Origin of the sequence: Gaetbulibacter sp. M235, from assembly GCF_043876835.1 — a bacterium.
In the GTDB taxonomy this organism is placed as follows: Bacteria; Bacteroidota; Bacteroidia; order Flavobacteriales; family Flavobacteriaceae; genus Yeosuana.
In genome coordinates this window covers 57672-115342 of sequence record NZ_JBAWJZ010000008.1, presented here as the reverse complement: position 1 = coordinate 115342, position 57671 = coordinate 57672, and the positions used below count along the sequence as shown (strand labels likewise).

The following is a 57671-nucleotide window of genomic DNA, read 5'->3' as shown; positions in this document are numbered from 1 at the left end:
TAATCTTTTAATTTAAGGTTTTAATTAGTTGGCAAAAATAAAAAACTTTATTCTTAAAATACGATTTTAGTTTAAAAATGTGTTTCTAATTTATCAAATAACTTTTAAGTATTTGTGATTTACCTTCTAATTGTTAATAATTATTCTTTTTTTTGTTTGAATATTTATCACATTCTTATCTGTTTTTATGAAACGTATTGTAATTTTTGCTTCCGGGTCTGGAACTAATGCTGAAAATTTAATCAAGTTTTTTCACAACAGAGAAAATGCTTCTGTTATTCAGGTGCTTACTGACAATCCTCATGCCAAAGTTATTGAAAGGTGTAATTTACTGAAAGTTAGTTGTTTGTCTTTTAATAAAATTGCTTTTTATAGTGCTAATCATGTTTTAGATATTTTAAAAAACATTAAGCCCGACTTAATTATTCTTGCTGGGTTTTTATGGAAGTTTCCAGAATCTATTCTCAATGAGTTCCCAAATAAAGTCATTAATGTGCATCCGGCATTGTTACCAAAATATGGCGGCAAAGGTATGTACGGAATGCATGTACATGAAGCCGTAGTTGCTAATAAGGAAGCAGAAACCGGCATTACTATTCATTATGTTAATGAACATTATGATGAAGGAGCCATTATTTTTCAAGCAAAATGCACAGTTGATGATTCAGACACAGCTAATGATGTTGCATCAAAAATCCATGAATTAGAGATGGAATACTTCCCAAAGGTTGTAGAATCAATTTTGTTTCCTGATGAGTAAAAAAAAACAAAAATATTACACTGTTTGGAAAGGTCATCATATTGGTGTTTTTGAATCTTGGGATGATTGCAAAGCACAAATAACAAATTTTGAAGGAGCTCAATATAAATCATTTGAAAATTTTGACGCTGCTAAAAAGGCTCTAAAAGGAAATTATAAAGATTATATAGGAAAATCTAGCTCATTTAAAAGTGAATTGTCTCCAGAGCAACTCAAAAAAATTGGGCAACCAAATTATAATTCCATTTCGGTAGATGCTGCAGTAAGTGGAAATCCTGGTAAAATGGAATATCGTGGTGTTGACACCAAAACAAAAAAACAATTATTTATTCAAGGTCCTTTTGAAGAAGGCACCAACAATATAGGTGAGTTTTTAGCTATTGTTCACGGATTAGCGCTTCTTAAAAAAAACAATAGTGATAAAATTATTTACACCGACTCTAAAACAGCCATAAGTTGGATAAAAAAGAAGACTTGCAATACTAAACTGGAGCTAAACGAAAAAAACAAATCGCTTTTTGAGTTGGTTGAAAGAGCAGTCAACTGGTTAAAAACCAACTCCTATAAAACAGTTATTGTAAAATGGGAAACCAAAGCTTGGGGAGAAATTCCTGCCGATTTTGGGCGAAAATAAATTCGGTTTTTAGCATCTAAAAGACTTATATTTGCACAAAAATATCAACCCTCTTCATGAGTAAATTAGTCATTGTAGGTACAGTAGCTTTTGATGCTATTGAAACTCCTTTCGGTAAAACCGATAAAATACTTGGTGGTGCAGCTACATTTATTGGTTTATCAGCTTCTCAATTTGATATTGATTCTGCAATAGTTTCTGTAGTTGGAGGAGACTTTCCTCAAGAATATTTAGACTTATTATCAAGTAAAAACATTGACATTTCGGGTATTGAAATTGTGAAAGACGGAAAAACTTTTTTCTGGAGCGGCAAGTATCATAATGATATGAATACGCGTGATACGTTAGCAACAGAACTTAACACACTTGCTGATTTTAATCCTGTTGTTCCAGAAAATTATCGTGATGCCGAAGTAGTTATGTTAGGGAATTTGCATCCTATCGTCCAATCAAGTGTTTTAGATCAAATGACAACCAAACCTAAATTAGTTGTTTTAGACACCATGAACTTTTGGATGGATAGTGCGCTTGATGATTTACTCAAGGTTATTAAACGCGTTGATGTTATTACCATTAACGATGAAGAAGCTAGACAATTAACCGGAGAGTATTCATTGGTTGTTGCCGCTAGAAAAATTAACGAAATGGGGCCAAAATATGTCGTCATTAAAAAAGGAGAACATGGCGCATTATTGTTTCATAATGAAAATATATTTTATGCTCCTGCTTTGCCATTAGAAGAAGTGTTTGATCCAACTGGTGCCGGCGATACATTTGCTGGTGGTTTTGCTGGATATATTGCAAAAACAGAAGACACCTCATTTGAGAACATGAAAAATGCTGTTATTTATGGTTCTACATTAGCATCGTTTTGCGTTGAAAAATTTGGATCTGAGCGGATGAAAAACTTAACGCATGATGAAGTACATAAGCGTTTACTTCAATTTAAGAGATTAACACAATTTGAAATCGTCTTAAACGATAATTTGTAATTTTAAGTCATGGAAATTAGACGATTATATATGACCTTTAAAAAGCAAATATTAAAAACATATAAAATACAATTAACATAAGTAAACGCGCTCAAAATAGAGCGCGTTTTTTAATTACATAAAACAAATACAACAAAATGAGTGATGCTTTAAAACATGAATGCGGAATCGCTGTTTTAAGACTTTTAAAACCATTAGAATTCTACAAAGAAAAGTACGGAAGTGCTTTCTATGGTGTGAATAAGATGTATCTTATGATGGAGAAACAGCACAATAGAGGTCAAGATGGTGCTGGATTTGCGAGTATTAAATTAGACACAAAGCCAGGTGAGCGTTATATAAGCAGAGTAAGGTCTATAGCACAACAGCCTATTCAAGATATTTTTGCCCAAATTAATCAGCGTATTAATAAGGAACTAACCGAAAACCCTGAATATGTTGACAATGTTTCGCTTCAAAAAAAGAATATCCCATATATTGGAGAACTTTTTTTAGGACACGTTAGATATGGTACTTTTGGAAAAAACAGCGTAGAAAGTGTCCATCCGTTTTTAAGACAAAATAACTGGCAACACAGAAATCTTATCCTTGCCGGAAACTTTAATATGACCAATGTTAAAGAACTTTTTCAAAACCTTATTGATTTAGGTCAGCATCCAAAAGAATATACTGACACTATTACAATCATGGAAAAAATTGGTCATTTTTTAGATGATTCTGTTAGCAAAATTTATAAGGAATTAAAAAACGAAGGTTATAATAAAAATGAATGCTCGCCGCTAATTGCCGACAGATTAAATGTTGCTAAAATGCTTAAAAGAGCAGCAAAAAATTGGGACGGTGGTTATGCTATGGCCGGATTATTAGGCCATGGCGACTCGTTTGTGCTGCGTGATCCTGCAGGTATTCGTCCTGCTTATTATTATAAAGATGATGAGATTGTTATTGTAGCATCAGAGCGTCCTGTTATCCAAACAGTTTTTAACGTTAAGTATGAAGATGTTAAGGAATTGGAACCGGGTCATGCCATTATCACCAAAAAATCAGGGAAAACAGTTATTAAAAAAATATTAAAGCCGCTTGAGCGTAAAGCTTGTTCTTTTGAACGTATTTATTTTTCAAGAGGAAGTGATGCCGAAATTTATAAAGAACGAAAAATGCTTGGAAGGTTATTAATGCCTAAAGTTTTAGAAGCGATTGATAATGACATTAAAAACACCGTCTTTTCGTATATTCCAAATACTGCTGAAACATCCTTTTTTGGGATGATTGAAACTGTTGAAAATTTCCTGAACAAAAAGAAAACGGATGCTATTTTAAACGGTAGTAGAAATTTATCGGCAGAACGCGTTACAGAAATCTTATCTGAAATGCCACGAATTGAAAAAATAGCCATTAAAGATGTTAAATTAAGAACATTTATTACTGAAGATAGCAGCCGTGATGATTTGGTAGCCCACGTATATGATGTTACTTACGGTGTTATTAAACCAACTGATAATTTGGTTATTATAGACGATAGTATTGTTCGTGGCACCACTTTAAAAATGAGTATTATTAAAATGCTTAGCAGATTAAGTCCTAAAAAGATTGTTGTCGTTTCCTCAGCTCCTCAAATACGTTATCCAGATTGTTATGGTATTGATATGGCAAACCTTGAAAGTTTAGTAGCCTTTAGAGCTGCCTTGGAATTATTAAAAGAAACCAATCAATATCACATAGTTAAAGAGGTTTATGATAAATGTGTCGATCAAACTGAATTAGAAGATAAGAACGTAAAAAACTTTGTAACAGAAATTTATGAACCATTTACAGATGAGCAGATTTCAGATAAAATAGCAGAATTACTAACTGGAGAAAATGTTAAATCTGAAGTGAAAATAATTTTCCAATCCGTTGAAAGTTTACACCAAGCATGTCCAAATCATTTAGGTGATTGGTACTTTACTGGTAATTATCCAACAGTAGGTGGAAACAGGGTTGTTAACCGAGCTTTTATTAACTTTTATGAAGGCAATAAAAAAAGGGCCTATTAATTAAAAAATCATAAAATTTGGGCTATTAATCCAATAAAAACGCATTTTACCTGAAAAAAGTGCTTTTTATCTAAAAAATAAAAAAATTATCTAAAATACATATAAATTGGTATCACCATAACATAAGTAGGTTAAGTTCATGGTAGATTTGGGGCAAAAAAAGGTGAACATCTGTTCGCCTTTTTTTATGCCCTTTTATTTTTTAATTGTATTCATTTTCTAACAAATCCTTTATTTGTACCGCTTAAGCCAATATATCAGTAGTTTGACTAAATTATTTTTATTAAAACACATATCGCTATACTTTTGAATCACCATAACATAAGTAGGTTAAGTTCATGGTAGATTTGGGGCAAAAAGGTGAACATCTGTTCGCCTTTTTCATTTTATAGAATTTTTAAATTTTACACATAAAAAAATCGTTTAGAAAATTTCTAAACGATTTTAATTTTTAAGCTTTAAAAGTTAATTACTTTGCTTCGGCATAACGTCTTTCCACTTCATTCCAGTTTATTACATTAAAAAAGGCAGTAATATAATCTGGACGACGATTTTGGTAATGTAAATAATAAGCGTGTTCCCAAACATCAATTCCTAAAATTGGAGTTCCGCCACAGGTAACACCAGGCATTAATGGATTGTCTTGATTTGGTGTTGAACAAACTTCAACTTTTCCTCCTTTATGAACACATAACCAAGCCCATCCTGATCCAAAACGAGTTGCAGCTGCTTTACTAAAAGCATCTTTAAAAGCATCTACAGATCCAAAAGCTTCGATAATTGCATCTTTTAATTCACCAGACAAATATCCTTTTCCTTCTGGTTTCATAATTTCCCAAAATAATGAGTGATTGTAAAATCCACCGCCATTATTTCTTACTGCTGCATTATTCATATCTAAATTTGCTAAAATATCTTCGATAGATTTGCTTTCTAAATCGGTACCAGCTAAAGCAGCATTTAAATTATTTGTATACCCTTGGTGGTGTTTTGTATAATGTATTTCCATGGTACGAGCGTCAATATGAGGCTCTAAAGCGTCATATGCATATCCTAATTTTGGTAATTCAAAAGCCATAATTATTTTGTTTTAATTTATTAATATTTTATTTCATTCAAATTTACGCATTTACAGACAAATGGCTTCAATTATAAATAATTAATTGTTATCAACTCATTGATAGTTTTTATCTTGTATGCAAATTTCATGGTTATGCAAATTAATCCTTCTTTTACAATTTATAATGCATCTGCAGGTAGCGGAAAGACTTATACGCTTGTAAAAGAATATCTTAAAATACTATTCAAATCAAATAAAAAAGAACCTTTTAAGCACATTTTAGCTGTTACGTTTACAAATAAAGCGGTTGCTGAAATGAAAGAACGGGTTATTGATACTTTAAAACAGTTTTCGGATAGAACCATTTTAGATGACCCAAATAGAATGTTTTGTGCAATTTGTGATGAGTTACAGCTTCAGCCAACAACACTTCATGAAAAATCTATAAAACTTTTAGAAGCCATTATTCATAATTATGCGGCTTTTGATATTTCAACTATTGATGGTTTTACGCATAAACTAATAAGAACATTTGCTCACGATTTAAAACTTCCTTTAAATTTTGAAGTTGAACTAGACCAAGATTCTCTATTAAATGAAGCTGTAGACAGCCTAATATCGAAAGCGGGAATAGAAAAAAATCTCACTAAAGTATTGGTGGATTTTGCTATTGAAAAAGCCGATGATGATAAAAGTTGGGATGTGTCTTATGATTTTAATAAAATTGCAAAGCTTTTAGTGAACGAAAATGATATTCCGTTTATTGAAACACTTAAAAATAAATCCATTGCCGATTTCAATTCACTTAAATTATTATTAAAAGATAAATTAGAACTTACAGAAGCAGCTATTGTTGAAAATGCCAAAAATGTTTTAACCTTAATCGAAGAATGTGGATTAGAATTTAAAGATTTTTCAAGTGCTTATTTACCAAAACATTTTGAAAATTTAGCTAATAAAAAATATGCTTTAAATTTTGAAGCAAAATGGCAAATAGATTTACTTGAAAACAATCCGCTTTATCCAAAACGAGTTACTCAAGATATAGCATCAATTATAGACACTATTCAAGGCCAATTAATTTCAGCTTTTATTGAAACTAAGCAAGCCGTTTTTCATCTTAAATTTTTAAAATCCTTTTACAAAAACATCACACCATTATCTGTTTTAAATGCCATTAATAAAGAACTTAAAACCCTAAAAGATGAGCAAAATAAAATGCTTATTTCAGAATTTAACAGCATTATAAGCAATGAAATAAAAAATCAGCCAACACCTTTTATTTATGAGCGAATTGGCGAAAAATTCAATCACTATTTTATTGATGAATTTCAGGATACTTCTGTTTTACAATGGGATAATTTAATTCCGTTAATAGACAACTCCCTTTCTACCGAAAAAGGAAGTGCCATGATCGTCGGTGATGCCAAACAAGCTATTTATCGTTGGCGTGGTGGAAAAGCAGAACAGTTTATCAATTTGTTCAACAAAAACAAAAACCCTTTTCAAGTAGAACAAAAGGTATATAACCTTCCAACCAATTACAGAAGTTTTAAAGAAATAGTAAGTTTTAATAATGACTTTTTTAAATATTTAGCTTCAGAAGTGTTTTGCAATAAAGATTATGAAACCCTTTATCAAAATGCAAATCAAGACTTTTCCCTAGGAGAAAATGGATACGTAAATCTTTCTTTTCTTGAAATTGCTAAAGAAGATGATAGAGATGAGATGTTTTCTGAAAGCGTATTAAAAACAATAAACAGCTGCATTGATAACAATTATAAGCTTCAGGATATTTGTGTTTTAGTAAGAAAGAAAAAAGAAGGGGTTGCTATTGCCAATTATTTGAGTCAGCAAAATATTCCTATTATTTCTTCTGAAACCTTGTTGATTTGTAATGCTCCCGAAGTTGCCTTTATTAATAATGTGCTTACACTTTTAGTTCAACCAAAAAACAATGAGATAAAGGCATCTCTTCTAAATTACTTAACCACCCTTTTTAATATTGATGATAAGCATGAGTTTTTTAGCAATCACATAAATTTATCAATAACACAATTATTTAAAAAATTTGAAGATTTTGGCGTTTATATTAACAGTAATGCATTATTGCAACTTTCACTTTATGAATTAACCGAAACAATTGTAAGAAGCTTTAATCTGGTTAAAAAATCAAATGCATATGTTCAGTTTTATTTAGACATTGTTTTAGAATACGTTCAAAAGAAAGGTTCAGATATTTCGGGGTTTTTAGAGTATTTCAACAAGAAAAAAGACTCTTTAAGTATTGTGTCTCCAAAAGGACAAAATGCTGTTCAAATTATGACCATTCACAAATCAAAAGGGCTCGAATTTCCTGTTGTTATTTTTCCCTACGCCGATTTGGATATTTACTTTGAAAAAGAACCAAAAGAATGGTTCCCTTTAGAAAATGATACTTACAACGGGTTTTCACATACACTTTTAAATTACAATAAAGATTTTGAATTCTTTGGAAATGAAGGCTTAGACATTTATAATAAACACCAATCTGAACAAGAATTGGATAATATCAATTTGCTTTATGTAACCTTAACTCGGGCAATTGAACAATTGTACATCATTTCAAAAAAAGATATTTCTTCAAAAGGAGAGGTTAATCAGAAAAAATATTCGGGATTATTTATAAATTATCTTACCCATTTAGGGTTATGGAATGACTCTGATTTAACATACAGTTTTGGAAATTGTGAAAAAATCTATGAAAGCTCTTCTGAAAGTTCAGAATTACAAGAACTGGAATTTATTTCAACAGCAAAAGAAGATCACAATATAAAAATTGTCACAAATTCTGGTTATTTATGGGATTCCAGTCAGCAAGAAGCCATTGAAAAAGGGAATCTTATTCATAATATCATGTCGCATATCAACACGAAAGACGATGTTGATTTTGTATTAAATGATTTTGTGGAATCCTCTATTATTGATAAAGACCAAGCCCATATTCTTAAAAAAAACGTCTTAGAAATTATAGAACATCCAAATCTTAAGGATTGTTTCATTTCAGAACATCAAATTTACAATGAACGTGATATCATTACGAAACAAGGTCAAATTTTAAGACCAGATAGAGTGGTTATTAATTCGAAAAAAGAAGCAATCATTCTTGATTACAAAACGGGTCAGGAAGATAAAAGTCATATTCAACAAATAATTTCCTATCAAGATGTATTAGAATCAATGAATTTTAAGGTTGTTAAAAAATTTCTTGTTTATATAAATGATGTCATTCAAGTAAAAGAAATATAACTTTGTAAAAAAATAAAAATCATGTACGGCAAACTACAACAACATTTGCAGCAAGAGCTTAACGAGATTAAAGACAATGGTCTTTTTAAAAAAGAGCGTATAATCACTTCTGCACAAGGCGCTGAAATTACATTAAACACAGGAGAAACAGTTTTAAATTTTTGTGCCAACAACTATTTAGGTCTATCATCACATCCCGATGTTATTCAAGCTGCCAAAGATGCCATGGATACTCATGGCTTTGGAATGTCTTCTGTGAGATTCATTTGTGGAACTCAGGATATTCATAAAGAATTAGAACAAAAAATCGCAAACTTTTATCAAACTGAAGATACCATATTATATGCAGCAGCATTCGATGCCAATGGAGGCGTTTTTGAACCACTTTTTGGCGAACAAGATGCTATCATTTCAGATTCGTTAAATCACGCTTCAATTATTGATGGGGTTCGATTATGTAAAGCTGCCAGATATCGTTATGAAAACAGCAATATGGCAGATTTAGAAAAACAACTTATTTCTGCAAATGAAAATGGAGCTAGATTTAAGATTATTGTAACCGATGGTGTTTTCTCAATGGATGGATTGGTTGCGCCACTTGACAAAATTTGTGATTTAGCCGATAAATATGATGCATTAGTTATGATTGATGAATGTCATGCTGCTGGATTTATAGGAAAAACTGGTCGCGGAACCCTTGAAGAAAAAGGCGTAATGGGCAGAATAGATATCATTACTGGTACATTAGGAAAAGCTTTAGGCGGCGCCATGGGAGGTTATACTACAGGCAAAAAAGAAATTATTGAAATGCTGCGCCAACGCTCAAGACCTTATTTGTTTTCAAATTCATTGGCTCCTGCTATTGTAGGTGCTTCTATAAAGGTTTTTGATATGTTAAGCAACGACACCAAATTAAGAGACACCTTAGAATGGAACACCAATTATTTCAAAAAAGGGATGAAAAATGCTGGTTTTGACATTATAGATGGAGATTCAGCTATAGTTCCTGTCATGTTATATGATGCAAAACTGTCACAAACTATGGCAAATATGCTTTTAAACGAAGGAATTTATGTTATTGGCTTCTTTTTTCCAGTTGTTCCAAAAGAAAAAGCAAGAATAAGAGTACAGCTGTCCTCGGCACATACAAAAGTGCATTTAGATAAGGCTATTCTTGCATTTTCAAAAATTGGGAAAGCTTTAAATATTATATAAAATCATTCCGAACTATTGATAGTTAAACGATTTCTTCAATTTTTTTATATATTTGTCTTTGTTAATAAATTTTAACAACTTACATTTGTTTACAATTAACACTTAAAAATTTAAACTTTTGAATATGAAAAATCTTAGCAGATTATTGTTCGCTATGTTGCTTGTACTTGGTTATAGCAACGCTAATGCGCAAGACAAAAACAACCCATGGCAAATTACTATTGGGGCAAACGCAGTTGACTTTTTCCCTGTAGGAGAAGACGCTCCTCAAGGAGATATTTTTGCTGAATACTTCAATGTAGGTGATCATTGGAATATTTTACCTTCCTTATCAACTATTTCTGTGTCAAAATATTTAAGTGATGGTTTCTCTTTTGGAGTTGCTGGATCATTAAATAAAATAGATAAATTCGGGGATGACTCAAGAGATGATTTATCTTACTATGGAATAGATGGTACAATTAAATATAGTTTACAAGATTTAATTGGATGTAAAACTTTTGATCCTTATTTAGGTGTTGGTGGAGGTTACACTTGGGTAGACGAAATTGGAGCTGGAACACTTAATGGAACTTTAGGTTTCAACATCTGGTTTAATGAAAATATTGGTTTAACAGTTCAATCTTCTTACAAACATTCATTTGAAGATTATTTATCTACTCATTTCCAACATACTGCAGGTATCTCTATCAAATTTGGTGGATCTGATACTGATGGTGATGGTATTTATGACAAAGATGATGCTTGCCCAGATGTTGCTGGTTTAGCAGCATTCAACGGATGTCCTGATACTGACGGTGACGGTATTGAAGATAGTAAAGATGATTGTCCTAACGAAGCTGGATTAGCTGAATTTAACGGATGCCCTGATACTGATGGTGACGGTGTAGCTGATAAAAATGACAACTGTCCTACAGTTGCTGGTTTAAAAGCTTTAGCTGGTTGTCCTGATGCTGACGGTGATGGTGTTACTGATGCTGACGATAAATGTCCTAGCGTTGCTGGTCCTGCTGCTAACCAAGGTTGCCCTTGGCCTGATACTGATGGTGATGGTGTGTTAGATAAAGACGATAAATGTCCTACTGTAAAAGGTACTGTTGCAAACTATGGTTGTCCTGAAGTTTCTGACGAGGTTCAAAAAACTTTAAACGCTTACGCTAAAACAATATTATTTGATACTGGTAAATCAAGCATTAAAACTCAATCTGCAGCTGTATTAGGTGATATTATTAAAATTCTTAATGAATATCCAAACTCTAAATTTACTGTAGAAGGTCACACTGATAGTGTTGGTAGTGATGCTACTAACCAAAAATTATCTGAAGCAAGAGCTGGTGCAGTTAAAGATTACTTAGTAACAAATGGTATCGATGCATCTAGACTTTCTTCAATTGGTTATGGAGAATCTAAACCTATTGACACTAATGCTACAAGCAAAGGTAAAGCTAACAACAGACGTGTTGAAATTAACTTAGCTAAATAATTAAAATAGCTAAAAAATAATAAGCTTAAAAACGCTTCGGATATCCGAAGCGTTTTTTATTTTTATACAATGGCTACTTTTATTTTTGATGTACTAAAAGATTTGCAAAACAAAAACGCAAAGCTATCTTCAATAACCTTTGTTTTACCAAGTAAAAGGGCAGGATTGTTTTTAAAATACCAACTGTCTCAAGTTGTTCAAGAAAGTATATTTTCTCCAAATATTTTAAGTATTGAAGAGTTTGTTGAAGATCTTTCACGCCTTAAAACCATTTCAAATACAGAATTGCTTTTTGAATTTTATAACACGTATACACATTTAACAAATAAAGAAGACCAAGAGTCCTTTGAATTTTTTTCAAAATGGGCTCAGATTCTTATCCAGGATTTTAATGAAATTGATAGGTATCTAATCCCTCAAAAACAAATTTTTGAATATTTAAGTGCCATTCAAGATTTAAATCACTGGTCTTTAGAAGTTAACAAAACAGATTTTGTTGCTAACTATTTATCCTTCTGGAATAAACTTTATAGCTATTATACTCATTTTACAGAGCAACTCATTCATAAAAAGATTGGATATCAAGGGCTTATTTACAGAGAAGCCGTTGAAAATTTAGTGAGCTATATTCAAAACAATCAAAAGACCAAACATGTGTTTTTAGGGTTTAATGCGTTAAACTCTTCCGAAGAAATTATTATTCAAGAGTTGCTTCAAAATGAATTGGCTAATATTTATTGGGACATTGATGATGTTTTTATAAATAACCCCATGCACGATGCCGGATTTTTTACCAGAAATCATAAAAAAAAATGGAATTATTTTAAGACTAATTCTTTTAATTGGATAACAAACAACTACTCAAAAGAAAAAAATATTTCTGTTTTTGGAATTCCAAAAAATATAGGTCAAGCTAAATATATTGGCTCAATATTAAATAAATTAAAAACACAAAACGATTCTTTAAACAATACAGCCGTAGTGTTGAGTGATGAAAATTTATTGATTCCTGTTTTAAATTCACTCCCTTCAAATATAGAAGCATTAAATATTACCATGGGGTTTCCTTTAAAATCTATCCCATTAGCCTCTTTGTTTGAGCATTTATTTCATATTCATAAAAATCCATCAAAAATATTTTATTACAAAGACATCATTAAAATTATATCTCACCAATTTATACGCCCTTTATTTTTTAAAAACAGCATTGATTATGCTTCAAAACTCATTGAAACCATTGAAAGCAATAACCTGATTTATTTAAATACTGAAAAATTAAAAGAAATATCTGATGCTACAAATAATACTCTGATTGAAATCTTGTTTGAAAACTGGGATAAAACCATAGATTTAGCTTTAAAAAATTGTTCACAACTTATCTTAAACATTAAGAATTATTTAGATGAAAACAAATCATCAAATTTACTTTCTTTAGAATATGTTTTTCGATTTCATGAGCTATTTAACGAGCTCACCACACTAAATTCAAAGTACGGTCACATTACAGATATTACAACGTTATATAGCGTTTATAAAGAATTATTAAACTCAGAAACCTTGGATTTTAAAGGCGAACCTTTACAAGGTCTACAAATCATGGGAATGTTGGAATCGCGTGTTTTAGATTTTGAAACGGTTATAATTTCATCGGTAAATGAAGGTGTTCTTCCTGCGGGGAAAAGCAATAATTCGTTTATTCCCTACGATGTTAAACTTGAAAACAAATTGCCAACATATAAAGAAAAGGATGCTGTTTATACATATCATTTTTACAGATTGTTACAACGGGCGAAAAACATTTTCATTTTATATAACACAGAATCTGATGTGTTAACTGGCGGTGAAAAAAGTAGGTTTATTACGCAATTAGAAATTGAAAAGACTCATAACTTATCTCATCAAATAATTACACCAACAGTACCAATAATCAACAATCCATTAAACACCATTGAAAAAACACAAAAGGTAATTGATGAAATAATTAAAATAGCTGAAAAAGGATTTTCACCATCATCACTAACTAATTACATAAGAAATCCTATAGATTTTTACTTTCAGAAGATTTTAAACATTAAAGTGTATGATGATGCAGAAGAAACAGTTGCAGCAAACACTTTAGGAACCGTTATACATAATACGCTACAAGATTTTTATACTCCTTTAATTGGTGATTTTTTATCTGTTGATGATATTAAAAACATGAAACTTCAAATTGAAAAAACAGTAACGCATCATTTTAAATCTGTTTATAAAGAAGGAGACATTACTAAAGGAAAAAACTTAATCATTTTTGAAATTGCCAAACGCTATGTTTCCAATTTTTTAGACTTAGAGCTCTCTGATTTAAAACAAGGAAATCAAATAAAAATAGTAGCTATCGAGTCAGAATATAAAGTATTTATAGATATTTCTGAATTAAATTTCCCTGTAAAAATTACTGGTAAAATTGATAGAGTTGATGAATATAATGGCGTTACAAGAATTATAGATTATAAAACCGGGAAAGTTGACCAAGGAGACGTTGAAATTGTAAATTGGGAAGATATTACTACCGATTATAAAAAATACAGCAAAAGCTTTCAAATACTGGCATATGCCTATATGATGCAACAATCAAAAAAAATCAACTTACCAATTGAAGCAGGCATCATTTCGTTTAAAAATTTAAAAACTGGATTTTTAAAATTTGCTAAAAAAGAAAAATCTGGTTCCTATGCTAAAAAAGACACCTTAATCACCTCAGAAACATTAGAGAATTTTACAAAAGAGATTAAAAAACTTATCATTGAAATATCAAACCCAAACATCCCTTTTACTGAAAAAGAAGTATAGATTATGATTAAAAATAGCATTGTAATTCAAGGGAAACACCAAAAAACAATTTTAATTGATTACCGTTATTTACCTAATAAGGTACAGAAACCCATCATTATATTTTGTCATGGTTACAAAGGTTTTAAAGATTGGGGAGCATGGAACTTAATGGCCGATGCATTTGCTGAAGCTGGCTTTTGCTTTATCAAATTCAATTTTTCTCACAATGGAGGAACTATGGAACAACCCATAGATTTTCTGGATTTAGAGGCCTTTGGAAACAATAATTACACAAAAGAGCTAGATGATTTAGAATCCGTTTTAGATTGGGCGTGTTCAAATGAAGAGCTTAAAAAAGAAGCTAATACTAATCAAATTACTTTACTTGGTCATAGCCGTGGTGGCGGAATTGTAATAATTAAAGCAGAAGAAGATACACGAATAAAACATGTTGTTACATTGGCTAGTGTAAGTGATTATAAAATTAGATTTCCAAAAGGAGAGGCTTTTGAAGCCTGGAAAAAAGAAGGCACATATTATGTTGAAAATGGTAGAACTAAACAACAAATGCCTCATTATTTTCAATTCCATCAAGATTTTATTCGAAATGAAAACCGACTTAATATAAAAAGGGCAGTCGAACATTTACAAATCCCTCTTTTAATTATTCATGGAGATGAAGATACCAGCGTTTCTTTTGAAGAAGCCAAAGCATTGCATCAATGGAGTCCAAAAAGTAAATTAGTAACTATAGAAGGAGCAAATCATGTCTTTGGAGCCTCTCACCCATGGAAATCAGATAAAATTCCTGATCATTTAAATCTTGTTATTCAAACAATTATTTCCTTTTTAAAATAAAAAAGTCTAAAATATTAAGTACAGGCATTTAATCGCTAGTGGAGAAGATAAGGCTTGAACCCACAATCCCTTGATTAACATCAAACACTTTAGCTAACGAAGCTATACTTCGAATTACTGTTTTAATTCACTTAAAACCAAGACAGACAAAGCTCTTTAAAAATCCTTTTTAAAATAGTATTCTTTTCTCTTTTAAATTACTTGATACCATTTCATGACCTTCATTTATACTTTTTAAACATCTACTTAAATCTTTTATAAAAAAAGAACATTAAAGTGAAAGAAATTATGATCGCTTACGTAGTAAAGATTGTAAGCAGATTTAAAACGTCTGTATTAATTAAATATAAATAATATGAAAAAAATGTTTTTACTAGTGTTTGTGGTTTTTACAACCATGGCGCTAACAGCACAAGACAGAGACCGAGACAGAGACCCATCTCTTGACAAAGATCAGGATCGGGATCAAGTACGCCTATTATTGGTTGATGGTGATCTTTTACAAATAAAAGATCGTGATCAAATACGGTTACAAGACAAACTAGTTTTAAATGATGGTACGGTGGTAAACCCAGATGGCACCTACATAAAAGATCAAGACAAGCGTCGCCTACGCGATGGTGAATGTTTAGATGCAGATGGCGTTAAATATGCCAGTGAATATCAATACATGTCTAGATTAAATCAAGAAAACAAAAACTTAACACAAGCCCAAATTCAAGAACGTAACCAAAACCGCTATCATGTCATTGCCATTAATGGTGATATGCTTCAAGTTAGAAATCAATCACAAGAAAGATTACAGGCTTCAATGACTCTAGGCAATGGTACCATTTTAAACCCTGATGGCACCTACCAAACACGTGACCGTAAGCAATTACAACTTCTTGATGGTGAGTGCTTAAACCTGAACGGAAAAATGTACAAAAACACCTTGCAGCACAGAAAAACGGTAGTTAAGAAAAATATGAATATGAAAGCTAACACCAAAATGATGAAAAAAGAGGTGCAAAAAAAGCCTAATGCTCAAAAAAAGAGTGTTAAAAAAGGGGCTAGTAGTTAGTTAAAGCCTAAGAGGTTGTCTTAAACATTTTATTCTGAAAGAAAACAAGAATCTTTATATAGTAACTGTATAAAATTAAAATCTCAGATTTCCTTTTTATCTAAACATCAGAATCATATCACTTAGGATGGCCTCTTTTTAAAAACAGAATCATGAAAAATCTTAAATATATAATGGTAATGGCAGGGTTATTATCTATGACAATGGTTGGTCAAAATACTACTTCAATACCACAAAAAGAAGGAAACAGCATCTCTTACCTTTCAACGTCTTTAAATTATATAAGTGATGCTATTTTTATGGGAAGAAAAGATTCCATATCTGCCCCTTATCTTTATCCGTCAGTGACCTATCATCATAAATCTGGATTCTACGGCACAGGTTCTTTTTCATATCTCACAAAACCTAATGACAGCCGAATAGACCTTTTTTTAGCATCTGCAGGCTATGATTTTTCAGCCAATAACTTAAGTGGTGATTTTTCTGTTACAAAGTATTTTTTTAATGAAGCCAGTTATAATGTTATTTCTGAAATTGAGGCAGATATAACTTCAAGTCTTAGATATGATTTTGGAAACATAGTGAATTTAGCCCTTGATGCCAGCATCTATTTTAATAAAAACAGTGGTTCAGATTTCTTTTTATCATCAGAGCTTAGTCATGATTTTTTGACTACTAATCATAAATTTCAATTTAGCCCAATGATAGAGCTGCATTTTGGTTCACAAAATTTTTATGAAGAATATTACAATTTTAACCGATTGGGCAACGGAACCAGAGGCACAGGAAAAGGAAAATCAAATACCACAACAACCATGGTTACCACAGTAACCATACAGGAAAGCGGAAAATTCAATTTGATGGCGATCCAGTTAAGCTTCCCTATGTGGTATAGCCATAAAGCCATTACCCTATCGTTACTACCAATGCTGGTATTACCACAAAATGGTGCCACCATAGTTGCTGACACTTCCGTTATTAAAGAGGATCTGGAAAATACTTTTTATTGGATGGCTGGCATCAGTTATAAATTTGGGAAATAATAATCTTTAACTCGAACAAAAACCAAACAAAATAAATATATAAATTATGAAAAATTTAATAAGCAACAGATGGTACATCTTATGGATTGTATCAATAATTAGTACATTCTTTTCAGTAGGAACAGTAAATGCACAGAATCCTAAACAAAACAAACTGTTGGTAATTAACAAAGCCCAAAGTTTTTTAGAAGCTGACACCAATAAGGATGGCTTTATTAGCAAAGACGAATATCAGTTCGGTTCTTTAGATGAATTTGATGTTGACAAGAATGGAAAACTTTCGCGTAACGAGTATCAAAACGCTAACCGTACGCTTAATAGAAACACTATAGGCAACAGAAGATCAGGTTTAAACAGAAACAATGCTAATTGTTTGGCGACTAAAAGAGGTAATGGTATGGGTCAAGGCACTAAACAGGGAAATGGCAAAAACAGAGGAGCTGGAGCTTGCCCTAATGGTTATCAATGCCCTATAAACAGTAACAACACAAAGACTAGCAGGCAAAGTACACCTTAACAAATTACAGGTCAAACAGGATTGTATTTTGAAAGTTTTCCTGTTTTCTTTTAAGATAAACACCGTTACATGATGTGATGCATTGACGGTGTTAATTTTTACAAATTTTCAGAAAATGAAAAACAATGAGAAAATATGAAGCATAATAAATTTTGAAAATCAAAATGTGGCTTATATTTAAGTTAATTTTACATAAATGATTATTACTGAAGTTATATGTAAACAATTAAGCGACAAGGAAATCGTAAAGAAATCACTTGTTGATATTGAATATTTTTCATGCATGTATGATCGCTATAAATTGAGGCTCTTGAGATATATTAAACGTATTGCTTTAGTAAATGATGAACAGGCCAAAGATATTCTTCAGGAAGCATTCATCAAAATATGGCGAAACCTAAACGATTATGATCAGAGTTTGAAATTATCAAGTTGGATCTATAGGATTGTTCACAATGAGACCATTTCGTACTGGAGAAAACAAAAGTCCTTTGGTAAAGACAGGCAAGTAACGCTGGATGAGACACTTTTTAAAGATGTATCCATCAATTTTGAAATGAATGAAGATAACGAACAAAAAGAGAGACTCACTCATGAGGTTTTGAAACTTTTGCCTTTAAAATACAAGACTGTCTTAGTTTTGAAATTTATGGAAAACATGAGTTATCATGAAATCTCTGATGTCTTGAAAATACCTGAGGGCACAGTAGCTACCTGGATCAATAGAGCCAAAAACATGTTTATTAAAGAAGCGTCTAATAATCATATTTCTTTTTTTAACTAAAATCAATCCAATGGAAGAATCAAAAAAAATAATAGAAAAAATTAAGAAAGAACGCATCAGGCAGAAACCAAAATGGTATTTTGTAGTACCTAATATCTTGATTTGGTTGAGTTTTATTATTCTAGTCTTTGTTGGGGCAGCGGCATTTTCTATTGTCTTGCTTTCAATTCAACAAACAGATTTCAACTTGGTATCCCACATGTCTCATTCCAAAGTAGAATTTTTTTTAGGGCTACTTCCTTTTTTCTGGATTGTTATATTGCTCATTTTTCTTGTAGGAGCTCTATTCACTTTTAAAAAATCAAAAAAAGGATACAAGTTTGGCTGGACTCGTTTGCTGGGGTTAAGTACAGCTGCTAGTATTTTACTGGGCACTATGTTTTTTATAGGTGGTGGTAGTCATTGGCTTGAGAACACCTTTGCCGAACAGGTAAGTTATTATGAAAGCATACAACAAAAGAAACAGAAAATATGGATGAAACCAGAAGAAGGGTTTTTATCTGGGATTATTGAAAAAATAGATGGAGACAACCTCCAGTTAATCGATTTTAATAATAAAAAGTGGAACATTAATTATGTGGATTCGTTTATATCTCCTTCTGTGTCTTTGGAAAAAGGAGAACAGGTGAAATTAATAGGTAAAATAACAGATGTAAATACGTTTCAAGCAAAAGAAATGCGCCCTTGGGGAGGACAAAACCGTCAAAGGAAATGGAATGGACATGAAAAAAATAGTTCTAATGGAAATAGTAAAAAATGAAAGATTATAAACGAATTTATCAAATAAAAACAAAACCCTTGTAAAATAAGATATCACAAGGATTTAGTTGATTATTTAGTTTTTAATATTTCGGATATCTTTGAATAAATTGTCTAAAATATAGACTAAAACTACTCTAATTTTTGTGTCTTTTATATAACATTAATGACCCCTTTATAGCCTCGGTAAGCCCATTGAGAAAATTCGTACTCTAGAAAATGCTTGAATATTAAAGCCTAACCATGTAATTAAAACGAATAAATAAAAACCTTAGACTTTATATTAAACAGGAATTTTTAGGTTCATGAGCTAATGAATTTATTATTTTATTAATCTTTTTATAACAATCTTATAATATAAAAAAGTTTACTAATAGTAATATAATAATGAATATTGCATTTAATTATTTACTAATAGTAAATTTATTTATTTTGAAATTAATTAAAAAAGATTTCCAATTTTTATTATATGGTTCATTCGCCTCATTTGGGGCTTATTTCTGCATGTATGCTTTTAGGAAACCATTTACCGTAGCTACATTTGAAAATCTTTCCTTTTGGGGTATCGATTATAAAATTATTTTAATTATTGCTCAAGTATTAGGATATATGTTATCAAAGTTTTTGGGTATAAAATTGATATCCGAATTAAAACCAAGCAAACGAATTTACTATTTATTTGGTATGATATTTTTGGCAGAATCAAGCTTAATACTATTTGCAATAACACCTATTCCTTATAATTTCATTTTCATGTTTTTTAACGGATTGTCCTTGGGTATGGTGTGGGGTGTAGTTTTTTCATATTTAGAAGGAAGAAAATTGACAGAATTTTTAGGTGTCGCATTATGTTCTAGTTTTATCGTTTCAAGTGGGGCTGTTAAGACCGTAGGCCTTTTAGTTATGAATAGCTTGCAAGTTTCTCAATTTTGGATGCCAGCAGTTACAGGAGCTCTATTTATAATACCTTTTGTTGTTTTTTCGGTTTTGTTAAATAAAATGCCTAAACCAACAGAAGAAGATAAACGGCTACGGGTAGAAAGAAACCCAATGACATCAAGGGATAGAAAAAAGGTTTTAAAAACCTTCTTTTTTCCAATAGTCATATTAGTGTTTTTCTACATTTTTTTAACTGCTTTACGCGATTTTAGGGATAATTTTTCAAGAGAAATTTGGGATGTCATAGGTTTTGAAGGCAATACATCTGTTTACACAGTTTCAGAAATTCCAATTGCTATTTTAGTATTAATTATTATTGGAGGCTTAGGATTTGTAAAAAACAATTTTAAGGCATTCATTTCATATCACTATTTATTAATTTTTGGTACAATTTTTATTGGGGCATCTACATTATTATTTCAAATAGGAATAATTTCTTCAATGTTTTGGATGATATGCATCGGCTTTGGTCTATACATTAGTTACGTGCCTTTTAATTGCATTTTCTTCGATAGAATGATTGCAACATTTTGTATTAAAGGTAATGCAGGCTATCTTATTTATATTGCCGATGCTTTTGGGTATTTGGGAAGTATTGTCGTTTTACTCTATAAAAATTTTGGACAGAACTCTATTTCCTGGCTCCATTTTTTTATAAATGGAACCTACTTTATCGCCATTCTTGGAACTGTGATTTCATTTATTTCCTTAACCCATTTTAGAAGAAAGTATAAAAAAAAGGAAACCAAACATGTTCAAACAAATCTTAATATAGCATAATTATGAACCAAAAATATGATTTAATTGTTGTTGGAGGAGGCGTGCTAGGAACCTTTCACGCTTATCATGCTAAACAAAAAGGATTAAAAGTGGCTCTATTGGAAAAGGACCAATTTCCACAAGGTGCTACAGAACGAAACTTTGGTCAAGTTGTACCATCTGGAATGAATACTAAATGGCAGGCTTTTGGAAGAGAAAGCCTTGAAATATATAAAGACATTCAGTCTAAATTCAATATATCAATTCGTCAAGAAGGTTCTGTTTATTTAGCCTCAAATTATGAGGAAGTTCAGCTTTTAGAAGAATTGGCAGAAATTAATAAATCAAATAGTTATAGTTCCAGACTTTTAACTAAAGATGAATGCTTGAATAATTACAGTGGACTTAGAGAAGATTATATTCTAGCAGGCTTGTTTTTTCCAGAGGAAGTTATTGTAGAACCATCCATAATGATAAATAAACTTCATGCTTTTTTAAAAAAAGATGGTATAGATTTGTTTTTTAATGCTAAGGTAGTACTCTGTGATGAAACAGTAAATGGTGTCATTGTAACTTTAACAACTGGTACAGCTTTTATGGCTTCAAAAGTAATCATTTGTAATGGAAGTGATTTTAAAACCTTATATCCTTCAATTTTTAATGAGAGTGATTTAATAGTTTCTAAGTTACAAATGATGGCTACCAAACCACAACAAAACTATAAGTTAAAAGGATCTGTTTTAACTGGTCTTTCAATAAGACGCTATGAAGCGTTTGAAGAATGCGCTTCTTATAATGTGATAAAAGCAAACGAATGTAAAGAGTCCTTAGAAAAAAAATGGGGTGTCCATATTTTGTTTAAACAAGCATATGACGGCTCCATTATTCTTGGAGATTCCCATGAATATGCAAGTGCCGCAGAAATGGATAGTTTAGGTTTCGACTTGAATATGGATATAGATAATTTTATTATTCATGAAGCTAAGAAAATAATCGATTTACCAAATTATGAGATTCAACGCCGATGGTTTGGAATGTATTCTCAGTGTAAAAATTCAGATATATATCAAAACACTATTGGCACAAATATCCATATTGTTACAGGAATAGGAGGAAAAGGAATGACTGGAAGTGCTGGTTTTTCAAAACAAAATATAAATTCAATTTTCAATTTTTAATATGCAAAATATAAAATTAGTCATTTTTGATATGGCTGGAACTGTAGTTGATGAAGATAATGTAGTGTACAAAACGTTACATATGGCTATTAACAAAAAAGGCTATAATTTAACATTAGACTTTGTACTAGAGTTTAGTGCGGGAAAAGAAAAACATCAAGCTATAAGAGATATTTTAGAAGAAATTAAAGCTGAAAATTTTAATGAAAAAGCGGCCACTATATTTGAGGATTTCAAAGATATGTTAAGTGAAGCCTATAATAGATTGACTGTTTCAAGTTATGCTGGTGTTGAGGATTTGATTCAAGATTTAAAAAAAGTAAATATTAAAGTAGCTTTAAATACTGGTTACGATAAAAACACCGCACAATTATTATTAGATAAAATGAGATGGAGATTGGGCGTTCATTACGATGTTTTGGTTACAGCAGACGATGTAGAAAAAGGAAGACCGAATCCAGATATGATTTTTGAAGCTATGAAAATTCTTGATATAAAGGATTCAGAAAAAGTATTGAAAGCTGGAGATTCTATAATTGATATTGAAGAAGGAAAAAACGCTTCTTGTGGTATAACTGTTGGTGTTACAACAGGAGCACATACAAAAGTACAATTAGAATCTGCAAATCCAACTCATGTATTAGGTTCCTTAAAAGAACTAAAAAAAATACTTTTAGACTAGGAAGATTGAATGTGCTGGTTATTTTTCTGTTATACAAAAAAGTAAATAACCAACATTTTTGAAGAAACATCCGCTCTGTTTACTGGTACATGAGGTATTCTTCCATCAAAAAAAATAGAGTCTCCTTCTTTTAATAACACTTCTTCATTTCCTATAATATAATAGCACTCACCAGATAAGATGTATTTAAACTCATAGGCATCAGTAGTTACTTTTTCTCTTTTAGAATTGGGAGCTACTTCTAGCAAAACAGATTCAAAGCCTAAAGAAGTAAGTTGTTTTCCAAAAAGATATTTATATGTAAAACCAATGGCTTCATCTTCTTTTTCAATAATAGCACTTTCCTCTTTTCTAGAAATGATAAAATTGGCATTGCTAATTTGTGGCATACCTTTAAAAAAATCTGTTACTTCAATTTCCAAAGAATTTATAAGTTTTAATAAAACAGGCAAAGAAGGCATTGTTCTGCCGTTTTCAATTCTAGAAATTAACCCATTGGTTACTCCAGCTTTAATTGCAATATCGTTTATGGTTCTGTTTTTGGTTTTTCTAATTTCTTTTAAGCGCTTTCCTATTCCAATAAGATAATCTTCCATAGATACTATTTTGAATTACAAACATATATAATTTTTAAAGGTTGTAATTGATTATTCAATAAAAACACACACAACTTTTTATTAAATGTCATTTTTTCATAATGAGCAAAACCCATGAAGAATTATTTTTTAACAATTAACTATTTGTAAACATTTTTCGATTAACCATTTAATAATGTTTTTAACGGTTAGGTAGCAATTAGTTAATACAGATTGGGTTTTATTTTAACTTTTGTACTGGATATTTGTTACATATTAATTAACCAAAGTTTACAAATACGAAAAAAAATGAAAAAAAATCTACTTGTAATGGTATTAGCTTTATTTGCTTTTACCATAGGCCATTCCCAAACTACATTTAACGGGAGGGTTCTAGATGAAAATCAAGTTCCCTTGCCAGGGGCTTCGATTATTATTAAAGGAAGTTCTAATGGTGTGGCTACCGATTTTGAAGGAAATTTTGAAATTAATTTACCAAAGGGTAATGAAGTTTTAGAAGTATCATTTATTGGATATATATCTCAAAATTTTGAAACCTCAGGAAAAACTAATGCAATTATAACATTGTTTCCTAATTCTGAATCATTAAATGAGGTTGTGGTAACTGCTTTAGGTATTAAAAAGGAGAAAAAAAGACTTGGATATTCGGTTCAAGAAGTTGATGGAGATCTTACAAAAGCAAGAGACCCTAATGCTATGAATTCATTATCAGGTAAAGTTTCTGGTTTAGTAGTAGCTTCTTCAGCAGAATTTTTTACAGCTCCCAATTTATACTTGCGAGGGAAAAAACCTTTGATAGTTGTAGATGGGGTTCCTTTAGGAACAGATACATGGAATATTAGCCCAGATGATATAGAAAGCATTAATGTTTTAAAAGGATCGAATGCTGCAGCGCTTTACGGTTCTGCTGGTGGCAATGGTGCTGTTCAAATTACCACTAAAAGAGGAACTAAGGATAAACGTGGTTTTGTGATAGAATTTAACCAAAACAGCATGATCCAAGATGGATTTAATGCAGTTCCTAAAGTACAAAATAGTTATGGGCCAGGGTCTTATGGAAATTATGCCTTTGTTGATGGTAAAGGAGGAGGTATTAATGATGCCGATTACGATCAATGGGGACCAAAATTTGATGGGCAATTAATTACCCAATATGACAGTCCACTGGATGCTAATGGAAATTTAATTCCGACACCTTGGTTGGCTAGAGGAGCAAATAACTTTGATAATTTCATAGAATCTGGGTTTTTGGAAACTACCAATCTTAGTATAGCATCTCAATTTGATAAAGGGAATGTTCGTTTTTCAACGTCTCATACCTACCAAAAAGGTATTAATCCTAATACCAAATTAAACATTTATAACTTCAATTTAAGTAGTAAATATAATTTTAGTGAAAAAACATCTATTGATGCTAGTGCTAATTTTAATTTTCAAACGTCACCAAACAATCCTAATGTAAATTATGGTCCAAATAGTTATATATACAATATGCTTATTTGGGGTGGAGCTGATTATGATGTTAGAGATCTTAGAAATTATTGGCAAGAAGGGAAAGAAGGTATTCAACAAAAGAATTTTGAATACACACGTTACAACAATCCTTATTTTATGGCCTATGAATGGTTGAGAGGTAAACAAGCCAATGACTATACCGGGCAAATAAGCCTAAACCACAAATTCACCAATAGTTTAGATATTACATTGAGAAGTAACATTGCCTTAGAGAATGAATTTGACAATGAAAAATTTCCATACTCTATGACAACTTATGGAAGAGAAAAAGCTCAAGGAGATTATAAAGAATGGTATAATAATAATATGAAAAGTTATACAGACTTAATGTTAAACTATGATAATACATTTGGTGATTTTGGTGTGAGAGCTACTTTAGGAGCTAACCTTAATATTGAGAAATACAGAAGTTTATATGCTACTACAGATTATTTAATTGTACCAGGACTTTATACATTAAGCAATACGCAAACCCCTGTACAGCCAACAAATTATAGAAGTCACTATGAAACACAAGGGTATTATGTCTCTGCCGATTTTTCATATAAGGATTTCTTGTTCTTAGGTGCCACTGGTAGAATAGATAAAGATTCTAGATTGCCGCAAAAGAATAATTCCTTTTTCTATCCATCGGTATCTTTAAGTGCGGTTTTAAGTGAGGTTTTAGATATACCAAATGTTGATTATCTAAAAGTAAGAGGATCTTATGCTAAAGTTGGAAGTTCATTAGAAATATATAGTAATTTAAATACCTATGCATTAAACATCCCATTTACAGTTGGTGGAACTACATATAATCCTGCTTATGTTAATTCTATTTTATCGAATGAAGATTTAGAACCGGCATTTAATTCTTCTACTGAGTTTGGTATTGAAACAAGATTGTTTAAAAATAAGGTAGGCTTAGATGTTACATATTACGAAAACAAGAATGGCCCGCAAATTTTCAACTTACAATATTCCGAAGCTTCAGGATATAGTGGCAAAAAACAAAATGGTATTACAACCAAAACCAAAGGTTGGGAAATAGCACTAACAACCACGCCTATAAGAAATGATAATTTTAGATGGGATATTAGTGTTAACTGGTCTGCTTATAAGGAATACTTAGAAGAAGTTTATGGAGATATAACCAATAACGGTAAAATAGAAGTAGGAGAAAGAGTTGATGCTTATTATATCTATGATTTTATGAGAACTCAAGATGGACAGCTAATTGTAGGGAATGATGGGAAACCATTGTTTAACGCATATCAAACTAAAGTTGGATATGCTGCACCAGATTGGTCTGCAGGTGTTGCTAGTAGTTTAAGCTATAAGAATCTTTCTCTAGATGTTTCATTAGATGGTCGTTATGGAGGAAAAATTGAAGACTATGTGGCAAGAAAAATGTGGCAAAGTGGTAGGCAAATAGGTACGGATACACCAGAAAGAGCAAACGATGTTCAAGGAATAAAATCATACGTAACAGATGGTGTTGTAATTACTGGAGGCGAATTGATTACTGATGGAGAAGGAAATGCTATTTCAGATACCAGAACCTTTGCCCCTAATACAACAAAAATGTATTATCAAGATTTTTCAAAATCATATCATGGACAAACAGCTGCAAACATTATAGACAAAACATTCTTTAAATTAAGAGAAGTAAACTTAACATATACCTTTCCTAAAAAAATATTAGAGAACACATTTATAAATAGTGCTTCGGTCTCCTTATTAGGAAGGAATTTAATCTATTTCGCTAAGCATAAAGATATTGATTTAGATCAGTTTAATAATGAAAAAGGCTCGCCATTACAGTCTCCAACAGTAAAAAGTTATGGTTTAAACATAAACCTTAAATTCTAAAAAAAATTGAAAATGAAAACATATAATTTTAAAAAAGGATTAATACTTCTATCAATTTTAGTGCTTGCTTTTTCTTGCACTAAGTTTGAAGATTTAACAGACGACCCCAATAAAGCCACAAGTGTTCCACCATCTCAATTGCTATCTGAAGTGCTAAGCACATTAAACAATATTGGTAACGATGGCGCTTGGGAAGAGCCTCAAAGAGACAACCAATTTTGGGTAATATCTTTTGATTATTACGGAGACCAAGATTACAATTGGGGTGCTATAGGTTTTAGATACAATACATTGTCTAATGTTATCGCTATGGAAAAGGAGGCTCAAGGCCTTGATAATCAAGATAAATATGAGGCTTTAGCAAAGTTTTTCAAAGCATATTTTTTTGATTATATGACAAAAAGAGTTGGGGATATACCATTGTCAGAGGCCTTACAAGCTTCATCAGAAACTCCAATTACACAGCCTAAATATGACAATCAACAGTCAGTTTATGTTGCCATTTTAGATTTATTAGAAGCTGCAAATGACCAAATTGCAATAGCAAAAACACAGGTTGGAACCTCTGATATTTTAGGAGATTTTTTATATGATGGGGATTTGAGCAAATGGCAAAAAGCAATAAATGTATTTCATTTAAGAGTTTTAATGTCGTTAAGCAAAAGAAATGCCGAGTTAAATATTGCGAGTAAAATAAACACCATATTAACTAACCCAGCAAAATACCCTTTATTTTTTGGTATTCAAGATAATATGATGCGTAATTTTTCTGATGAACAAGGTAATAGGTATGAACTAAACCCAAGTAATTATGGTTTCAATAGAAACAGAAATATTATGGGGGCAACCTATTTAGATTTACTTAAAGCAAACAATGACCCAAGAATTTATATCGTTGCCGATCCAGCTCCTTTTTATTATGATGCAAACAATCCTTTAAGCCTTAATGCATATATAGGTGCTAAAACAGGTGATGACCAAGGACAAATGCAAGTAGATTCAGATGCTGGTAAATACAGTTATCCAAATGAAGATAGATATTATAGCAATTTTGAAGGCGAGCCCTATATCCAAATTGGTTATTCTGAACAAGAATTTATTATTGCTGAAGCCATTAATAGAGGATGGACAACTGGTAATGCAGAGACTCATTATATAAATGGTATTACAGGGTCTATGAAATTTTATGGAGTTTCACAAGCAGATATTGATACATTTCTAGCCAATGTTAATGTTGTTTATAAAGGAGATAATACAAATGGATTAAATCAAATTTTAATTCAAAAATATATTGCATTCTTCAATAATTCTGGATTCGAAGCTTATTTTAATTATAGAAGAACTGGTGTGCCAACATTTGATATTGGACCAGCAAACAAAAACGGCGGTAAAATTCCTTTACGCTGGAAATACCCACAAAGTGAATTTGAAAATAATGCAGACAATGTTAATGCCGCTTTAAACTCACAGTATGGTGGTTCAGATGACATCAACGAAGCTATGTGGATTATCAAATAGCAATTAAATGAAAATCAAGAATATAATTACAATAACCATAGGGATTTTATCCTTATGGTTTTGTGTTTCAATAAAAGCGCAAGAATTACAACCTGTTAAACACGTGGTTGTTATTGGTTTTGATGGATTAAGTCCAGATGGACTAGCACGTGCCAACACACCTAATTTTGATAAAATAATAAGTGAAGGCGCTTCAACCATGCATGCCAGATCGGTATTACCATCTAGCTCAAGCACCAACTGGGCTTCTATGATTATGGGTGCAGGACCAGAACAACATGGTATAACATCTAATGCTTGGGAGAAAAATAATTTTGTGTTGCCTACAGTTGTTAAAAGTGAAGACTTTTTGTTTCCAACTATTTTTAATGATATTAATAAGCAAGTCGCTAATGCTGAGATAGGAGCTATTTATCATTGGGATGGTTTTGGAAGGCTTTTTGAAAAAAGTGCTGTAGATTATGATGTCAATCCAAAGAACGAAAATGAAACCGCCAAAGTTGCAAGTGCTTACATTAAATCAAAACAACCCACCTTCACATTTATTCATTTTGATCATGTAGATCATGCTGGACATGAATTTGGTCATGGTACACTAGAATATTACAAGTCGGTTGAAAAAGCAGATACATTATTAGCAGAAGTTATGGAAGCTATTACGTCTTCGCCAATGGCAAATGAAACCGTCGTAATTATTAGTGCCGACCATGGTGGTTTAGGTAATGGCCATGGTGGCGAAACATTGCAGGAAATGGAAATACCATTTATTGTTTGGGGTAAAGGTGTTAAGAAAAACTATTCATTGAATTATCCGGTGTATCAATATGATAATGCGGCAACTGTTGCCTTCGTTTTGGGTTTTAAATTACCTATGGCATGTATTGGCAGGCCTGTAAAAAATGCCTTTGTTAGTTTTAACGAAACAGACGATTACCCCATTACAAAGCGATTTACAGCGCCTATTATTTTACCAAAAACAGATTCATACAAACAGGCAGGAGGCTTATTTGTTGATGACGCAGAAGTAAGAATAAGTGGTAGTGGAGATATAAGATATACCCTTGATGGCACCATGCCGTCAGAGGTTTCTAAAAAATATACTACTCCTTTTAAAGTTTCAAAAAACACAGTAGTAAAAAGTGCCTTGCTTAAAGACGGACATGTTGTAAGCACTGTTTCTGAAGCTTTTTTTAGAGTAATACCTCCCAATTCAAAACCATCCGTTTCTTATGAAATATTTTATCTTTCTAATTTGAGTAGTGTGCCATTTTTAGAAAAGAAAAGGCCAAATGAAAAAGGGTATTGCTTTGAAATAACTTCGGATGAGATAAGGGATAAAATAAAAGAGAACACAGCAGTTAGATTTAAAACAAATATCACTATTGAAAATGAAGATACTTATGGGTTTTTTACAAGATCTGATGATGGAAGTGTTTTAAAAATCAATAATGAAGAGATTGTTAATAATGATGGCAATCACGGTGTTAAAGAAAAAGGTGGCACCATACATTTAAAACCAGGAATCTACCCGTTAGAAGTTGTTTGGTTTAATGGAGGGGGAGATGGTTGGTTAGATGTTTATTATCAAACAGCTACTCTAACAAAGCAAATTTTACCGTCAACACTATTAGCTAAATGAGTTTAAATAAATCACATAAAACAGTAGAAGGAGATATCAATATATCTCCAGTGCGTGTTCTGTGGAACGAGCAACATTCAGATGAGAAGACGCTTGAATTATTAGAAAAAGATGCTCGCTATTTTATGCATCAATCGCTTTCTACACCCTGTTTAGATGTTTTGCGAAAATCTGAAGGCGCAACTTTTGAAAATATTTCAGGTAAAAAATATTTAGATTTCCATGGTAATAATGTGCATCAAGTTGGGTATGCACATCCTCGATTAATAGAAAATGTTGTAAAGCAATTACAAAAATTACCTTTTTCACCTAGACGATATACTAATAAACCCTCGATAAAATTTGCAGAAAAACTAGCATCATTAACACCTTCAAGTTTAAACAGAGTATTACTAACTCCAAACGGAAGTTCTGCAATTGGTGTGGCGCTTAAATTAGCGAGAGCGGTTACAGGTAAACATAAAGTAGTATCCTTTTGGGATTCTTTTCATGGTGCTTCATTAGACGCGATAAGTGTAGGTGGTGAAACATTTTGGAGGGATAAAATGGGTTCTTTAATGCCCGGAACCATCAATATTCCGCCTCCTGTAACGTATCGTGGTATTTTTGAAAATGATGAAAATAAATGCTTAGACTATTTGGAATATATACTGTCTAGAGATAATGAGGTTGGTGCTTTTTTGGCTGAAACTGTTAGGAATACAGATGTGCAAGTTCCATCAAAACAGTTTTGGCAACAGGCAAGAGCATTATGCTCAAAATATAACGTTTTGTTGATACTAGACGAAATTCCCATTGCATTAGGAAGAACAGGATACATGTTCGCTTTTGAGCATTATGATATTGAACCGGATATTCTTTGTTTGGGCAAAGGACTTGGTGGTGGAATCTATCCTCAAGCAGCAATGATAACACGCGATGACTATAATCATTTTGCAGAATTATCATTAGGTCATTATACTTTTGAGAAAAGCCCTATTGGGTCGGTAGCTGGATTAACAACCATTCAAATTATTGAAGATGAAAAACTTTTAAAAAGAGTGAAAAAATATGAAGCTTTTTTTAAAGGATCCTTAGAGACCATGAAGCTAAATCACGCCATTATTGGTGATGTTAGAGGAATTGGTATGTTGTGGGGTATAGAACTTGTAAAAAACAGAGATACAAAAGAAAAAGCTAATGAAGAAGCTGAAAAAGTCATGTACGAATGTTTAAAACGAGGATTAAGTTTTAAGGTGTCAGCAGGCAATGTTTTGCAATTATCACCAGCCTTAAATATTACAAGAGAAGAATTAAATACGGCTTTAAACATTCTTAATGAATGTCTATCTTTGGTTAGCGAATAGTCTATAAGTCATGTGATTAATGAAATAAAAAATAGATAGCATGAAAAAATTAATTAAATTATTGATATTAATTCTAATAGTTAGCTGTTCTCAAGAAAAAAATGAGGACCAAAGTGTATGGATCATTTCTGCACCTGCTGGTAATGAAATAACTAAAATTAATCCCGCCGGGAAAACAGTCATTCCCAATGGACGATTTATTACACCACTAGGAAAAAGTATAGTAACAGCACCACATCCTTACGGATTAACCTTGAGTCCTGATAATAATATCGCTGTAACCGCTAATTCGGGTACAAATCCAATATCAATAACAATCATCCGTAATATTTTATCAAACCATCCTGAGGTACAACAAATTCCATCAACACCAACTACTGACAAAGGTGTTTTGGCATCGGTTTTTATGGGATTAGCCATTTCTCCTGATAATCAAACAGTATATGTAGCTGGAGGACAAGAAAACAAAATTTATCTTTTTAATCTGGCTGATGGAGAGCCAAGAGGATTTATAGATTGTGCTTCTAATTCCGAGAATCATGATTATACTGATGGCTATATTGGAGATTTAAAACTCACTAAAGACGGAAAAACCATTTATGCCGTAGATCAAATTGGCTTCCGAATGATTATTGCAGATGTTGAAACTAAAAAGGTAACCCAATCTGTACCAGTTGGACGCTATCCATTCGGCATTTGTTTATCTCCAGACGAAAAAAAAGCATATGTGGCAAACGTTGGCATGTTTGAATATTCATATATAAAAGACAGCGATAAAGAAGATGCGAAAATAACACCAATAAGTTATCCGGCTTCAGCATACGGCTCTAAAGACATGGTTGAAGGCATAAAAAATGACACTATAAATATTAAAGGATTGGGTGACGTAAATGTTCCTGAGGCTTTTTCGGTTTTTGCAATAGATTTAGAAGATAAAGAAAACCCAAAAGTGGTTGCCAAAATTAAAACAGGACATTTAGTTGGCGTCATGGTTGAAGGTATTCCCGCCGTTGGTGGTTCTAGCCCCAACTCCATTGTAGCTACTAACGATTATGTGTTTGTTAGTAATGCAACTAATGATAATCTATCGGTTATTTCAATAAAAAAAGACACCGTTGTCAACACGATTTCCTTAAAACCAGAAGTTAGGGTAAAGCAATTTAGAGGTGTTATTCCTTTTGGTTTAGCTATTAGCCCAGATCAAAAACGATTATATGTAGCTGAATCTGGAATAAATGCAATTGGGGTTATAAATGTTGAAGACCAAAAAGTTTTAGGCCATATTCCAACAGGTTGGTTTCCATCAAAAATAGAAGTAACAAAAGATGGGGGAAAACTAATCATTGCTAATGCAAAAGGTTTTGGAAGTGGACCAAACGGAGGTAGTAATTTTAAATTGGGTCCAGAAGGGAGTTATATAGGTTCTTTGATGAAAGGTACTGTTCAAGTAGCTGATATTCCTTCAGATGAAAAATTGAACGACATGACTAAAGAAGTCATTTCAAATAATTTTAAATTTTCAAAATCAACAGATACTATTTTTAATAAAAGGAAAGATAATCCTATTCCACTGTATCCTGGAGAAAAAGAAAGTCCAATAAAACACATTGTATTTATTTCTAAAGAAAACAGAACTTATGATGAGGTTTTTGGTCAAATAAAAAAGGGGAATGGCGACAAATCTCTTGCGAGGTATGGTGAAAACGCATCGTTTTCTAACAGAAAAAAAACGGATTCTCTAATAAATGCTACGGTTATGCCCAATCATTTAGCGTTGGCAAGGCAGTTTGCTATTTCAGATAATTTTTATGTGGATTCTGATGTTTCTGCCGATGGACATAGATGGTTGGTAAACACTTATCCAAATGAATGGTGTGAAACCACTACAGCAGCCAGTTATGGTGATAACAGAAATTTTAAACCCAAATCCAAAGCACCCGGTATTTTTGCAATGAATGGTGCTGCAGGTGCTGTTTATCCAGAAGATTATAATGAGGCTGGCTCCATGTGGGATCATCTAGAGCGTAATAATACAGACTTCTACAATTTTGGTTTCAGTATTATGTTTGAACCCGCTCTTTATGAAGCAGAATTCAAATATACCGGCATCAAACAGTTTGTAAACTACCCAATGCCACAACCTTTGTTTACACGTACATCTAAAAAATATCCAACCTATAACACATCAATACCAGATCAGTTTCGGATCGATCAGTTCAAAAAAGAATTTGACGAAAAATGGATTAAAGCAAAAGATACCATGCCCGAAATAGTAACAGTTATTATCCCTAATGACCATGGGGCAAGTGACCGTCCAGAAGCAGGCTATCCTTTTAAAGAAAGTTATATGGCAGATAATGATTTGGCTGTAGGTAGAATTGTTGAATTTCTTTCAAGAACACCGTATTGGAAAAATATGCTTATCGTAATTACAGAAGATGATGCGCAAAATGGGGTCGATCATATTGATGCCCATCGAAGTGTTTTAATGCTTATTTCTCCTTGGGCAAAGCGAGATTATGTTAGCCATGTACATTACAGTTTTGGCAGCATATTTAAAACTTTTTGGAATGTTTTGAATTTACCATATTTAAATCAATATGATGCAAGTGCTACAGATTTATCAGACTTTTTTACAAACAAACCAGACTACAAACCCTATAACGCAATAGAAGTGGATCTGAGAATTTTCAATCCGCAAAAAGCATTAGATCCATTTGATGAAAAATTTGATTGGAAATCTTTGAATGATTCTCCTGAAATGGATAATGAAGAAGATATGCTGCGAGAGAGTAAAGAGCAAGATGAATATCGATTGGAAAACCGTGAAAAGAAGAATAATTAGTCCAAAAAAAATTACATAAAATAACTTTTAATAGCAATATTGTAACATATAGTTAACCATAAATAGTGAATAATAAAGGATTTTTATGTACACGCTTAGTTGTTTTATTTGAGTTAGTTTAGTTATTAAAACCGATGTGAGGAATAGTTAAGCATCGGTTTTTTGTCATTATTATTTTCTTCTAAAAGGGTGGTGTTTGAATCTTAAAATTGTTTGATTTTGGCACCTAAACTGATTTTCAAGATTTAACATATTGAATCAAATTTTTCTAATTCGCATATTAATAGGTTCGACATTTTTTCTGTCCGCCTACTAAACAAAACTCAATTACATTTTATGTTTGAGTTTTTACTTTTAATCCAAATTTGGACTAGATATGGACTAGATACAAAATAACAAAACCCTAAATAATTGATTAACAATAGATAGAGTTTTATTTTAGTGGAGAAGATGGCTATTGATTTTTTTATACTTTAACATGTCTCATATTCCTTTTTGGCCTTATATAACAATACTAATTATAATTTATTACATATTTGAGTAATAATAAAACATAATATAATTGTCAACTATTTAGTCAACTTAATTGTCAACCGTGTCTATTAGTAATACATTCTAAAAAAACAACCGAAAAGTGTTCTTGAAAGACTTACATAGTATAACTTGAATATTAAGACCTAACCTAATAATTAAAATAGTTATGTGCTTTACCTAAAACGGTTAGGCTTTATATTTAAACAGGGATTTTTAGGTTTTTTAGATTATTAATTTCCTTCTAAAAAAGAAAAGAATGTTTTAAGTACTCTGGTTGATATAGAATGAGCTATCTAATCAGACTTCTCAGCTTCGAGTCCAGTTCCCGCTACATGTATAACCTTCAAACTTTTTGGTTGGAGGTTCTTTGTTTTTCAGTTGTTTTAAGTAAATTAAATTTAATGTTTCGCTATTATTTCACTTAGTTTTATTGACTTTTTTAGAAATAGTTAAAATAGGCTATGAAAGCATTAAGTTTGAATCTAGGTTCGGTTGAAGGTTTTTTTTAATTATAGAATTAAATATTTAATGAAGCAAACTTCTCTAATTCAGTAATTAGCAGGTTCTATAATCTTTTACCACCAAAGACATTTATTAATAATCATCCTTGTTAGTGTTTCAGAATCATTATTTTAATAGATAGGGAGTGGTTTTAATAAAAAAAATACTCCCTATCTATATACAATTTGGAATGCCTTCAATATTGTGGTGACTTTCTAAAGTAATAGGTAGCATCCTCTGGAATAGTGGGTACTATTGTATGTACGTGCTTTTTATATCTCGATCTGTCTTCTACGGGAGCATTTGGGAATTCATATGCACCAATGACTTCGGTTTTTACCAAGTTCCATCCTAGACTAAAACTAAGGTTATATGTAACATTAGTTTCAACTAGTAAAGGTGTACCGGTATTACTTAAATCGCCCTTCCAATTTTCATTGGCTTCAATTTCACATGCTTCTTCAGCATAAACCCATGACAACATATACCCTTCATCACCGAAATATAAATCTCCTGGTGTTAATAGGTTTCGGGTTACTTTTACAGAGTTTCCTATGGTTAAAACTCCTATTTGTTCATCATTTTGATATACTAATAAATAAGAGTTAAGCTTTATACCCGAATCTTCATTGCTATATCGATAAGACTCTGGATTATGAATATCAAAAAAATTGTTACTATCCTTAAAATCCTTTAAAGGTTTTAGTATGGGTACTTTGTATGTAGGATTCAATTTAATAGTACCATCTGCTTTAATTACACCAACTTCAACATATTCTACTTTATCTTTTCTTGAGTCGTAGTGATAGTTGAAAACAAGATTAGCTTCTCCATAGTTCCAATTTTTTAATTTATTATCGTTATCGCTGGCTAGCGTATTTTTCCAATATTTGTCTTCGATTTTTCTGGCTTTTGGGATTGGGTTTGTTTCACTTTCATTCGTTTTTTTAGCTGATTCAAGTATCTTTTCTTGAGCATTGGCTTGCTGTAACATCTCTTCAAGAGTTATGCATTGGATGATACTATCTCGCATTTTCAAAGCTTTATCAATCATTTTTTGCTGTTCTGGAGTTTGAGAAAATCCTATTCCAGAGACAATAAATAGAAGTGTAAAAATAATTTTAAGTTCCTTTTTCATGATATATGATTTTTATAGTCCAATGCTTATTCGTTTATCTATAGGCAATGTAACAGATTTTAGAGGTGTATAAATAAATTTTAAATTTAACGGAGTAGAAAGCTACTTCTCGGGTATCTCGAAATTTAATTTACCTTCTTCCCAATAGCTATACCCCAAATTTTTAATAATGTGTCCAGCGTTGTCCACCATAACTATTTCTTTTACAGCAACCCCTATGTCTGAGTTTTGTAAGGAGTACCCAATATTTCTTTCATTATTTTCATCGCCAGAGCTAGATCCGCTTTTAAAAATTGAAATAGACTTGCCTTGCCAGTTAGCAGTTTCATTCTCAGGTGTGAAATTTTTAATAATTGTGCTTTGTTCTGGGGTTGATGCATCTTCAGTGAAGTATGTAATCATAGCATAGACATGTAAGTCTTTAGCGTTTTCGGCGGGCAAAGCTAAACTAGAAAGCAGCAATTTAAAACCAATAGTATCATGTAAAACTCGTGTATTTTCAAGATCAATAATGTTTCTGTTATTTATATAATTGCTGCTATATCCATTTTCTTTCTGTTGTTTTTCATATTCAGAAATTGCCTTTTGATGTGCGGTTAAAATATTAGTTCCTAAATCATCTTCAAATAGGAGCATTTTAGTGTTGGTAGTATCAAGGCTAATAAATTTATTTTTCTCTTGAATCCAAAACTCTAATTTAAAGGCTGTATTTGAAAAAAATTCTCCTGGGATTTCCCTTTCTATTTCTAGTTTTACAGGAACTGCATTTTGAGCTATGGCAAAATGCCCTATACAATACAATGCCATAGACAGAATTATTTTTGTTTTTATTTTATGGAATTTTTTTGATGGTTATTTGTTTTAGATATTAAATGTTTATATTTTTTTTGGCTTGAGGAGTTTATAGAAATCACCATACAGCTTAAAAAAATAGTAGATTTAAATAATTTGATTTATAACTTTTCTAATACTTCAATGCGTTTTGTTAATGTATCTATCAAAACTTGTTGCTCTTGTATGGCTTTAACCAAGGGAGCAATGATGTCGTTATAACGCATGCTGTACATTTCTTGGTCATCAATTGTAATGATGCCTGAATTGCTTACATTATTATTTTTAAGTACTTGTACTACTTCTTGAGCAATAAAACCATATTCTGTTTTTTTATTTTCATCGTTGCGTCTTGTATATGAAACAGGATTTAAAGCATTAATAAAATTTAAGCCCAATGTACTTTCCTCAATATTATCTTTTAATCGTTTATCTGAAGTAATAGTCCAGGCTACTTGAATCCCTGCATAGGTAATTGCCGTATTGCCAATACGTACTTGGTTTGATGCTGTAGCACTTGGTACTTTAGCATCATAACCAATACCTATATTATTACTTCCCGTCGTATTATTAACAAGAGCATAATAGCCTATTCCTGTATTAAAATTTCCTGTACTATTAAGAGCAAGTGCTTGACAACCATTGGATGTATTATAAGATCCTATTGTATTTTTTACAAGTGCTGTATCACCATTGGCCGTATTAAATTGTCCTGTACTATTAAGGTATAATGCTCCACTACCATTGGCTGTATTACCAAAACCTGTAGTGTTAGAATAAAGTGATTGAAATCCATTGGCAGTATTAGTATGACCATTAGTATTAGCATAAAGTGATTGATATCCATTGGCTGTATTCTGGTAACCTGTTGTATTAAAATAAAGTGCCTTTTTTCCATTGGCTGTATTGTTAGAACCCGTTGTATTAGAATATAATGCTTCTTTTCCATTGGCTGTATTAGCAAAACCCGTATTATTAGAATAAAGCGCTAAATATCCAGTAGCTGTATTTTCACCTCCTGTGGTGTTTGAAAAAAGTGCAGTACTACCGTTGGCTGTATTATAATTTCCTGTGGTATTAGAGCGTAGAGCTAGATTGCCATTGGCAACATTATCTTGGCCTATAGTATTAGAAGTAAGGGCTTCATAACCATTGGCAACATTATAAAATCCTGTGGTGTTACTATAAAGTGCACCTCTTCCATTTGCGATGTTACCAGATCCTGTGGTATTCTTATAAAGTGCCTGATTCCCATTTGCAGAGTTAGAATTTCCTGTGGTATTAGAATAAAGTGCATTATAACCATTTGCGGTGTTACGAGATCCGGTGGTATTAGAATAAAGTGAGCTAGCACCATTTGAGGTGTTATTAAATCCAGTAGTATTATAAGCTAGAGCATAATAACCATAAGCCGTATTATTTGATGCGGTTGTATTAAAACGAAGGGCTGAATCGCCACTAGCAGTGTTAAAACCTCCTGTAGTATTTACTGTAAGGGCATTGGTGCCAACGGCAGTATTTGAAGGCCCTGAGGTATTAGATAAAAGTGCAGATACTCCGTTAGCGGTATTTTTAGTACCCGTTGTATTTGATGATAAGGCAAAATTTCCGAAGGCTGTATTGGTGTCTCCAATTAATCCAGAGAACGCATTGTTTCTTTTAAAAATAACATCGACAGCATCCGTAGTACCAATAAAATCAGAATTAATATTTGTACCCGCATTACCCGTTAAATTCCAGCCGCTTGTACCAGAAGTGCCGCTTGATGCCGCATACAATGCATAAGGCACACTCATTAATTGGCTTGTGCCGGTAATGGTATAGGTTGAACCACCATTTGGATCGGTTTCAGTTTTAATAAAATAAGGGCCATTTGCCCAATTAATACTTGAAAAAGTACCTGTAACCGGCGTGCCTGTTCCTATTTCTATAGTTACAAGTCCGTTTATGTTTGTTGGTGTAGCGTTAAAGGTTTCTTTAAAAACCTCTGTACCTGTTGAAGTACCTTGAAGAATACTTACTCGCATACTTACATTTGTATTTGAAACTAGTGTATTACTCGCATTGCGAATTACCGCTTGGTAACTCATTTTTTGAGGTGATTGAGCAAATGAACTTTGTAATGAAAAAAAAACAGCTATTGCAATGAATGATTTTTTTATGGTTATAGTAAATGTTTTCATATGTAGTTATTTATTAATTTTCAATTGTCATATGTAATTCGCTTATAATCATTGGTGTTTGCGACCAATTTTCGATTAAGCTCATTTCATAACTAATTATTTTTAATGATTTTAAATGTTTTTAATGTTTCGTTTTGGTCTAAAACCATTAGAAAATAGGTTGCCATTGGAAGATGATTTAATGAAATTTCTGAATCAGTTCTAACTATTTTTTTGGACATAAGTTGTCGTCCTTGTAAATCATACATCACATATGTTAGATCTTTAGAATTATAGTTTTTTATTTTTAAAGTAACTTTTGATGTTGTAGGATTTGGATACACCAACATATTTAGGGTAATAGCTGGAAAATTATCTACGCCAAGTGTTGATATTTCAAAAGCATGTTGCATACCTTGGCTAGCTGAACCTTCTGCACTGTTTACATTGTTATAATCTATTTGTCCAATGGTGTAATTTACCAAACCTCCACTTCCAGCGGCATTACCTCCAGATACAACAGTATTACTTTGTGCAAAGCAATATTGAATTCCTAGTAAGATATAAGCATAAAAAAGTATTTTCATTTTTTTTATTTAAAGAGTTAAAAATATTTACCAATCCATTTAGTCTCTGGTGGTGTAGATTGTGATGAGGTAACTGTTATTTTACTAGGTTTCGCTATTTTAATAAATACATTTTCCTCATACATACTTGGTATCTCATGTTCAACAACGTTTTCAATTTTATATTCAATAAAATTAAATCCACTATTTAATTGCAGATTATAGGTATAAATGGTTTCAATGGTATCATTTTCTGTATTGGTAACCGTGGAGGTGCATTCGCCTTGATAATTAAAATTATTTTCCACATATACTAATTCAAAATATGATGCTATAACCGCATTATTTGAGTACGACTCTTCTAGCCAAGGCACCAAATTCTCATCTGTAACCATAAAGAGCAAACCTGAATACAGATTTTCTTTTGAACTTAGTGAAATGTAACCTGCATTGACTGCTTTAATATTTTCAGTTTCGGTTAGTATATCATAATGGTTGTTACATTTTGGAAATAAAGTGAAAGCGGCGTCTGACATAGAGTTTTCTATTGCCACTTCTGGTATTGAATTTATATTATTTGGCAGCTTAAAATTAAGTTCACCAGAATCGGAAATAGTTCCAATAGTTAATACATTATCCATACCAAAGGTGAACACTACTAAATCCATAGCTTTTGCTAAATAGTTTTCTACTTTAGGTTTGGTTTGAGCTATGCCCATTTGAAGATATAAAAGCATCAAAAACAAGAGTGACTTTTTCATGATATCATTATTTTATGTGTTAGTGTAAAAATTTGATAAATAATCTATTAGCTCCATAATTATAGAAGGGCGATAATAGGTAATGAGCCCTATTAAAAAAAGAAATATAAGCAGCACCAAGGCACCTATAACCCCATCTTTCCTTCCTGGTTCCAATGTTGCTGTTTTATGGTTTGAAGGATTATAGTAAACAGGCACTTCTTTACCTTCGGTGTAGTTGTTCATTAATTCAGAAGCCTTCTTTTTTGGAAAATTTTTAAAAGAATTGGCGAAAAAAGGTTTCTCTCCCTGATAGTTAATACCATTTATTTCATAGGTGTATAAAAAATCTATGATTCTGGAAAATGGAAAATCGAGGCCCCTTACAACTACTCCTTTGACTTTTGGCCAATGAGTGGATTGTTTTGCCCACCACCAACGTCTTAGGGTTATAAATAAAATGGGTAATACTACCAATTGTAGAATAATACCTGCTATTTCAAATTGATTAAGAGACTCAAGCATTTCCCTAAGCGTTTAATTATTTATTAAAATCTTTGAATTTTTTCAAATCATCAATGTCAATGGCGTTCCAAAGCGCATCAACATCCATTCCTTTGCCTTCTAATGTTATATAAAAGCGATTATCGTAGAGAAATCTAATTTCAGATTGATAATCTGCCTTCGTATCTTCATCACGATCAGTACCAAAGATTAATATTCCATCACGCTCTTTTTTTGAATATCTAATGGTATTGTTATACTCTGAAGTTATCTTATTTAGATGTAACATTTTTAAAGGTATGATTGCTCCCATAACATTTTTACCCCCTGCGTCTAGAATTTCCATTCGTACCGTATTATCACCAAAACTTCCGACAACTGTTTTATCACCAGTAATTCTGGGTTCAATTTTATTATTTTCTGAAGATAGGTCCAAACTTAGGGTACCCAATTTTTTTGGGAATGCTACCATTAATTGATTATTGGTTAATAGAGTTTTCGTTTTCAATTCTTCCATTAACAGCGCATATTTTTTGTCTATATCGACATTTGCACCTGTTACTTCGTCAATTAAGCCTTCTATAACCTTTGATTCAGACGAATCTGACGATTTTGGAGAATCTTTGCAAGAAATCAAAAGCAATATTACTAGAGCTAATTTTAGTAGTTTTTTCATATGTTTAGTTTTTAATGAATTTGATGGTTTGTGAATTGTTGTTTTCAAAATGAATATTTAAAAAATAAAATCCTTTAGGTAAATTTGAGACATCTAATGATGTTGAAGATGTGTTTTGATTTTGTTTTAAAACTATTTGACCTAATTGGTTAAATACTTGTAATTGAAGATTTCCAGAAAGAAGAGTATCAATAATTAAATTATTTGATACTGGGTTTGGGTATATTTTAACACCTCTTCCTTCATCAATAGTTTCAATACCCAAAGTAGCAAAACTCCCTTCTTCGGAAAATACAGATCCTACAAAACCACTATCTATGGCTTGCACTTCAAAAGTAAAATTAGAATTTACCAAAGATGCTGGTACTTTATATTTATAGCTAGTATTTTGCATAGCATTGCCTAAAGCTGGTAGTTTCCGCCAACCATTAATTTCTGATGCCATGGGGCTTTTTAAATAGACTGACGAATTTGCCGGAATCTCTTTAATGGATACATTATATGACAAGCCACTGCTTGGGGTTTCTGCATCTGTACTTGGGTCCCAAGAAAGTGTGACTTCATTTCCATCTACAATAGCACTTAGGTTTGATGGTGCAGAAGGAAGGCTATTGCTTTGAGTATTATTGTTTACAAAAATTCTTGTACGCAATTCATTAAATCCTTTTCCTGTAAGCAAAACATCTAAATCACCATCATTATCAAAATCTGCCCAAGCTACTGAACCCAAAAAAATCGGAGGTAATCCAGCACTTATATCAGTAAAAGTAGCATTGCCATTATTTTTATAAATTTTTGAAAAATAAATAGAGTGGTGTCCTGCAAGTAAAACATCTAAATAGCCATCATTATCATAATCGCCCCAAGCTGCCGAAGACTCCCATGCTAGATCCAAACTTGCATTTATATCAGTAAAAGTGTCGTTTCCATTATTTCTAAATATTTTTGAAGCACTACTAGCCCATATGCTACCGGTAAGTAAAACATCTAAGTCACCATCATTATCGTAATCACCCCAAGCCGCCGAACCATACTGTACTCCTGTTAATCCAGCGCTAATAGTGGTAAAAGTAGCATCGCCATTATTCCTATAAATTTCTGAAATTTGTGTTCCGTACCCGGTTGCTCCTATAAGTAATATATCCAAATCGCCATCATTATCATAATCACCCCAAGCTACTGTAGATACCATAACCCCCGGCAAACCAGCATTAATATTGGTAAAACTAGCATCACCGTTATTTCTGTAAATTTCAGAAATTCGAACTTGACTACTTCCGCTCGCACTATTTCCTGTGATTAAAACATCTAAATCACCATCATTATCGAAATCGCCCCATGCTGCTGAACTTGACCAGACTCCTGTTAAACTTGCATTTATATTAGTAAAAGTATTATCCCCATTATTTCTATATATTGCAGAAACAGGTATCCCAGATGTTCTATTTCCTGTAAGTAAAATATCTAAATCACCATCACTATCAAAATCACCCCAAGCAACAGAGCTACTATATACTTGAAATAAACCAGCATTTATATCGGTAAAAGTACCATCACCATTATTCCTGAATATTGATGACATAAGATAACCACTAGACTGAAGTCCAGAAAGTAATACATCTAAATCACCATCATTATCGTAATCACCCCAAGCAGATGAGCTATAAGAAAGTCCTGGCAAGTTTGCAGTAGTGAGTTCTGTAAAAGTTTGTGCTTTTACTGTTTTAAAATTAGCAATTATTAAAAAAATTAAAATCTTGATGTGTAGCTGTTGGTTCATAGTTGTTATATTTTAGTTAACTAATTGAAATAGTTGATTCATGATTTTAAATTTTATAAAACGAGCCACAAAACATCTAACGGAATTTCATCTATCTTGGAAACTTCCATTTTCGCCAAAACGGTTTTACCTGTTTGTGTTGTATAAGTTTTAGTAACATTATATTTAATCATATTCCATCCTTTTTGAAGTTCGATGTCGTAAAAGGTGGTATCGGTATAATTTTCATCATCACGGCCAGTATAAACAGGAATACTGACAGAACCTTTTACTGACGCAGTATCTTCTGCAAAAAACCATCTTAAATAATACCCTATTGCAATATCGCCTTGACCGTAATTATATAACCAATTAGCTAATTCGGGGTTACTGGTGCAATAGACATAACCAAACTGTGCAGTTCCGTCTTCACTACCAGCCTCCAAATCTGGTAAACCTATTAAAACGGAAGCAGCATTTTCATAACTTATGCCTTCCTCGCCGCTTCCAAAGGTCGATTCAATGGTATTGAATTTCATTTCCCAGCCTTGAGGCGCTTTTTCTTTTGCTTTTTCTGCTGCTGTTTTTAAGTTGGATAAAAAAATTTCGTCAAGCGGAATTGTCATATTTCCGTCTGATGCAATGTTTCCCATTGTGATTTTTTCTCGCGATATATAATCGGAAAATAGCAATGGAACTTCTCCATTAGTCCAATTTGAAATGCTTCCTGTAATGGAATTTTGCGCATTAAAAGCCAGACTGATTAAAAAAAATAAAGTCATTATTGTGATACTGTTTTTTAAATTTTTCATATGAATTAGTTTAGTTGTATTGATCTAGCTTTTTTAAATTTTCAAAGTCGATATACGTCCACAACACATCTGCGGAATCTGGGCCTTCCAAAGTGATTCTGAATCTATTATTGTAAACAAATCGAATATCATTACGTTTAATGTTTGGTTGCAAAAACGCAATAGTTTTATAACCAGCTCTTTCTACATAGAAGTACTCGGTTTGTGGTGGTCCTTGGGGTTTTGCTTTATAGGTGTCAAAAAAATTCCGGATAATAGCACTAGAACCTACTCCATCTTGAATAAAAAAATTATAGCCCTTTTTTCCAATAGGCTTATACATACCTGATGCTAATTGACTGCTAACCTGAAGGGCATAATCACCAATTGGTTTATTGCCATGAATATCTTTAGGTAAGATTGCAAACAATTGATCGTTGGTTAATGGTGTTTTCTTTTTTAAAGCTTTATAAATGTCTTTTTCATTTTTGGTAATTTGTAAAGGATTAGTCAATACTTCTTCCTCCGTATTTTGAATAGCAGAAGAAATTGTTGTTTTGCTTTCTTCTTTTGGGCTGTCCTTACATGAAACTATAAGCATCAAAAGACTTAGTAAATAAATGTGGTTTTTCATATAGATTTGTTTTAATTAAATGATGGCATAGAAAAAGTTTTTGCATTTGGCATTGTTATGTTCTGTTCTTCATAGTAATAATGTATGTCTGCACCACTTTCAACTAAAGATTCCAGCCTTTTTTGACTATCAAAAGTGATTGTAAGTCTTCCTTCATAAATAAAAATTGTTTTTTCAGAACCAATACCACCACTAATTTTTTTCGCCTTCGGCTCTTTCTCTAGCATAGAAATAGTAACCTCAGCTGCAAAGGCAGGAATTTTGTGCATTACCGATCCTATATTCATCTTTAAGCCTGCAAAATCGATATTTATGGGAGCTAGTTTGGCTACTGTACCAAGCATTTGGCTCATCTTGGTTTTTATCCAGCCCTGCCCTGGGGCGTTCATATAAATATATCCTTCTTCATCAGAATACATTGTTACATTTTCAGCGGGATGAGTCATTTTAAGCCCATAATTATCGGCATCAAAAAACATATTAATTGTTCCGTCGGGTGATTTCATGACGATGCGCATATCAGAGCTCCCCGTGCTCACATTTATCATTTGGTAGCCATAATTTTCTTCGCTAAAATGAAAGAAGGCTTCCAGTTTTACCGAACTGTTTTTTTTCAGGTCTTTTTTCAGTTTCACGCCTTTAAAAGTAACTAGGGTTGTTTTTTCGTTTTGACCTGTTGTAACTTCTATGGTGTCATACGGATCATTATCTGGTAAAAAGGAAACATGATCTAGCACTGTAGTACCATCTACTTTTAATGAAAAACTCATGCTTTTTTCCTCTATTTCTTGAGCGGTGTAGCCCAAAAATTCTAAGGTAAAACTAGCTTCTTCGGGTCGGTTGTCTTCAAAAACACCTTCAAAAGGATATACTGTGCCTTCTTGTAGGTCTTTTTTAGTTTTTTCGTCTATAAAACTTATGGGTTCTATAATGTGCATGGCATTGCCCTTGGATGCCATTTTTAAGTAGTTATAAACCTCAACGGAATCGCCTCTTTCTTTTTCTTTTTTAAAATAGGGTATGTTTTTCTTTAGTTTAAGAGGCATGTTTTCGAATGCTGTAGGGGCGGTTTCCCCATATTGAAGCATTCTATCATACATATTATCAAAAGCCTTAAAGGCATCAATGGCATGAACAGTGTTCTGCCAATAAAAAAGCTGACCGTTTTGTAAAATATTGTCAAAGGTTATTTCGAGATCCCCTTGTTGCCCTAATTGGCATGAGCTAAATATAAATAGTTTGTTATTGACCTCTGGATAAGCGTCTGAAAAGAACTTTGGTATAAAAAATACTTCACCATATTCTAATGCTATTCCCCTAACGTTTTTACTTTTAATTAAATCAAGTAATTTTTGACGATCTTTAATTTTGTAGGTTATACCCGTAGAAATGTAGGTACGGCAATTACTTGATAGCTCTATGCCTCCTTCTGTTAGGTTGCAAGTTTTTCCACCATGAGAGGCAAAATGAACCACATCATAATCATTAAAAGACAAATAATCTTCAAACGAAACCTGCCGTTGGTTTTCTGTTTTGTTAGCCTTGTAGGTTACTCCTCCTTTATAATTTCTATTTTTAGGTAGTTTTTTTAATGGGACTAAAGGATCATCTTCTTCTCCAAATTGCCATGCGTAAGGCGATAAGATTAATGCTTTTTTATTTTGCCGATCTTCTCCACGTTGTGCTCCTACGACATTACTAGTGTTTTCCTCTATCGTCCTTTTGTTGAGTATCATTAGTGGGGGTATAGCTTTGGTTACAGAACCTCCTCTAGTCAATGATGAAAACTCTTTAAGTTTAATCAACATTGTTGGACCATTTTTAAGTCTGAAACTTAACAATTTGTCTCCTACACCAATTTCTTGGAGTTCTGGAATTTGCCTTAGTTCTTTTACCAATGCATCTACTGGTTTAAGTTTTATAGTATCTAAAATGGCAAAGCCTTTTTGAATGACTGAATCTGGCATTTTTGAGAAATCCTCTAAAACACCATTAACAAAGACGTCTTTTTCTTTTTTGCTATCATTGCACGAAAGCAAAAAAAAGGAAATTACGATTAGGAATAGGAGACGCATAGTTTTATAATTTAGTACGCGTTCATGTTTGGTTTTGCAGAAGAGGTTCTGTGACCTTTAACATATATACTTTTAGGTGTATGCTTAACTGGGGATTTATATTCTGCCAAGGTCATGTCATAATTCATATAGCCCGCAAAATCATTGTCTGTAGGATTACCAAAATAAAAAAGGAAACTTCCTTTGGCTCCTTGACTATCCAAGAAGGTTCCATTAAAAATCTTATTGTTAGTTATTCCTCTATCGTTAGTATTGTTCCCAGTTAAATCAGCGGTAATTAAAGTACCATCTTTAGTGTACGAAAATTTAGCTTCTATTTTTTGGTAACCTTTCACCCATACTTTAAATGTGCCGATATTATCGGTCTCCCATGTACCAGTCCAGTTTATTACAGGGTTGTTTTTTACATAATCCTTTAAAACCTTCTTTTTTTTATTCATTTCAACCTGTTGAACCAATGTTGGTGCAGTCGGTCGTTTCCCATTCCAATTATCAGGTTGCCAATCATCCTTACCTTCTACTTTATAATAGCCAACATATGATTTTTTATCGGTGGCAATCACAAATCTAAATTCCCCCATTTTGCCCATGCCTGTTCGGTCTAAACTATTTACAGTTCTTGTATAAAAACCTTTTAAATCACCATCAGAATTTATCTTTCCAGATAATTTGCCATTTGGGAAAACTCCAGTATAAGTACCTCTAGATTCTGTAATATTTAAATCTACTAAAGTATTGTTCCAAACAAGTCTTGTGTTCCATTTTCCAGTCCAATCATTTATTTGTGCCTGTGTTGTAATAGACATTAAGATCAGAATCCCAAATGCCGTTAAAATTTTAATTGATTTTTTCATGAGTATTTATATTTATGTTAGTCTTGAATTTTGCAGTTGAATTTTGATAATAGTCAGTCTATCGGATATAAAAAGATGTTTAGTTTTACCTAAATAATTTAATCTTTTTGAAATTTAAAGCTTAAGTCACCTGCATAATAGTCTAAATTGAATGCCGTTGGCAATACTTGAGCAGTTCCTCCTGCATAAGCATATCCCGTAATGCTAATATCTCCAACTGTAACAGGGTACGTAATATCTGCTCCATCTGTTCTCTCCCGGTTATACCAATCATTACTATTAAAAGTTATCATATATTCAGTACCCGCAGTTAGGCTTAATGTGCTAATGGCTTTTGTAGCCTCAACACCAGCGCTTGCAATATCAATTGACTCTGTTCTTAGTACAGTGGTTGTTGTTTTGTTCCAAATGGTAACTCTTGTTGCTATATGAGTATCGGGAATTTTTGCTGTAATAGCTGTGATTTTTCCATTTACAGCAGGAATAAATGTAATTCCAAATTCGTAATCTCCACTATCTACAATCTCATCAGTTACCTGGTTAAATCCTGTTCCAGTTAAATATTCTGTTAATGGGTTAACTTCTGGGTTTGGTGTAGGGTTATTGTCATCTTTACTACAATTAATTAATATAATTGTTAAGGCAAAAAATAATGCCGTTTTTGAAATAGTTTTTACTGGTGTCAATGTAAAATGTTTCATATAATTTTCTTTTTATAAATAATTATGATTCGTAATCGTTATTTAATAGCCTTAAAATTTTCTAAGACTAATTTTTAGGCGTTTTATCTTATATGTTTTATTAAAACGAACTGGTATGGATGCATCATCATTTTTGCTAAATGAAAATGAGAAACTTATTAGGAGTAATAGAATTTCAAGTTTTGATAATTTGTACCTTTTCAAATATTCTTGAACCATTCCATATATTTTTCTCCTAAAAAAGGCACTGCTCTTTCTTTACCGTTAATGGCATTCATTAATCCCATAATCCACATATAGAGAAGCACGAAAATGCCGACAATATTAATAATCCAACCTAATATGGGAATCATGCCAATAGCTCCTAATGCTAATCCTGTAAGTGCCAACCCAAAAGATTGTTTAATATGATAGGATGCAAAAGGCTCCTTTTTTTCATTGTTCATCACAAATGCGATGATTAATCCTATGAAGGTGATATAGGCTATAATGGCTATGTTTTTTCCTTCGCTAACTACTGCAGTTTTATTTTCTGTTGTTTCCATTTTATTAGTGTTAAATTTTAATAAACTCTACTCGTCTATTATTTGCTCTGCCTTTTTCGGTAGTATTATCATCTACAGGTTCGGTTGCTCCTTTGCCTATAAATTTTAATCGGTCGTATTCTATTTCAAACTCTTCCCAAAGAATTTGTTTTACCATTTGCGCTCTACTTCTTGATAAGTATTGGTTGGAATTATCATCGCCTTGACTATCTGTATGTCCAATAATTTGTAAATTGATTTTTGGATTATCTTTTAGCATTTTTGCTATTTCAGCCAAAATACCATACGACTCTTTTTTAACTGTAAATGCAGCTGTGTCAAAATAAATACCTGTTGTACTGAATTTTCCATTTTTTAGTAGAAGTGAACGTAAGTCTTCAGTAGACTCTGCAATTTTGAAGTTTGAAATACCAATAAAATGCCCTTTTTCAGTTAGCACATCCATCCCTTGTATAATAAAATACCTGCCAATATTAGCTTGTAATAAATTTGGGGAATCCACCATTTTTTCCTCATTTACCCACATTCGAAGCCTTTTTTTGTTCACTGCAATCGAAATATGAACCGTATTATTTAGATATTCTGTCATTTCTCTATCTATACGGCTACCAATTTTTACTTCAACTTCTCCTCCAAAATTTTCAACATTGCTTACTTTAAAACCATTATTGGAAAGCAAGATTTCGATATCTGCCAAGGAGCCTCCTGCTCCCATACTGTATGCTTTCTTAGTTAAGAATGCGAAAAACAGTTTGCTGTTAGGTTTGCCACTACCATAACCATTGTTGGTCAAATCAAATTCTATAGTATAGTTTTCAGGAAGCTTCTTTTCTAAAGCTGGCATATATCCAGATCGTCTTACAATTGACAACCATTTACCTTTAGAATCGCTAGTATTTACTACCTCTCCAGAACCTCCAGTTTCCCAATGTGCAGGAAAATCACCCAATGCATCAGTTTCAAAATCATCATAAAACAAAAGTTTGTTTCCTGGAACAAAAGTAAAGTTGCTGTAAACGCCAAAAGCTATTTGAGAACTTTCTTCATCTGTTTCAGAATATTCATTGCTTTCATCATTATTGTTGACTTGGTCATCATTTTGGTCTGATGATTTGTTTTTATCTTTCCTTCCATTATTACCTTCAAAAATGGTGTCTAAAGTGTTCGAGGTTTCCTCTGCTGCTTTATCAGAAGTTTTTTCAACAATTACATTTTCTACTTTTTGTTCAATCCTTTTTTTTAGTTTTTTTAAGAGTTGTGCATGAGAATTTGTAACGCTTAAAAGAATAGTAACTGTTGTTAAAATAATTTTTGATTTCATGATTGTAAGTATTAGTTTATTAATACAATTTATTTACAATCAAATGTAAAATGATAAATAAGAACAAGTTTCTACCCATGTAACAAAGTATAGAACTATTGTAACATTGAATAATAAAAATAACTATTGAAAGTTAGTTAATGTATTCTGAAGGTGTTTTGCCGTAGGTTTCTTTAAAACATTTTATAAAATAAGAAGGAGTGTTGAAACCAACCAAATAGGCAACTTCATTAACTGTTTGGTTTGAAGTTTTTAAAATTTGTATAGCCTGAATTAAACGTTGAGACCGAATAAAAGATGAAGTATTTAAACCAGTATAAGCCAGTAATTTTCTGTGTAATTGCATTCTACTAAGACCAATTTCTTTACTAAAAAAGTCTGGGTTAAAATCAGGACTGTTTAAATGCTTGTCTAACACTATTTTTACTTTGTTTAAAAAAACTTCATCTGAAGAAGTTATGGCTATATCTTTAGGCTTAAAAAGCACGTCTTTTTTATATCGTTCTTGAAGGTTTCTTCTGCTTTTAATAATGTTTTTAATTTTTACTTGAAGTGTTTTTGGATTAAAAGGTTTTGTGATATAATCATCAGCACCACTTTGTAATCCACTTATTTCATTAAAGTCACCACTTTTTGCAGTAAGCAAAATTATGGGGATATGAGAAGTAAGTTCGTCATTTTTTAAAACGTTACATAATTCCACACCATTAATATGCGGCATCATAACGTCTGAAATTATAATATCAGGTATATGGTTTAACGCCATATTCATACCCTCTTTTCCGTCTTTAGATTCTAAAACATGATAATTTTCTGTTAGTAACGATACTATATAATCTCTAATATTTTTATTGTCATCAACAACCAATATAATCGGTTTGTTTTTTGTTGGTTTTATTTCTAAATCTATGGTTTTTTCAACAACATTATTTTCAGATTCAACTACTTTTTCACTTGAAGAAAATGCGCTTTCGGTTATTGGAATCGTTATTTGAAAATGAATTTTTTTATCATTTATAATGTTAGTTTCAATTGTGCCATGCATTAAATGCACCAATTCTTTAACCATCGAAAGTCCTATTCCTGTACCTTCATTTTGATTCTGAACTTGATAAAACCTTTCAAATAATTTATTAAGATCTTCCTTTTTTAAATTCTCCACGTCATTGGTTATTGACAAAACCAATTCTTTGTCATCCTTAATAAATCCTGCGAAGGCTATTTCCCCAAAAGGGACAGTGTATTTTAAAGCATTAGAAAACAGGTTGTTAATTATTTTATCGAGTAAATCAGCATCAAACCAAGCTCTTTGCATTGTGCTAATAGATAAGTTTAGCTTTAGTTTTTTTTTGTTTGCCAAGAACTTAAAAGAATCTGTAGATGCTCTCAAAAAAGATTCTAAATTTCCTTTTTCTACATTAATTTTAACAACGCCAGCATCTAACTTTGATAACTCAAGCATTTGGTCTACTAATTCAATAAGTCGGTTTGTGCTTTTTTGTATTAATTCTAAATCTGGTTTTGCTTCGTTATCTAAAGTTTCATTTTCCATTAATTTTAGTAATGGGCCATTTATTAAAGTTAATGGTGTTCTAAACTCATGAGATATATTTGAGAAAAAATGAGATTTTATTTTGTTCAATTCCTTTTCCTTTGCTGCAATTTTAATTTTATTTCTAAAAACTAAAAACGCCAGAATAGCAATAGTTAAAATTAAACCCACAAACCCTAAATAGTAGTATTCTTGTTTTATTGCTATTTCATTTTTTAATGAAAGTATCTCTATTTCTTTTTCTTTTTTCTCTGTTTGAAATGCTGTCTCTACTTTTAATATATCCTGATCAAGTTTTGTTTGTCTTTCTAATTCTGCATTTTTAATGGTTTCGTTTAATAAGTTGATTGCTTCTTCATAATTTTTATTAGAAGTCTCAATCTCAGCTAATCCTTTATAAATTCTTCTTAAATAGTCATAATTTTTTTCTTCCTTACATAATATTTCGGCTTCTCTATAAAATAATTCGGCATTTTTATAATCTTTAAAATACAAATAAGCATCTGCCAACCTATAAAGTGCATTTGTGTAATGCTGCTTGTTTTGTGGTAGTTTTGAAATTTCCACTGCTTTTAAAAAATCCTTTTCAGCTTCTTTAAATTTATCTAAATGTTTGTAACACAAACCCCTTTTTATGTAGGTTGAAATTGATTTATTATCTGGGACTGTAAACGATTCATAATAAGATATTGACTTGTTCAATAAAGGAATTGCCTTGTTGTATTCTTCTGTAATCATATATTGTTGAGCAAGGTTTGATTCCATAACAGCAATATTACTAGGGAAACCTAATTTAATTGCAATATCATAGCTTTTAGAAAAATACTCAATTGATTTATCAAACCGTTTTATCCTTTCCATTACATAGCCTATATATTCTAAGCTATTAGCGTGCTTTTCTGTATTAGTCAAACTGCTAGTTATAGTGCAAATTTTTTCGGCTTCAATATAATATTCAAGGGCCTTATTAAAATCACTTTTAAAAAAAGAAACATTACCAATAGCCAATAAACCTGTAACTATTACATTGGAATCATTTGATTCTTTTGCAAGTTTCACGCCTTTGTTTAAATATAAAAGTGCAGAATCTGCCTGAGTTGCATTATAACGATATCCCAACCTAATATAATGATTAGCAACTCCTGCTTTATAATTTAACTTTTCTAGTTCTTTAATAGCATCCAAATGTTCTTCAATAGCTCTTTTTTTAGAAACATTAATTCCAAACCAATTTGCAAAATTTACGCGAGTATTAGAAATGCGCTTTGGTGTTTGAGCTTTACGTGCATAAAAAAGACTCTTAGTTAAATTATTAAAAACTGAATCTTTTTGGATATGTAAATTTGATAATGTTAAATATTCAACTGCCTTTGTTGAATCAGATTTCGTTTTTACAATAATTTGATTTATGGAATCTATCTTTTTAATATTTTGAGAAAACCCTAATAATGGAATTAATATTAATTGCCATAAAATTATTTTTCTCATTTCTTTTTTTTTTAAAACTATAAAATCATTTTGTGTAAATGTTAAATTTTAGAATATATTTTTTGTTTAGAAAAATATTGATTCAAATTTTTCCAATTCCAATAATAAAAGGTTCGACTTTTTCCTGTTTGCTCAACTAAACAAGACTCACACACATTTTGTTTTTAAGTTTTTTATCTATACATGGGTTAATAATGGACAAAATATGAAAACAAAAAATCTAACTAATTGAAATACAATTAATTAGAGTTTTATAGTGGAGAAGATGGGGCTCGAACCCACGACCTCTTGGCTGCCAGCCAAGCGCTCTAGCCAACTGAGCTACATCCCCAAAAAATTATTTTAATTCACTTAAAACTAAAACAGGAATTGAACTTGAAAAATCCTTTTTCAAAATTACATTTTTTTCCCATTTTTTTGTGAAAAATCCTCTTTTACGTCTTACCACACATAACATATCTGGATTGTGCGATTCATAGTGCCTTAATACACCTTGAAATGTTGTGGCATTTTCTGTAGTTGAAATGTCATCAACCAATGCGGATAATTCCTCATTCACATCAAAATCTCCTTCTTTGTGAAAAGGTGTTTTTACTAACAGCAAATCAATTTTACACTTAAACTTTTCTTTTAAAGCTTTAAGAGATTCTAAAGCGTTCTCCTTTTTAATAATAGCCGATTTCATAGCCATTAATATATTGTGAATAGGCTCAAAAATATATCCTTCAGGCACAATCATTGTTGCTGGACCATTCATTTGTTTTATAATTTTACCTGATGTTTCACCTAAAAAAACTTCATCATTTACTGAATTAGTTCTAGGTTGTATTAAAACCAAATCAATATTAGCTATTTTACAAACCAATTCCAATGTGTTAACAACCTTTCCTTTTAATGCTTTTGTAACAACCTCAACATTTTTTGTGTCTATCTTAGAGATTAACTCATTCAAATAATCTTTGCTTTCACGCTCCAAAATATGATCTAAATTTATCATCGTTCCAGCTTTTGTAAACACTTTGTAAATATGAACAACATAAAGTTTAGCTCCAAAAGCTTCTGCAAAATCAACAGCGTATTGCAAATGGCTTATTGTATTATTTGAAGTCCCAACTGGTACTAATATATTTTTCATTAGGTGAAATTTTAAAAATTAAATTTACAATAAAATGTTATGCAAAAGTAATCATTTAAATGATTACTAAATAAATCAAACAAACAGCAAAAAGAATATATTATGCTTTATTAAAAAAGCCTAAATTTGAAAATAATTTTTAAATTAATGATATTAATAACCATTCTTCAAGACATTAATATAGAAGATAAAATAAAAAATGCTCCTGATTCTAATTATGAAATAGGCGTTTTTATTGGCTCTATGCTACCATTTGTAATTTTAGTGGCTATTGCTTATTTGATTTATAGATATAATAAAAATAGAATAAATAAAGACTAATGGAAACTTTAAAATTTATAGCCGGTAGAGGATTATTCCTTTTACTTGGTTTGGCACTAATAATCATATTTTTTTTCAACAGAAAAAAAAGAAGATAGTATCTTTACAAGATAAATAACACTGTTAATGAGCAATATTCGTATTACTAAACAATTTTCTTTTGAAACAGGTCATGCTCTATATGGCTATGATGGTAAATGTAAAAATGTTCATGGGCATAGTTATAAATTATCTGTTACAGTAATAGGCAAACCAATAAAAGACAACTCGAATGTAAAATTTGGGATGGTTATAGATTTTGGCGATTTAAAGCATATTGTGAAAGAAGAAATTGTTAATGTTTTTGACCATGCAACGGTTTTTAATAAAAACACACCGCATGTTGAGTTAGCCAAAGAGCTTGAAGAAAGAGGCCACAATGTGTTATTGGTAGATTATCAACCAACAAGCGAAATGATGGTGATTGATTTTTCAAATAAAATTAAAAAACGTTTACCAAATCATATAAAACTTCATTCTTTAAAACTTCAAGAAACAGACACCTCTTTTGCAGAATGGTACGCTAGTGATAATGAATAACAGTAACGATATAACTATTTCAGAAGGAAAAAAGATTTACTTCGCTTCAGATAATCATCTTGGAGCGCCAACATATGAAATTTCATTGCCTCGAGAACAGAAGTTTGTTGCCTGGTTAGATGAGATTAAAAAAGATGCCACTGCGATTTTTCTTTTAGGTGATTTGTTTGACTTTTGGTTTGAATATAAAACGGTTGTGCCAAAAGGGTTTACCAGAACCTTGGGGAAATTGGCCGAAATTAGCGATTCTGGAATTCCTATTTATTACTTTGTAGGAAACCATGATTTATGGATGACTGATTATTTTAAAACAGAATTTAGCATTCCAGTGTTTCATCACCCTCAAGAATTTAAATTCAATAATAAAACTTTTTTTATTGGACATGGCGATGGTTTGGGTCCAGGTGATAAAGGTTATAAACGTATGAAAAAAGTGTTTACCAACCCTTTTTTTAAATGGCTTTTCAGATGGCTCCATCCTGATATTGGTATGCGAATTGCTCAATATTTATCAGTAAAAAATAAATTGATTTCAGGTGATGAAGATGCTAAATTTCTAGGAGAAGAAAATGAATGGTTGGTGCAATACAGTAAGAAAAAATTAAGCGAAAAACATAGAGATTTTTTCATTTTTGGTCACCGTCATTTACCTTTAGAAATCAACCTTACAAATACATCAAAATACATCAATCTTGGTGACTGGATTGGTTACTACACATATGGTGTTTTCGATGGAGAAAAGATGGAATTGAAAAAATATTAATCTTTCTGATGATCTTCAATATCCTTTGTTAAATCTAACTTTCTGAACGAAGGAGATACAATTCCTGTAGTAACAACAGTAATTAAAGTCATGGTTCCACCAAAAACAACTGCAGTAACTGTTCCCATAAGTTTGGCGGTTAAACCACTTTCAAAAGCACCAAGTTCATTGGAAGATCCAACAAACATAGAGTTAACCGAAGCTACTCTACCTCGCATATGGTCGGGAGTTTTAATTTGTAAAATAGTTTGTCTAATCACCATGGAAACACCATCTGTCACTCCGCTAAAAAATAACGCCAAAACCGAAATCCAGAAAACTGAAGATAATCCAAAAACAATAATGCAAACTCCAAAACCAAAAATGGCTCCTAAAAGTTTCATTCCTGCATTTTTGCTTATTGGTAAATAAGCAGTAATCAGCATCGTTAAAAAAGCACCAACAGCTGGTGCCGCTCTTAATACTCCAAATCCTTCTGAACCTACTTTTAAAATATCCTGTGCAAAAACAGGTAATAAAGCAACTGCGCCACCAAATAAAACAGCAACCATATCTAAAGTTAAGGCTCCTAAAATCGCTTTTGTTTTAAAAACAAACTGAACACCTTCTTTTAAACTTTGAATTACAGGTTCTCCTAATTTTGGATTAAGTATAGGTTTTTTCTTAATCTGTAACACAATGATTAATGATAAAAAAATCAAGCTGAAAATGATACAAAGAGACCAGTGCACTCCTATCCAACCAATAGAAAATCCTGCAAATGCAGGACCTAAAACTGATGACATTTGCCATGTAGAACTGCTCCAAGTAGCTGCGTTGGCGTATGATTTTTTAGGAACAATAAGTGCTATTAATGAGAAAATAGTAGGCCCAAAAAAGGAACGTAAAAACCCACCAAAAAATACTAAGGCGTATATTGAATACAAAATGGTTTTGGTGCTCCATGTTGAAACAATAACAGGCCATGTAAGTAAAAACAACCCTAAACTAATTAATGAAAAGGCAGCTATACAAGTTGCCAAAAGATTACGCTTTTCTTTTTGATCTACAATATGGCCAGCAAACAGTGCCATTGTTAATGCCGGTATAATTTCCATTAAACCAATAAGACCGAGTGATAAAGGATCTTTGGTAAGACTATAGACTTCCCACTCAATCACAATAAATTGCATAGACCAACCAAACACTAATACAAACCTTAACAATAAAAATATTTTAAACTCTTTAATTCTTAAAGCTGCATAAGGGTCATTTTTTGTCATAAATCTGTTTCTTGGTCTTTAATATCTCTTAATTTTAATTGCAAGCTAGTATTACCATTCCATTC

At 31.8% G+C, this 57671-nt stretch carries 47 protein-coding genes and 1 tRNA gene (2 of these 48 cut by a window edge); 25 read left to right on the top strand and 23 right to left on the bottom strand.

Annotated features, from left to right (window positions below; all coding sequences use genetic code 11):
• A protein-coding gene (locus V8G69_RS13310) for an acyl carrier protein (protein ID WP_007647141.1) crosses the window boundary here: on the bottom strand, window position 1 shows a 1-nt sliver of it. The gene continues 233 nt to the left of window position 1, outside the view; only 1 of the gene's 234 nt is visible here; only part of the start codon is in view: it crosses the left edge, with 1 base visible at window position 1; its stop codon lies beyond the left edge, outside the window.
• Window positions 2–187: 186 nt separating this feature from the next.
• Here V8G69_RS13310 and V8G69_RS13305 point away from each other — a divergent pair, with 186 nt between their 5' ends.
• The 4 genes from V8G69_RS13305 (at window position 188) to V8G69_RS13290 (ending at window position 4422) form a co-directional block, all read left to right on the top strand.
• Window positions 188–760: a phosphoribosylglycinamide formyltransferase gene (locus tag V8G69_RS13305; protein ID WP_394882519.1), complete on the top strand. Its 573-nt coding sequence runs from the start codon at window positions 188–190 to the stop codon at window positions 758–760.
• On the top strand, window positions 753–1394 hold the full coding sequence (locus V8G69_RS13300) for a viroplasmin family protein (protein WP_394882518.1): 642 nt from the start codon (window positions 753–755) through the stop codon (window positions 1392–1394). The genes V8G69_RS13305 and V8G69_RS13300 overlap by 8 nt, the downstream gene beginning before the upstream one ends.
• 56 nt (window positions 1395–1450) lie before the next feature.
• Window positions 1451–2386: a PfkB family carbohydrate kinase gene (locus V8G69_RS13295; RefSeq protein ID WP_394882517.1), complete on the top strand. Its 936-nt coding sequence runs from the start codon at window positions 1451–1453 to the stop codon at window positions 2384–2386.
• Between the two features lie 137 nt (window positions 2387–2523).
• Complete coding sequence (locus tag V8G69_RS13290) at window positions 2524–4422, top strand: amidophosphoribosyltransferase (protein ID WP_394882516.1); 1899 nt, start codon at window positions 2524–2526, stop codon at window positions 4420–4422.
• Between the two features lie 469 nt (window positions 4423–4891).
• Here the strand turns inward: V8G69_RS13290 and V8G69_RS13285 are convergent, their stop codons facing one another.
• Complete coding sequence (locus V8G69_RS13285) at window positions 4892–5500, bottom strand: superoxide dismutase (protein ID WP_394882515.1); 609 nt, start codon at window positions 5498–5500, stop codon at window positions 4892–4894.
• A gap of 135 nt (window positions 5501–5635) precedes the next feature.
• On the opposite strand from V8G69_RS13285, the gene V8G69_RS13280 reads away from it, so the two are divergent.
• From V8G69_RS13280 to V8G69_RS13220, 13 genes are all read left to right on the top strand, one after another.
• The gene (locus tag V8G69_RS13280; protein ID WP_394882514.1) at window positions 5636–8770 is read left to right on the top strand and encodes a UvrD-helicase domain-containing protein; all 3135 of its coding nucleotides are present in this window, start codon (window positions 5636–5638) and stop codon (window positions 8768–8770) included.
• 21 nt (window positions 8771–8791) lie between these two features.
• Window positions 8792–9985, top strand: coding sequence for a glycine C-acetyltransferase (gene kbl, locus V8G69_RS13275; RefSeq protein ID WP_394882512.1), 1194 nt, complete (start codon window positions 8792–8794; stop codon window positions 9983–9985).
• Window positions 9986–10109: 124 nt separating this feature from the next.
• A complete protein-coding gene (locus tag V8G69_RS13270; protein WP_394882511.1) occupies window positions 10110–11468 on the top strand; it encodes an OmpA family protein in 1359 nt (452 codons plus the stop codon).
• Window positions 11469–11537: 69 nt separating this feature from the next.
• The gene (locus V8G69_RS13265) at window positions 11538–14300 is read left to right on the top strand and encodes a PD-(D/E)XK nuclease family protein (protein WP_394882510.1); all 2763 of its coding nucleotides are present in this window, start codon (window positions 11538–11540) and stop codon (window positions 14298–14300) included.
• A gap of 3 nt (window positions 14301–14303) precedes the next feature.
• Window positions 14304–15140 (top strand): alpha/beta hydrolase family protein, encoded by an 837-nt coding sequence (locus tag V8G69_RS13260; RefSeq protein WP_394882509.1) that lies wholly within the window; start codon window positions 14304–14306, stop codon window positions 15138–15140.
• 355 nt (window positions 15141–15495) lie between these two features.
• On the top strand, window positions 15496–16203 hold the full coding sequence (locus tag V8G69_RS13255) for a DUF6799 domain-containing protein (protein WP_394882508.1): 708 nt from the start codon (window positions 15496–15498) through the stop codon (window positions 16201–16203).
• Between the two features lie 152 nt (window positions 16204–16355).
• Window positions 16356–17246 carry a hypothetical protein gene (locus V8G69_RS13250; RefSeq protein WP_394882507.1) on the top strand — a complete coding sequence of 297 codons (891 nt, stop codon included), beginning with the start codon at window positions 16356–16358 and terminating at the stop codon, window positions 17244–17246.
• A gap of 46 nt (window positions 17247–17292) precedes the next feature.
• The gene (locus V8G69_RS13245; protein WP_394882506.1) at window positions 17293–17763 is read left to right on the top strand and encodes an EF-hand domain-containing protein; all 471 of its coding nucleotides are present in this window, start codon (window positions 17293–17295) and stop codon (window positions 17761–17763) included.
• A 196-nt stretch (window positions 17764–17959) separates the two neighbouring features.
• Entirely contained in the window at window positions 17960–18547 is a 588-nt protein-coding gene (locus V8G69_RS13240) for an RNA polymerase sigma factor (protein ID WP_394882505.1), read from the top strand.
• Between the two features lie 10 nt (window positions 18548–18557).
• Window positions 18558–19307: a hypothetical protein gene (locus V8G69_RS13235; protein WP_394882504.1), complete on the top strand. Its 750-nt coding sequence runs from the start codon at window positions 18558–18560 to the stop codon at window positions 19305–19307.
• 431 nt (window positions 19308–19738) lie between these two features.
• The gene (locus tag V8G69_RS13230) at window positions 19739–21025 is read left to right on the top strand and encodes a DUF5690 family protein (protein WP_394882502.1); all 1287 of its coding nucleotides are present in this window, start codon (window positions 19739–19741) and stop codon (window positions 21023–21025) included.
• 2 nt (window positions 21026–21027) lie between these two features.
• The gene (locus V8G69_RS13225) at window positions 21028–22182 is read left to right on the top strand and encodes a TIGR03364 family FAD-dependent oxidoreductase (protein ID WP_394882501.1); all 1155 of its coding nucleotides are present in this window, start codon (window positions 21028–21030) and stop codon (window positions 22180–22182) included.
• A 1-nt stretch (window position 22183) separates the two neighbouring features.
• Entirely contained in the window at window positions 22184–22864 is a 681-nt protein-coding gene (locus V8G69_RS13220; protein ID WP_394882500.1) for a phosphonatase-like hydrolase, read from the top strand.
• Window positions 22865–22893: 29 nt separating this feature from the next.
• On the opposite strand, the gene V8G69_RS13215 is transcribed toward V8G69_RS13220, so the two are convergent.
• Window positions 22894–23460, bottom strand: a complete 567-nt coding sequence (locus V8G69_RS13215; protein ID WP_394882499.1) for a helix-turn-helix domain-containing protein — start codon at window positions 23458–23460, stop codon at window positions 22894–22896.
• Between the two features lie 288 nt (window positions 23461–23748).
• On the opposite strand from V8G69_RS13215, the gene V8G69_RS13210 reads away from it, so the two are divergent.
• The 5 genes from V8G69_RS13210 to V8G69_RS13190 are packed head-to-tail and all read left to right on the top strand — an operon-like array spanning window position 23749 to window position 34174.
• A complete protein-coding gene (locus V8G69_RS13210) occupies window positions 23749–26826 on the top strand; it encodes a SusC/RagA family TonB-linked outer membrane protein (protein ID WP_394882498.1) in 3078 nt (1025 codons plus the stop codon).
• 12 nt (window positions 26827–26838) lie between these two features.
• Window positions 26839–28344: a SusD/RagB family nutrient-binding outer membrane lipoprotein gene (locus tag V8G69_RS13205; protein ID WP_394882497.1), complete on the top strand. Its 1506-nt coding sequence runs from the start codon at window positions 26839–26841 to the stop codon at window positions 28342–28344.
• 7 nt (window positions 28345–28351) lie between these two features.
• Window positions 28352–29983 carry an alkaline phosphatase family protein gene (locus V8G69_RS13200; protein ID WP_394882495.1) on the top strand — a complete coding sequence of 544 codons (1632 nt, stop codon included), beginning with the start codon at window positions 28352–28354 and terminating at the stop codon, window positions 29981–29983.
• Window positions 29980–31329: an aspartate aminotransferase family protein gene (locus V8G69_RS13195; protein ID WP_394882494.1), complete on the top strand. Its 1350-nt coding sequence runs from the start codon at window positions 29980–29982 to the stop codon at window positions 31327–31329. Before V8G69_RS13200 ends, V8G69_RS13195 begins: the two co-directional genes overlap by 4 nt.
• A 40-nt stretch (window positions 31330–31369) precedes the next feature.
• On the top strand, window positions 31370–34174 hold the full coding sequence (locus tag V8G69_RS13190) for a bifunctional YncE family protein/alkaline phosphatase family protein (RefSeq protein ID WP_394882493.1): 2805 nt from the start codon (window positions 31370–31372) through the stop codon (window positions 34172–34174).
• Between the two features lie 1231 nt (window positions 34175–35405).
• On the opposite strand, the gene V8G69_RS13185 is transcribed toward V8G69_RS13190, so the two are convergent.
• The 18 genes from V8G69_RS13185 to V8G69_RS13100 all read right to left on the bottom strand — a co-directional run bounded on the left by V8G69_RS13185 (window position 35406) and on the right by V8G69_RS13100 (window position 54681).
• A complete protein-coding gene (locus tag V8G69_RS13185; RefSeq protein WP_394882492.1) occupies window positions 35406–36347 on the bottom strand; it encodes a hypothetical protein in 942 nt (313 codons plus the stop codon).
• Between the two features lie 102 nt (window positions 36348–36449).
• Complete coding sequence (locus V8G69_RS13180; RefSeq protein WP_394882491.1) at window positions 36450–37154, bottom strand: hypothetical protein; 705 nt, start codon at window positions 37152–37154, stop codon at window positions 36450–36452.
• 146 nt (window positions 37155–37300) lie between these two features.
• A complete protein-coding gene (locus V8G69_RS13175; protein WP_394882490.1) occupies window positions 37301–39361 on the bottom strand; it encodes a tail fiber domain-containing protein in 2061 nt (686 codons plus the stop codon).
• 92 nt (window positions 39362–39453) lie between these two features.
• Window positions 39454–39927 carry a T9SS type A sorting domain-containing protein gene (locus V8G69_RS13170; protein WP_394882489.1) on the bottom strand — a complete coding sequence of 158 codons (474 nt, stop codon included), beginning with the start codon at window positions 39925–39927 and terminating at the stop codon, window positions 39454–39456.
• Between the two features lie 17 nt (window positions 39928–39944).
• Window positions 39945–40667 (bottom strand): hypothetical protein, encoded by a 723-nt coding sequence (locus tag V8G69_RS13165; protein WP_394882488.1) that lies wholly within the window; start codon window positions 40665–40667, stop codon window positions 39945–39947.
• Window positions 40668–40679: 12 nt separating this feature from the next.
• The gene (locus tag V8G69_RS13160; RefSeq protein WP_394882487.1) at window positions 40680–41171 is read right to left on the bottom strand and encodes a DUF3592 domain-containing protein; all 492 of its coding nucleotides are present in this window, start codon (window positions 41169–41171) and stop codon (window positions 40680–40682) included.
• A gap of 16 nt (window positions 41172–41187) precedes the next feature.
• Entirely contained in the window at window positions 41188–41826 is a 639-nt protein-coding gene (locus V8G69_RS13155) for a hypothetical protein (protein ID WP_394882486.1), read from the bottom strand.
• 4 nt (window positions 41827–41830) lie between these two features.
• Window positions 41831–43606, bottom strand: a complete 1776-nt coding sequence (locus tag V8G69_RS13150; RefSeq protein ID WP_394882485.1) for an FG-GAP-like repeat-containing protein — start codon at window positions 43604–43606, stop codon at window positions 41831–41833.
• A gap of 53 nt (window positions 43607–43659) precedes the next feature.
• Complete coding sequence (locus tag V8G69_RS13145) at window positions 43660–44397, bottom strand: hypothetical protein (protein WP_394882484.1); 738 nt, start codon at window positions 44395–44397, stop codon at window positions 43660–43662.
• 10 nt (window positions 44398–44407) lie between these two features.
• The gene (locus V8G69_RS13140) at window positions 44408–45010 is read right to left on the bottom strand and encodes a hypothetical protein (RefSeq protein ID WP_394882483.1); all 603 of its coding nucleotides are present in this window, start codon (window positions 45008–45010) and stop codon (window positions 44408–44410) included.
• A gap of 11 nt (window positions 45011–45021) precedes the next feature.
• A complete protein-coding gene (locus tag V8G69_RS13135) occupies window positions 45022–47085 on the bottom strand; it encodes a hypothetical protein (protein ID WP_394882482.1) in 2064 nt (687 codons plus the stop codon).
• 11 nt (window positions 47086–47096) lie between these two features.
• Window positions 47097–47939: a hypothetical protein gene (locus V8G69_RS13130; protein WP_394882481.1), complete on the bottom strand. Its 843-nt coding sequence runs from the start codon at window positions 47937–47939 to the stop codon at window positions 47097–47099.
• Window positions 47940–48037: 98 nt separating this feature from the next.
• Window positions 48038–48640: a hypothetical protein gene (locus tag V8G69_RS13125; RefSeq protein WP_394882479.1), complete on the bottom strand. Its 603-nt coding sequence runs from the start codon at window positions 48638–48640 to the stop codon at window positions 48038–48040.
• 200 nt (window positions 48641–48840) lie between these two features.
• Window positions 48841–49185 carry a DUF4870 domain-containing protein gene (locus V8G69_RS13120; RefSeq protein WP_394882478.1) on the bottom strand — a complete coding sequence of 115 codons (345 nt, stop codon included), beginning with the start codon at window positions 49183–49185 and terminating at the stop codon, window positions 48841–48843.
• A 10-nt stretch (window positions 49186–49195) separates the two neighbouring features.
• A complete protein-coding gene (locus tag V8G69_RS13115; protein WP_394882477.1) occupies window positions 49196–50506 on the bottom strand; it encodes an OmpA family protein in 1311 nt (436 codons plus the stop codon).
• Between the two features lie 133 nt (window positions 50507–50639).
• Window positions 50640–53546, bottom strand: a complete 2907-nt coding sequence (locus tag V8G69_RS13110) for a response regulator (protein ID WP_394882475.1) — start codon at window positions 53544–53546, stop codon at window positions 50640–50642.
• A 257-nt stretch (window positions 53547–53803) separates the two neighbouring features.
• Window positions 53804–53877: transfer RNA gene (locus V8G69_RS13105), tRNA-Ala, on the bottom strand.
• Between the two features lie 6 nt (window positions 53878–53883).
• On the bottom strand, window positions 53884–54681 hold the full coding sequence (locus tag V8G69_RS13100; protein WP_394882474.1) for a universal stress protein: 798 nt from the start codon (window positions 54679–54681) through the stop codon (window positions 53884–53886).
• Window positions 54682–54828: 147 nt separating this feature from the next.
• On the opposite strand from V8G69_RS13100, the gene V8G69_RS13095 reads away from it, so the two are divergent.
• The 3 genes from V8G69_RS13095 (at window position 54829) to V8G69_RS13085 (ending at window position 56344) form a co-directional block, all read left to right on the top strand.
• Window positions 54829–55002: a hypothetical protein gene (locus V8G69_RS13095; RefSeq protein WP_394882473.1), complete on the top strand. Its 174-nt coding sequence runs from the start codon at window positions 54829–54831 to the stop codon at window positions 55000–55002.
• Window positions 55003–55128: 126 nt separating this feature from the next.
• Window positions 55129–55581: a 6-pyruvoyl trahydropterin synthase family protein gene (locus V8G69_RS13090; protein WP_394882472.1), complete on the top strand. Its 453-nt coding sequence runs from the start codon at window positions 55129–55131 to the stop codon at window positions 55579–55581.
• Between the two features lie 10 nt (window positions 55582–55591).
• Complete coding sequence (locus V8G69_RS13085) at window positions 55592–56344, top strand: UDP-2,3-diacylglucosamine diphosphatase (RefSeq protein ID WP_394882583.1); 753 nt, start codon at window positions 55592–55594, stop codon at window positions 56342–56344.
• On the opposite strand, the gene V8G69_RS13080 is transcribed toward V8G69_RS13085, so the two are convergent.
• Window positions 56341–57606: an MFS transporter gene (locus tag V8G69_RS13080; protein ID WP_394882471.1), complete on the bottom strand. Its 1266-nt coding sequence runs from the start codon at window positions 57604–57606 to the stop codon at window positions 56341–56343. The genes V8G69_RS13085 and V8G69_RS13080 overlap by 4 nt on opposite strands.
• Window positions 57603–57671, bottom strand: partial view of a single-stranded-DNA-specific exonuclease RecJ gene (gene recJ / locus V8G69_RS13075; protein WP_394882470.1) — the 3' end only. Its footprint extends 1638 nt past the window's final position; the window shows 69 of its 1707 coding nt (coding positions 1639–1707); the start codon falls outside the window, past its right edge; it ends in the stop codon at window positions 57603–57605. Before recJ ends, V8G69_RS13080 begins: the two co-directional genes overlap by 4 nt.

Coding starts and splice junctions, on each gene's coding strand:
- V8G69_RS13270 (WP_394882511.1), top strand. CDS start 10,110: ATGAAAAATCTTAGCAGATTATTGTTCGCTATGTTGCTTGTACTTGGT.
- V8G69_RS13145 (WP_394882484.1), bottom strand. CDS start 44,397: ATGAAAAATTTAAAAAACAGTATCACAATAATGACTTTATTTTTTTTA.
- V8G69_RS13245 (WP_394882506.1), top strand. CDS start 17,293: ATGAAAAATTTAATAAGCAACAGATGGTACATCTTATGGATTGTATCA.
- V8G69_RS13265 (WP_394882510.1), top strand. CDS start 11,538: ATGGCTACTTTTATTTTTGATGTACTAAAAGATTTGCAAAACAAAAAC.
- V8G69_RS13125 (WP_394882479.1), bottom strand. CDS start 48,640: ATGAAACATTTTACATTGACACCAGTAAAAACTATTTCAAAAACGGCA.
- V8G69_RS13280 (WP_394882514.1), top strand. CDS start 5,636: ATGCAAATTAATCCTTCTTTTACAATTTATAATGCATCTGCAGGTAGC.
- V8G69_RS13210 (WP_394882498.1), top strand. CDS start 23,749: ATGAAAAAAAATCTACTTGTAATGGTATTAGCTTTATTTGCTTTTACC.
- V8G69_RS13235 (WP_394882504.1), top strand. CDS start 18,558: ATGGAAGAATCAAAAAAAATAATAGAAAAAATTAAGAAAGAACGCATC.
- V8G69_RS13115 (WP_394882477.1), bottom strand. CDS start 50,506: ATGAAATCAAAAATTATTTTAACAACAGTTACTATTCTTTTAAGCGTT.
- kbl (WP_394882512.1), top strand. CDS start 8,792: ATGTACGGCAAACTACAACAACATTTGCAGCAAGAGCTTAACGAGATT.
- V8G69_RS13225 (WP_394882501.1), top strand. CDS start 21,028: ATGAACCAAAAATATGATTTAATTGTTGTTGGAGGAGGCGTGCTAGGA.
- V8G69_RS13175 (WP_394882490.1), bottom strand. CDS start 39,361: ATGAAAACATTTACTATAACCATAAAAAAATCATTCATTGCAATAGCT.
- V8G69_RS13205 (WP_394882497.1), top strand. CDS start 26,839: ATGAAAACATATAATTTTAAAAAAGGATTAATACTTCTATCAATTTTA.
- V8G69_RS13295 (WP_394882517.1), top strand. CDS start 1,451: ATGAGTAAATTAGTCATTGTAGGTACAGTAGCTTTTGATGCTATTGAA.
- V8G69_RS13240 (WP_394882505.1), top strand. CDS start 17,960: ATGATTATTACTGAAGTTATATGTAAACAATTAAGCGACAAGGAAATC.
- V8G69_RS13165 (WP_394882488.1), bottom strand. CDS start 40,667: ATGAAAAAGTCACTCTTGTTTTTGATGCTTTTATATCTTCAAATGGGC.
- V8G69_RS13170 (WP_394882489.1), bottom strand. CDS start 39,927: ATGAAAATACTTTTTTATGCTTATATCTTACTAGGAATTCAATATTGC.
- V8G69_RS13190 (WP_394882493.1), top strand. CDS start 31,370: ATGAAAAAATTAATTAAATTATTGATATTAATTCTAATAGTTAGCTGT.
- V8G69_RS13160 (WP_394882487.1), bottom strand. CDS start 41,171: ATGCTTGAGTCTCTTAATCAATTTGAAATAGCAGGTATTATTCTACAA.
- V8G69_RS13260 (WP_394882509.1), top strand. CDS start 14,304: ATGATTAAAAATAGCATTGTAATTCAAGGGAAACACCAAAAAACAATT.
- V8G69_RS13135 (WP_394882482.1), bottom strand. CDS start 47,085: ATGCGTCTCCTATTCCTAATCGTAATTTCCTTTTTTTTGCTTTCGTGC.
- V8G69_RS13215 (WP_394882499.1), bottom strand. CDS start 23,460: ATGGAAGATTATCTTATTGGAATAGGAAAGCGCTTAAAAGAAATTAGA.
- V8G69_RS13305 (WP_394882519.1), top strand. CDS start 188: ATGAAACGTATTGTAATTTTTGCTTCCGGGTCTGGAACTAATGCTGAA.
- V8G69_RS13110 (WP_394882475.1), bottom strand. CDS start 53,546: ATGAGAAAAATAATTTTATGGCAATTAATATTAATTCCATTATTAGGG.
- V8G69_RS13155 (WP_394882486.1), bottom strand. CDS start 41,826: ATGAAAAAACTACTAAAATTAGCTCTAGTAATATTGCTTTTGATTTCT.
- V8G69_RS13300 (WP_394882518.1), top strand. CDS start 753: ATGAGTAAAAAAAAACAAAAATATTACACTGTTTGGAAAGGTCATCAT.
- V8G69_RS13130 (WP_394882481.1), bottom strand. CDS start 47,939: ATGAAAAAATCAATTAAAATTTTAACGGCATTTGGGATTCTGATCTTA.
- V8G69_RS13255 (WP_394882508.1), top strand. CDS start 15,496: ATGAAAAAAATGTTTTTACTAGTGTTTGTGGTTTTTACAACCATGGCG.
- V8G69_RS13220 (WP_394882500.1), top strand. CDS start 22,184: ATGCAAAATATAAAATTAGTCATTTTTGATATGGCTGGAACTGTAGTT.
- V8G69_RS13100 (WP_394882474.1), bottom strand. CDS start 54,681: ATGAAAAATATATTAGTACCAGTTGGGACTTCAAATAATACAATAAGC.
- V8G69_RS13090 (WP_394882472.1), top strand. CDS start 55,129: ATGAGCAATATTCGTATTACTAAACAATTTTCTTTTGAAACAGGTCAT.
- V8G69_RS13150 (WP_394882485.1), bottom strand. CDS start 43,606: ATGAACCAACAGCTACACATCAAGATTTTAATTTTTTTAATAATTGCT.
- V8G69_RS13195 (WP_394882494.1), top strand. CDS start 29,980: ATGAGTTTAAATAAATCACATAAAACAGTAGAAGGAGATATCAATATA.
- V8G69_RS13290 (WP_394882516.1), top strand. CDS start 2,524: ATGAGTGATGCTTTAAAACATGAATGCGGAATCGCTGTTTTAAGACTT.
- V8G69_RS13120 (WP_394882478.1), bottom strand. CDS start 49,185: ATGGAAACAACAGAAAATAAAACTGCAGTAGTTAGCGAAGGAAAAAAC.
- V8G69_RS13285 (WP_394882515.1), bottom strand. CDS start 5,500: ATGGCTTTTGAATTACCAAAATTAGGATATGCATATGACGCTTTAGAG.
- V8G69_RS13200 (WP_394882495.1), top strand. CDS start 28,352: ATGAAAATCAAGAATATAATTACAATAACCATAGGGATTTTATCCTTA.
- V8G69_RS13250 (WP_394882507.1), top strand. CDS start 16,356: ATGAAAAATCTTAAATATATAATGGTAATGGCAGGGTTATTATCTATG.
- V8G69_RS13140 (WP_394882483.1), bottom strand. CDS start 45,010: ATGAAAAACCACATTTATTTACTAAGTCTTTTGATGCTTATAGTTTCA.
- V8G69_RS13180 (WP_394882491.1), bottom strand. CDS start 37,154: ATGGCATTGTATTGTATAGGGCATTTTGCCATAGCTCAAAATGCAGTT.
- V8G69_RS13095 (WP_394882473.1), top strand. CDS start 54,829: ATGATATTAATAACCATTCTTCAAGACATTAATATAGAAGATAAAATA.
- V8G69_RS13080 (WP_394882471.1), bottom strand. CDS start 57,606: ATGACAAAAAATGACCCTTATGCAGCTTTAAGAATTAAAGAGTTTAAA.
- V8G69_RS13185 (WP_394882492.1), bottom strand. CDS start 36,347: ATGAAAAAGGAACTTAAAATTATTTTTACACTTCTATTTATTGTCTCT.